The 57,671-nt window shown below is 35.3% G+C and carries 46 protein-coding genes (2 of these 46 running past the window's edge); 12 read left to right on the plus strand and 34 right to left on the minus strand.

Annotated elements, in window-relative coordinates; translation table 11 throughout:
- The 4 genes from QWY87_RS15110 to QWY87_RS15125 form a co-directional block, all read right to left on the minus strand.
- A protein-coding gene (locus tag QWY87_RS15110; RefSeq protein WP_290292756.1) for a sulfite oxidase crosses the window boundary here: on the minus strand, nt 1-588 show its start. The gene continues 633 nt to the left of window position 1, outside the view; the window shows 588 of its 1,221 coding nt (coding positions 1-588); it begins with the start codon at nt 586-588; its stop codon lies off the left edge, out of view.
- Between the two features lie 35 nt (nt 589-623).
- Nucleotides 624-1,580, minus strand: coding sequence for an aldo/keto reductase (locus QWY87_RS15115; RefSeq protein ID WP_290292759.1), 957 nt, complete (start codon nt 1,578-1,580; stop codon nt 624-626).
- A 700-nt stretch (nt 1,581-2,280) separates the two neighbouring features.
- Complete coding sequence (locus QWY87_RS15120) at nt 2,281-2,757, minus strand: Hsp20/alpha crystallin family protein (RefSeq protein WP_290292761.1); 477 nt, start codon at nt 2,755-2,757, stop codon at nt 2,281-2,283.
- A 291-nt stretch (nt 2,758-3,048) separates the two neighbouring features.
- Entirely contained in the window at nt 3,049-4,152 is a 1,104-nt protein-coding gene (locus QWY87_RS15125) for an MBL fold metallo-hydrolase (protein ID WP_290292763.1), read from the minus strand.
- Between the two features lie 155 nt (nt 4,153-4,307).
- Between QWY87_RS15125 and QWY87_RS15130 the strand changes: the two genes are divergently transcribed.
- Complete coding sequence (locus QWY87_RS15130; RefSeq protein ID WP_290292764.1) at nt 4,308-5,987, plus strand: SulP family inorganic anion transporter; 1,680 nt, start codon at nt 4,308-4,310, stop codon at nt 5,985-5,987.
- 57 nt (nt 5,988-6,044) lie between these two features.
- Here QWY87_RS15130 and QWY87_RS15135 read toward each other — a convergent pair whose 3' ends face one another.
- From QWY87_RS15135 to QWY87_RS15145, 3 genes are all read right to left on the minus strand, one after another.
- Complete coding sequence (locus QWY87_RS15135; protein ID WP_290292766.1) at nt 6,045-7,505, minus strand: AAA family ATPase; 1,461 nt, start codon at nt 7,503-7,505, stop codon at nt 6,045-6,047.
- A complete protein-coding gene (locus QWY87_RS15140; RefSeq protein ID WP_290292767.1) occupies nt 7,505-8,626 on the minus strand; it encodes a vWA domain-containing protein in 1,122 nt (373 codons plus the stop codon). The genes QWY87_RS15135 and QWY87_RS15140 overlap by 1 nt, the downstream gene beginning before the upstream one ends.
- Nucleotides 8,627-8,827: 201 nt before the next feature.
- Nucleotides 8,828-10,402, minus strand: coding sequence for a carboxypeptidase-like regulatory domain-containing protein (locus QWY87_RS15145; RefSeq protein WP_290292768.1), 1,575 nt, complete (start codon nt 10,400-10,402; stop codon nt 8,828-8,830).
- 161 nt (nt 10,403-10,563) lie between these two features.
- Here QWY87_RS15145 and QWY87_RS15150 point away from each other — a divergent pair, with 161 nt between their 5' ends.
- Complete coding sequence (locus tag QWY87_RS15150) at nt 10,564-11,514, plus strand: DUF1295 domain-containing protein (RefSeq protein ID WP_290292770.1); 951 nt, start codon at nt 10,564-10,566, stop codon at nt 11,512-11,514.
- A 26-nt stretch (nt 11,515-11,540) separates the two neighbouring features.
- Here QWY87_RS15150 and QWY87_RS15155 read toward each other — a convergent pair whose 3' ends face one another.
- From QWY87_RS15155 to QWY87_RS15195, 9 genes are all read right to left on the minus strand, one after another.
- Complete coding sequence (locus tag QWY87_RS15155; RefSeq protein WP_290292773.1) at nt 11,541-13,340, minus strand: glycoside hydrolase family 2 protein; 1,800 nt, start codon at nt 13,338-13,340, stop codon at nt 11,541-11,543.
- Nucleotides 13,341-13,344: 4 nt separating this feature from the next.
- Nucleotides 13,345-14,331 carry an L-glyceraldehyde 3-phosphate reductase gene (mgrA, locus tag QWY87_RS15160; protein WP_290292775.1) on the minus strand — a complete coding sequence of 329 codons (987 nt, stop codon included), beginning with the start codon at nt 14,329-14,331 and terminating at the stop codon, nt 13,345-13,347.
- A 171-nt stretch (nt 14,332-14,502) separates the two neighbouring features.
- Complete coding sequence (locus tag QWY87_RS15165) at nt 14,503-15,597, minus strand: DUF7486 family protein (RefSeq protein ID WP_290292776.1); 1,095 nt, start codon at nt 15,595-15,597, stop codon at nt 14,503-14,505.
- A gap of 151 nt (nt 15,598-15,748) precedes the next feature.
- Entirely contained in the window at nt 15,749-16,714 is a 966-nt protein-coding gene (locus tag QWY87_RS15170) for a PorP/SprF family type IX secretion system membrane protein (RefSeq protein ID WP_290292778.1), read from the minus strand.
- A 10-nt stretch (nt 16,715-16,724) separates the two neighbouring features.
- Nucleotides 16,725-19,271: an FIDD domain-containing protein gene (locus tag QWY87_RS15175; protein ID WP_290292780.1), complete on the minus strand. Its 2,547-nt coding sequence runs from the start codon at nt 19,269-19,271 to the stop codon at nt 16,725-16,727.
- Between the two features lie 109 nt (nt 19,272-19,380).
- The gene (locus QWY87_RS15180) at nt 19,381-19,884 is read right to left on the minus strand and encodes a CIA30 family protein (RefSeq protein WP_290292781.1); all 504 of its coding nucleotides are present in this window, start codon (nt 19,882-19,884) and stop codon (nt 19,381-19,383) included.
- 32 nt (nt 19,885-19,916) lie between these two features.
- Nucleotides 19,917-20,399, minus strand: coding sequence for an SRPBCC family protein (locus tag QWY87_RS15185; RefSeq protein WP_290292783.1), 483 nt, complete (start codon nt 20,397-20,399; stop codon nt 19,917-19,919).
- Nucleotides 20,400-20,646: 247 nt separating this feature from the next.
- Complete coding sequence (locus QWY87_RS17880) at nt 20,647-20,931, minus strand: hypothetical protein (protein ID WP_353959180.1); 285 nt, start codon at nt 20,929-20,931, stop codon at nt 20,647-20,649.
- On the minus strand, nt 20,932-21,153 hold the full coding sequence (locus QWY87_RS15195; RefSeq protein ID WP_290292784.1) for a hypothetical protein: 222 nt from the start codon (nt 21,151-21,153) through the stop codon (nt 20,932-20,934).
- Between the two features lie 593 nt (nt 21,154-21,746).
- Here QWY87_RS15195 and QWY87_RS15200 point away from each other — a divergent pair.
- Complete coding sequence (locus tag QWY87_RS15200) at nt 21,747-22,781, plus strand: S1C family serine protease (protein WP_290292786.1); 1,035 nt, start codon at nt 21,747-21,749, stop codon at nt 22,779-22,781.
- Nucleotides 22,782-22,829: 48 nt separating this feature from the next.
- Here the strand turns inward: QWY87_RS15200 and QWY87_RS15205 are convergent, their stop codons facing one another.
- The 3 genes from QWY87_RS15205 to QWY87_RS15215 are packed head-to-tail and all read right to left on the minus strand — an operon-like array spanning nt 22,830 to nt 24,555.
- Nucleotides 22,830-23,612 (minus strand): alpha/beta fold hydrolase, encoded by a 783-nt coding sequence (locus QWY87_RS15205; RefSeq protein ID WP_290292788.1) that lies wholly within the window; start codon nt 23,610-23,612, stop codon nt 22,830-22,832.
- A gap of 1 nt (nt 23,613) precedes the next feature.
- On the minus strand, nt 23,614-24,030 hold the full coding sequence (locus QWY87_RS15210) for a GNAT family N-acetyltransferase (RefSeq protein WP_290292791.1): 417 nt from the start codon (nt 24,028-24,030) through the stop codon (nt 23,614-23,616).
- Nucleotides 24,031-24,066: 36 nt separating this feature from the next.
- Nucleotides 24,067-24,555: a nuclear transport factor 2 family protein gene (locus QWY87_RS15215; RefSeq protein WP_290292793.1), complete on the minus strand. Its 489-nt coding sequence runs from the start codon at nt 24,553-24,555 to the stop codon at nt 24,067-24,069.
- A gap of 58 nt (nt 24,556-24,613) precedes the next feature.
- Here QWY87_RS15215 and QWY87_RS15220 point away from each other — a divergent pair, with 58 nt between their 5' ends.
- The 4 genes from QWY87_RS15220 (at nt 24,614) to QWY87_RS15235 (ending at nt 30,143) form a co-directional block, all read left to right on the plus strand.
- Complete coding sequence (locus QWY87_RS15220; RefSeq protein WP_290292796.1) at nt 24,614-25,066, plus strand: HIT domain-containing protein; 453 nt, start codon at nt 24,614-24,616, stop codon at nt 25,064-25,066.
- A 47-nt stretch (nt 25,067-25,113) separates the two neighbouring features.
- Entirely contained in the window at nt 25,114-26,700 is a 1,587-nt protein-coding gene (locus tag QWY87_RS15225) for an amidohydrolase family protein (protein WP_290293723.1), read from the plus strand.
- A 579-nt stretch (nt 26,701-27,279) separates the two neighbouring features.
- A complete protein-coding gene (locus QWY87_RS15230) occupies nt 27,280-27,714 on the plus strand; it encodes a hypothetical protein (RefSeq protein ID WP_290292798.1) in 435 nt (144 codons plus the stop codon).
- Between the two features lie 125 nt (nt 27,715-27,839).
- Nucleotides 27,840-30,143, plus strand: a complete 2,304-nt coding sequence (locus QWY87_RS15235) for a type IA DNA topoisomerase (protein WP_290292800.1) — start codon at nt 27,840-27,842, stop codon at nt 30,141-30,143.
- Here the strand turns inward: QWY87_RS15235 and QWY87_RS15240 are convergent.
- The 4 genes from QWY87_RS15240 to nrfH form a co-directional block, all read right to left on the minus strand.
- A complete protein-coding gene (locus QWY87_RS15240; protein ID WP_290292802.1) occupies nt 30,140-30,805 on the minus strand; it encodes a DUF2461 domain-containing protein in 666 nt (221 codons plus the stop codon). The two genes, QWY87_RS15235 and QWY87_RS15240, sit on opposite strands and share 4 nt — an antisense overlap.
- Before the next feature lie 54 nt (nt 30,806-30,859).
- On the minus strand, nt 30,860-34,006 hold the full coding sequence (locus QWY87_RS15245) for a cytochrome c biogenesis protein CcsA (RefSeq protein WP_290292804.1): 3,147 nt from the start codon (nt 34,004-34,006) through the stop codon (nt 30,860-30,862).
- A 67-nt stretch (nt 34,007-34,073) separates the two neighbouring features.
- Entirely contained in the window at nt 34,074-35,567 is a 1,494-nt protein-coding gene (gene nrfA, locus QWY87_RS15250; RefSeq protein ID WP_435389563.1) for an ammonia-forming cytochrome c nitrite reductase, read from the minus strand.
- A 13-nt stretch (nt 35,568-35,580) separates the two neighbouring features.
- Nucleotides 35,581-36,168: a cytochrome c nitrite reductase small subunit gene (gene nrfH, locus QWY87_RS15255; protein WP_290292807.1), complete on the minus strand. Its 588-nt coding sequence runs from the start codon at nt 36,166-36,168 to the stop codon at nt 35,581-35,583.
- 222 nt (nt 36,169-36,390) lie between these two features.
- On the opposite strand from nrfH, the gene QWY87_RS15260 reads away from it, so the two are divergent.
- Complete coding sequence (locus QWY87_RS15260) at nt 36,391-37,710, plus strand: alginate export family protein (RefSeq protein WP_290292809.1); 1,320 nt, start codon at nt 36,391-36,393, stop codon at nt 37,708-37,710.
- A gap of 28 nt (nt 37,711-37,738) precedes the next feature.
- Nucleotides 37,739-38,989, plus strand: coding sequence for a glycosyltransferase (locus tag QWY87_RS15265; RefSeq protein WP_290292810.1), 1,251 nt, complete (start codon nt 37,739-37,741; stop codon nt 38,987-38,989).
- On the opposite strand, the gene QWY87_RS15270 is transcribed toward QWY87_RS15265, so the two are convergent.
- Together QWY87_RS15270 and QWY87_RS15275 are read right to left on the minus strand one after the other, a co-directional pair.
- Nucleotides 38,966-39,346: a DUF423 domain-containing protein gene (locus QWY87_RS15270; protein WP_290292811.1), complete on the minus strand. Its 381-nt coding sequence runs from the start codon at nt 39,344-39,346 to the stop codon at nt 38,966-38,968. The two genes, QWY87_RS15265 and QWY87_RS15270, sit on opposite strands and share 24 nt — an antisense overlap.
- 558 nt (nt 39,347-39,904) lie before the next feature.
- Nucleotides 39,905-40,759, minus strand: coding sequence for a restriction endonuclease (locus QWY87_RS15275; protein WP_290292814.1), 855 nt, complete (start codon nt 40,757-40,759; stop codon nt 39,905-39,907).
- A gap of 76 nt (nt 40,760-40,835) precedes the next feature.
- On the opposite strand from QWY87_RS15275, the gene QWY87_RS15280 reads away from it, so the two are divergent.
- The gene (locus QWY87_RS15280) at nt 40,836-42,080 is read left to right on the plus strand and encodes a mechanosensitive ion channel family protein (RefSeq protein ID WP_290292817.1); all 1,245 of its coding nucleotides are present in this window, start codon (nt 40,836-40,838) and stop codon (nt 42,078-42,080) included.
- Nucleotides 42,081-42,093: 13 nt separating this feature from the next.
- Here QWY87_RS15280 and QWY87_RS15285 read toward each other — a convergent pair whose 3' ends face one another.
- The 9 genes from QWY87_RS15285 to leuC form a co-directional block, all read right to left on the minus strand.
- Entirely contained in the window at nt 42,094-42,702 is a 609-nt protein-coding gene (locus tag QWY87_RS15285; protein ID WP_290292820.1) for a TetR/AcrR family transcriptional regulator, read from the minus strand.
- Nucleotides 42,703-42,826: 124 nt separating this feature from the next.
- A complete protein-coding gene (locus tag QWY87_RS15290; RefSeq protein WP_290292822.1) occupies nt 42,827-43,969 on the minus strand; it encodes an efflux RND transporter periplasmic adaptor subunit in 1,143 nt (380 codons plus the stop codon).
- A 19-nt stretch (nt 43,970-43,988) separates the two neighbouring features.
- Entirely contained in the window at nt 43,989-48,317 is a 4,329-nt protein-coding gene (locus QWY87_RS15295) for a CusA/CzcA family heavy metal efflux RND transporter (RefSeq protein ID WP_290292825.1), read from the minus strand.
- A 93-nt stretch (nt 48,318-48,410) separates the two neighbouring features.
- Nucleotides 48,411-48,809 (minus strand): hypothetical protein, encoded by a 399-nt coding sequence (locus QWY87_RS15300; protein ID WP_290292827.1) that lies wholly within the window; start codon nt 48,807-48,809, stop codon nt 48,411-48,413.
- A 123-nt stretch (nt 48,810-48,932) separates the two neighbouring features.
- Complete coding sequence (locus tag QWY87_RS15305) at nt 48,933-50,450, minus strand: DEAD/DEAH box helicase (RefSeq protein WP_290292829.1); 1,518 nt, start codon at nt 50,448-50,450, stop codon at nt 48,933-48,935.
- Between the two features lie 204 nt (nt 50,451-50,654).
- Entirely contained in the window at nt 50,655-51,713 is a 1,059-nt protein-coding gene (gene leuB, locus QWY87_RS15310) for a 3-isopropylmalate dehydrogenase (RefSeq protein ID WP_290292830.1), read from the minus strand.
- Between the two features lie 15 nt (nt 51,714-51,728).
- Entirely contained in the window at nt 51,729-53,249 is a 1,521-nt protein-coding gene (locus QWY87_RS15315) for a hydroxymethylglutaryl-CoA lyase-like TIM-barrel protein (protein WP_290292831.1), read from the minus strand.
- Nucleotides 53,250-53,260: 11 nt separating this feature from the next.
- Nucleotides 53,261-53,857, minus strand: a complete 597-nt coding sequence (gene leuD / locus QWY87_RS15320; RefSeq protein ID WP_290292833.1) for a 3-isopropylmalate dehydratase small subunit — start codon at nt 53,855-53,857, stop codon at nt 53,261-53,263.
- 32 nt (nt 53,858-53,889) lie between these two features.
- Nucleotides 53,890-55,284: a 3-isopropylmalate dehydratase large subunit gene (gene leuC / locus QWY87_RS15325; protein ID WP_290292835.1), complete on the minus strand. Its 1,395-nt coding sequence runs from the start codon at nt 55,282-55,284 to the stop codon at nt 53,890-53,892.
- A 378-nt stretch (nt 55,285-55,662) separates the two neighbouring features.
- On the opposite strand from leuC, the gene QWY87_RS15330 reads away from it, so the two are divergent.
- Together QWY87_RS15330 and QWY87_RS15335 are read left to right on the plus strand one after the other, a co-directional pair.
- Nucleotides 55,663-56,964 (plus strand): dipeptidase, encoded by a 1,302-nt coding sequence (locus QWY87_RS15330; protein WP_290292840.1) that lies wholly within the window; start codon nt 55,663-55,665, stop codon nt 56,962-56,964.
- Between the two features lie 78 nt (nt 56,965-57,042).
- Nucleotides 57,043-57,671, plus strand: the beginning of a protein-coding gene (locus tag QWY87_RS15335) for a FlgD immunoglobulin-like domain containing protein (protein ID WP_290292843.1). The gene runs 1,216 nt beyond the window's last position; 629 of the gene's 1,845 nt are visible here — the first part of the coding sequence; the start codon lies at nt 57,043-57,045; the stop codon falls past the right edge of the window.

Here is a 57,671-nt window from a genome sequence, read left to right on the forward strand (position 1 = left end):
CTCTTTATTTACATCTCCGCTTAAATGTACATCCGTGGCATGATAACCAATATATACGGCATCTTTTTTTATCTCAACATCTTCCAAGATATCCTTTAACCTGATACCCGTCCATTTTGCACAATGAACAGCACCAATGGTCCATTGATTACCTTTTGCTGGCGGATCAAACTCACTTCTTCCGTTTCCACCGCACTCCAATGTCACCTGATAGGAATAGCTTTTAAATTTGGTTCTGAGCGTTTCTAAAGAATAGGATTTAATTGCACTTACCGACTCCCCATCTATGGTTAACAACCATTGATCTGTGTTAATCTCTTTAGGGATAAGGCCGTTATTTCTAATAAACATTTTACTGTTGGGCGTCACCTTATCATCTAATAGATGTGCCTGAGCTTCAATGTTAAACGGTCTGTTATTCAAAACGACCATTGAACTGTCAAGCCCAAATAACTCGAAAGGATCAGGATCTTGAAATGCAAGAATTTCATAATCTTTAGGCATCTTTGCGGCAAAGACTATTGGCATACCTGCAATCGATGCCAGGCTGCTATATCCTGTTTTTTTTATAAATGATCTTCTTTTCATATCAATACTAATTCCATATTCTTATATAATGAATCCTAATTCCATTGCATATGAGATCGTTCTTTCCAATAGAAATTTGATTCAACTGCATATTCTACAAGGGATGCCAGTTCCTGGTCTTCAAGTTTAAACTCCCTCGATTTCAGATTTTCAGACAATTGACTGGTATTTGACGCTCCGCTAAGAACAATATTCGGTTGAAGATGATCGATAATAAACCTCAATGCAATTGCATCTACTGATACCTTATATTTTTTCGATAAGCGCTCCAAATAGGTATAGAGGTTTTCATAATGTCTATACTTGCCATTCCTAAAAAGCCTGCCATTGGCTAAAGCCTCTTTTATGATGACTATTTTCCCTGCTTTTCTAAGTTTCTTAAGCAAGTCATGAGTGCTGGTTTCTAATATATTATAAGTAACCTGAAAGCTTTCAAAAAGCGATTCACTGTTGATTTTTATCTGTGAAGCATATTCCAACACTTCTCCTTGATTCGGGCCACTAGTCGAAATTCCGATTTTCAAACCTGTCTCCTTTTTGATTTCAAAAAGTTTTTGCAAGACCTCCTTGTTATCTAAAATACCGCTTTCAAAAGTTGCTGAGTGGACCTGATACACCTTCAATGCCGGTAAAAGACACTTTGAAACAGACCATTGCTCAATAAGTTTATGAAGAGAATGTTCTTTGATTTCGTGAGGCCCTTTGTATCCTAATTCCCAATTCGCCACATAAGTATAGCCCCATTTTGTGCTCAATGCTAAATCCTTGTATGGATGCTGTCTAAACCATTCCTGCAAGAACGCTTCCCCCTGCCCATAAGAAGGGGCCGTATCAAAATGACGAATCCCTTGCTCATAAGCATAGTCCATAACCTTAATGGCATTCTCATGGTAAAATGATTCGGATTTATTCGAGTCCGCTTCAGTTCTTATATTCAAATATTCCGGCCTGCCTATAGCTGCCAAGCCCAATCCTAATTCAGTCTTTATCAATTTATGATGTTGGTTTTAGTTTTATATACCTTGTTCTTTGTCAAGTCTAAATATACAATTTTATTAGAGTTTTGTATGGTCGCTATAATAGTGACCTTGGCTTCTATTATCACTTTAGACTATGACATTTTCTTTGTGAATTAATTGCATAAAAAAAACCTTAACAAAATTGTTAAGGTTTTTTACGGTGGAATTAATTTTTGTTCCATACATCATTTTTTAAGTTAGAATCAATATTACATTTTTCTAATAACCGTAGTTTCTGTAATTTGACCATCTGATGCGCTTACTTTCTCTAAAGGTTGAAAAATTTGTAAATCTTGTTCCATTTGATGCGTTACTGTCGATTGTTGTTTTCATGATATATATGTTTAATTATTATACTGCAAATGTATATGACGAAGGCGTATTGGTAAATTCTGACTTACCGAACTGTAGATAAACAATGACGAATTGTAAAAATTGGCCTTCTCCCTGTCTAAATCGAAGAAGGCCCGTTATTAAAATCCAATCTAAAAGCTTCCAATCATTATAAATACTGCTTAACAATCAATCTATTTACTCCTATAGCTGGTCACTGCTGTTACCCGTGACATTGCATGAGCGATAATTGCGGTAGCTAGCTAACATTTGGGTTAAAGAACAAAAAAAACCACCAGAACTGAACTGGTGGTCTTATCTAACTATCTGCTTTAAGAGTTTATGAAATCTCTATAGTCCTGGCTGGCTTTGGCTTGGCCTCTTCCTTCTTTGGAATGCTAACGGTCAGAATCCCATCAGTATAACTTGCATTTATCGCCGTGTCATCAACTGTTTCAGGCAACAAGAAGGTTCTTTTAAATGAAGCATAGACAAATTCTTTCCTTGTATAGTTCTCCTTAGTATCTTCCTCAACTTTAATTTCAGCAGCAATAGACAATTCTTCATTCTCAAGTCCGATAATAAAATCAGTCTTTTTGAATCCCGGAACAGCCATATCTAGTATATAAGCTTCGTCTGATTCTATAATATTCACTTTAGGATTTGACAATCCTTTATTGAAATCTTTACTTTTTGCCAGTTGCAGTTCATCATTGAATAATTCATCCATTAATGAAGCCCATCCTCCGTAGTTACCTAAATTTCTTTTATCTCTTTGAAGAATGTTTCTGTTTTTTGTAAGCATTAAATTGTTCATTATATTTTTTTTAAAGGGTTTTACTTAATAATTGTTTCCGAATCAATGATTGCAAATGCAGGACCAAAAATGTTTTCAGCACTTTATGGTCAGCTTTAGAGCAAAACAAATGCCATAATGACACTTATGACTAAAATAAAGCGTCATTATGGCATTTATCATCATACTTGTTCATCACATTATGAAAATGCAGTCGATTTCAATATGTATTATTTAAATCAAGTAGGAACCTGTAATTTGAAGATGGCAGATTAATATAAAAACTTGATAAATTATAATTATCAATTATAACTAGAGGTATTTCTTCCACCAGGAATTTGATGCCAACTGTCCGAATTCAATTATTTCACCTGGTGCTGGGCTTAGGTATTGTTGATTGTTAACTTCTGATGCCTTTACAAACCGATCTATTGGGTCGGTCCAATGGTGAAGTGCCAGACTGAAAGCACCCCAATGAACAGGAATGGCTTGATTAACCTTTGTATCAATTGCAGCTTGCACTGCCTCTTCAGGATACATATGAATTTGATACCAACGCTCATTATACTGTCCGCACTCGATAAAACCCCAGTCAAAAGGTCCGTATTTCTCTCCGATTAATTTGAAATGTTCATCATATCCCCCATCACCACTCCAGTAGATGCTGTGCTTTCCAGATTTCAAAATCCAACCACCCCAAAGTGATTTTGCACGATCAAAAGCACCTCTTCCTGAAAAATGTCTTGAAGGTGTGAAAATAAAATCAATGCCAAATAATTTATGCTCTTGCCACCAATCAAATTCAGTAATATGCTTACTATCAACTCCCCATTTCAATAAATGCCTCCCAACTCCCAAAGGAACAAGAAAAGTCTCCACCTTGTTTCGGAGCAAACGCATACTATGAAAATCTAAATGATCATAATGGTCATGGGTCATTAAAATAAGGTCTATAGCTGGTAATTTCTCAATCAATTCCAGACAATTCGCTGAAAACCGTTTGGTTCTAATGGGCCCGACTGGAGAAGCATCCTGACCAAACATCGGGTCAATCAAAATGTTTTTATCATTTAGCTGTAATAGCAAAACCGAGTGACCATACCAAATAAACTTAGGGACTCCATCTTTATTGAAATCAGATGCTTTGAATGGAGCAATGGGTATCAGCTTCTTTGGATCCCTGGCTTTACGACCTTTTACATTTTCCTTTATAAGACCTGGTAACTTAAAAAGGTTCATATCCATAGTCGTTTTAGAGAGGTTTTGAAATGTGCCTTTTTTCCAATGTTCCGATTTACGAAGTGATACTTTCTCATCCTTCTCTAGTTTTCCCCCAAACTGAGGATTCTTTTTTAGATAAAAATATCCAAATGGCAGGCCGAAGCCTAGTATCAACAAAATGACTGATGTTATCATGAATTTAGTCTTGCCACATTTTATTGACAGGAAAAGCAAACATATTGAAAAGCAATGGAATAATTCTACAGGATTTATCTAATTCATGTTATATCAGATAATATCTTTAAGTTTGTATCAAAGCGGTTAACTAACCTATTAGCACTTATATTAAAATGAAAAAACTTAACAAAAAATATTTAAAAGGAGACCTTCAAGCGGGACTAGTCGTGTTTCTTGTGGCATTACCACTTTGTCTAGGAATTGCTTTAGCAAGTGGTGCCCCCCTATTCTCAGGAATAATATCCGGAGTTATTGGTGGTATTATTATCGGCTTCTTTAGTGACTCAGAATTAAGTGTATCTGGTCCGGCAGCAGGATTAACAGCTATTATACTTGCCGCCATCGCTAGCCTTGGATCTTTTGAGACTTTTCTTTTAGCTGGAGTTCTGGCAGGAATAATGCAAATAATCCTTGGTTATATCAAGGCCGGAGTCGTATCAAATTATCTGCCTTCAAACGTAATTGAAGGAATGCTGGCTGCCATTGGGATTATCATCATATTAACCCAATTACCACATGCCATAGGCTATGATGTTGTTAATGAGGGGGATTATTTTCATATCAATAAAGAAGGAAACTATGATATGTTTCCAACCATTATTAAGGCCATTAATTTTATGCATCCCGGTGCCGTTATTATTGTCATAGCCTCTTTAGTGGTTTTAATAGCTTTCGAAAAAATACCTTTTTTAATCAATTTAAAAGCAATTCCCAGCGCACTGGTTGCTGTTTTAACTGGAGTGATCATAAATGAAACCTTTAGATTTACAGGGTCTACTTTTCTTGTTGGACCTGATCATTTGGTGAGTTTACCGATACCCGATTCTATGTCTGCCTTTCTGAGTCAGTTTAGTCTTCCTGATTTTAACCAAATAACAAATAAAGAAGTTTGGATTGTTGCGATGACCATTGCAGCTGTTGCAAGTATAGAAACCTTGCTTAGTATTGAGGCTTCAGACAAACTTGATCCCTTAAAAAGGTACACCAACACCAACAAAGAATTAAAGGCACAGGGAATAGGCAATATCATTAGCTGTATGATAGGCGGTATCCCTTTGACCTCTGTGATTGTAAGATCATCTGCGAATGTGAATTCAGGAGGTAGAACTAAAATTGCTGCGATCTCTCATGGTATATTTTTAATGCTGGCCGTGTTATTAATTCCAATGCTTTTAAATAGGATTCCTTTGGCTTCATTAGCGGCCGTATTGATTGTGATTGGATACAAGCTTGCGAGCCCCAAGGTTTTTATGCACATGTGGAAGAATAGCAAAAAGTTCCAATTCATTCCTTTTGTAGTTACTGTGGTTGCTGTAGTATTCTCGGATATCCTTATTGGTGTAGGAATTGGTTTAACAGTTAGTATATACTTTATTCTTAGAGGAAATTTAAAACTGGCCTACTTTTTTAAACAAGAAGATTATAGCGCTGATAAAACCATTCACATGGAACTAGCGCAAGAGGTTTCATTTTTGAATAAAGCAGCCATCAAACAAACTTTTGCTCATCTACCTGAAAACAGCAAGCTTGTTCTTGACGCATCACATTCTATTTATATTGATCATGATGTATTAATTCTGATAAAGGAGTTTGTTGAACTGGGTTGCAAAGAAAAAAATATTGAAGTCAAGCTAATGGGCTTCAGAAAGGAATATAAAATTGAAAATACTGACGTACACGTTACGAATGTTTTATCTGACAATGATAAACCAGTATCTCGAAAAGAAATCCATTCTGGTGTAAAAGTACCTTCTAATGCATTAAAGCTTGAAGACCTTTCGGATGACACCTAATCAATTATCGATAATTTCTTAATAAAAGCGCTCTGAAAAGAGCGCTTTTATTATATACTACAAGTTAGAAAGATAAGCACCGTAAGAATCTTTAAACTCAAAACCTTTTACAATCCTTTTCTTATTGAGCTTTTTATACGCTGACAAGGCCCAAAGAATAAATTCTTTGACAAAGAGTTTATCTCCAGCTTCTACCCCAGGCATATAGGTGTCGATCAATTCATCCAAGGCCCCAATAGAATTGAGCGCCTGCCCATAGGCTTCTTCAGATCCATCATCATACAATTCGAAGGAACTCTCTTCAAAAAACCATTGCAAGACACCATCATATGGGTCTTTATCATTTTCGTGCTTCAGTTTCTTTATCTTTGGGAAATACGTATCAAAAAGTGCTTTAGATGCATTCCCTATTAGCTGTTCAGCGACAAAAGCTGCTCCTTCCTGTTCACCTTCATAGACAAGTTCAACCTTCCCTATTATAGATGGTATCATACCCAGAATATCCGCATACCTAATACTTGTTTTATCGGCACCTGAAGCCAAACAGCGATGTTCTGCTGTACTTAAAAGGTTTTCATATGCCGTAATACTCATTCTGGCACTAATCCCGCTCTTACTATCTACATACTCACTTTCTCTGGCTTCAAATCCAATTTGTTCTACCAGATCTTTTGCCAACTCTGGCACATGAATATCACAAATTCTATTTTTTTGAAGTTTGGCTTCTTGGGCAGTAATGGTCTTAGCCACCTCTATACTTTTCGGATAATGAGTCAGGATCTGAGACCCAATTCTATCCTTCAATGGCGTAACAATACTACCCCTATTGGTATAGTCTTCAGGATTGGCGGTAAAGACAAATTGCAGGTCTAAAGGTAATCGTACTTGAAAACCTCTTATCTGTATATCTCCTTCTTCCAGTATGTTAAATAGGGCTACCTGAATTCTAGATTGAAGATCAGGAAGTTCGTTAATTACAAAAATACTTCGGTTAGCACGAGGAATCATTCCAAAATGTATCACTCTTTCATCAGCATAACTTAGCTTTAAAGTTGCCGCTTTGATCGGATCAATATCACCGATTAAATCAGAAATAGTCACATCCGGTGTTGCCAGTTTTTCATAAAATCGCTGCTCTCTATGTATCCATTTAATAGGTGTTTCATCTCCTAAAGATGCAACCTGTTCTTTTGCAAAATTACTTATTGGCCACAAGGGGTCATCATTGATTTCTGAACCATCAATTGCCGGGATATATTCATCCAACAACTGAACCATTAATCTGGCCAACCTTGTTTTGGCTTGTCCTCTTAAGCCCAAGAGGTTTATATTATGTTCTGATAGAATAGCTCGTTCTAATTGAGGAATTACTGTTTCGTCATAACCATGAATCCCCGTAAACGAAGCTTTCCCATCTTTAATGTTTTGAATTAAGTTCTCCCGCAGTTCTGTTTTAATACTTCTGCTTTGATAACCACTTTTCTTAAGTGCTCCTAATGTCTTTATACTTATATCCATTATCTAATTCTTTTTTTTCTGTTGTTTTCGTAATCATGAAATATCATCTCACCCAGACCATCAAGGCCGGTATAAAATGCTTTCCCTCTGTTAGACAAGGTAAACTCATCTATAAAGGTTTGTAAATAAGGGTCTTTGGCAATCATAAATGTTGTGATGGGGATATGCAATTTTCTAGCTTGTGCTGCCATTTGATAACATTTATCCACAATATATCCATCAAGACCATTACTGTTCTTATAATAACTACCGTCCTGCATTTTAACACAACTAGGCTTTCCATCAGTAATCATAAAGATTTGCTTATTGGTGTTCCGCTTTCTACGCAAGAGATCTAATGCCAATTGAAGCCCTGCAACAGTATTGGTATGATAAGGACCTACTTCCAAATAGGGTAAATCCTTCAATTTAATTGGCCAGGCATCATTTCCAAAAACCAGAATATCTAAAGTGTCTTTAGCATATCGTGTAGTAATCAATTCAGCCAAAGCCATGGCTACTTTTTTAGCAGGTGTAATTCTATCTTCACCGTAAAGGATCATACTATGACTGATATCAATCATCAATACCGTACTCATTTGGGCCTTATGATGTGTGTCTTCAACCACAAGGTCGTTCTCGGTCAATTGAAAATCGTCAAAGCCATGATTTACCTGTGCATTTTTAAGACTTTCTGTAATATTGATGTGCTCTAGCGAATCACCAAAACGAAACGCTCTAAGGTCTCCCGTATGCTCGTCACCCAAGCCGCTGGTTTTCGTTTTATGGGTCCCTGCTCCTTTCTTCCTTATCTGACCAAATATTTGATTCAGTGCATTTTTTCGTATCGCCCTTTCAGTTTTAGCAGTGATTTTTTTATCATAAGTCCCATCCGGTTTGATTTCTTCTTTTATATACCCCTTGGTTTTAAGGTCTTCTATAAAATCATCAATAGTGTAATTTTCGTCAGTAAGCTGGTATTCCTTATCGAGTTGTTCAAGCCAATCAATAGCTTCATCAAAGTCACCTGACGTATGCGTAATCAATTCTTTAAAGATGTCAAAAAGCTTATCAAATTGGCTTTTTTGTTCCTCTGAATACAATTCAAATTGAAAACCAGAACTGTTCTTTTGTCTTTTCATATTTTAGTCAAGATTTCATATTATAAATGATGTCTATGTTAAATTAAAGCAATTATTAGTAAACGAAATCACAAAATTGACATCGTTCAAAAGCATATGATTTAGTTTGGAGTGACAGGGAATTCAAAGGTTTTCAACCTCTATGATCAGTAATAAATTGAAAATTCCTTTTTCTTGATAGTCTCACAAAGATAAGGATATTTACTTACTTTCTTTTAAAGGACTATTGACCCAATACTTTTTAAACTCTTTTTCTTTATTGACCTCTGAAGCAGAAAGCACTTTATTTTTTTGAATAAAATTAAAAGTAGTGTCAATATCCAAATATTCGATGACCTCCTGGACGAAAATTTCTCTGAATTGTTTTAAAGTCAAAATCGGACCTTCATTAATCACATTTCCTTCTATATCGCGAACTCTTTGAATCGCATATACAATATCATTTATTATAGTGTTCCTGTCAATATTTTCAGTAAATGGGTATAACTTGATTTTCAAAGCCATTGGATTGATATAGGATATTTCTTTAATATCCAGTTTCTTGTTCTTATAAAAAAAAGCAATGGTTCGGCCTGAATTATCTATCGTCGAAAGATCAATTTCACGATTAAAAAATACTTGAAACGAATTTGAATCGAAATGATAAACTAAATCTTCAACCTTAAAGATTTCCTCATGCTTTACGTCAAAAAAATTATTAAAAGTCAAATAATTTAAATAATACTTATCATTCCGTTTTTTATACTCAACATTCACCTCGTATAAAATCGATTTACTTCTAACATCTTTTGTTGTATAATTAAGCCTGTGAATTCCATAATCATATTTTCCAATATAAATGCTCCCATTGCCTTTAAAATAGCGATCCATACTTTGTATACTTGAAATAAAATCTATTTTATAAATCGGCTCATCGTCCAAAAAAACGATTTTATCTATCCAGAAAGAATGCTGTTTAACAAAATCCTTATTCATTACATCAACAAAGGAGAATGATTTCTGATCGAAGTTTCGAATACAATTTCCTATATTCAAGAGATACAATTCATTACCGCCTAAAGGAGAAAACGTAACTCCTTTTAAGTATTTGACATTAGAATTATCATAAGGGACTGCCAAAAGCGTATCTATTGCAAAATTTCTATTCAAGTCATATTGAATTAAAGCAGCTTGATTACTGGAATCAAAAAACTTGTTTGTTCCAAACCCCGCATCAAAAACTTTAATAATTCCTTCATTTAGATTAACATACGACGCAGATTTCAAAGGGTGATCATTTTCCAATTGACGGGCATCAACAATTTTTTGATAATCTCTATAATAGGCTATATGTCCGAAGGGTTCTACAGGATAATTAGTGGGAATATTATCAATAGCCAATCTTACAATTTTCCTGGCACCGTATTGCTTTTCCTTTTTATCAGTCTTTAGAACAATTTCATCTAAAGACTCCAACTTTTGCAAAAGGGTCAACACAGTTGTTTTACTGGATTGTAACTCCCCTGCTCCAAATATTCGCGTCTCATAGCCTATACAAGAAATTTTAAGGGATTCATCTTGCTTTAAAAACTTTTTTGGTATCCTGAAATTGCCATTTTCGTCAGAAATAACACCAACATTAGCGTTTATAAGAATAATTGTTGCGAATACGATAGGGCGCTCATCTTCCTTATCAATAATTTGAAATACAGCAGTATTGGCATCTTGAGCAGTGATTCTGCTGCAAATTCCAAGTAGTAAAATAATAAAAACCCGGCCCATTGAACCCTGTAACATTCAATTTCATTTAGACTTAAAAGTAAATAATAAATATCAAAACGAAGACTATTGATGCTTTTTATGACATGAATAAATTCCCATTCTCATAAATTGAAAAAATACTAATCAACGAAATTAGCCTAAATATAAATCTTATATTCGTCTTAAAATTCTCACAGATGAATATTCTTAGAACTGCCTTATTATTGATTATTACACTCGTGGTTGTACCTGTATTTTCCTACTATTTTGGTACGCCATTAAATGAGATCTCAGTTGAGGCATTAACCCTGCTAGCTAAGATCTGTTTGGGAGCCATTATCTATTGTTTTATTCTTGGTGAATTAACAGGGAACAATAGTCAAGTTGATAAATTATGGAGTTTATTACCCATCGTTTATGTATGGATTGTAGCGCATTATGGCGGTTATTCTACACGTTTAATAGTAATGGCAACTTTGGTGTCATTTTGGGGAATAAGACTTACCTATAATTTTTCAAGACATGGTGCTTTTACAATTCGTTTCTGGGAAGGAGAAGAAGATTATAGGTGGGCCGTCTTGAGAGCCAGACCTGAGTTTCAGGCTAAATGGAAATGGACTTTGTTCAATCTGTTTTTTATTTGTGGCTATCAACAAATTTTAATTTTACTCTTTACTTTACCGATTATTATCGCTTTACAATTTAATGAAACACCTTTTGGTTATATCGACATTATCATAGCCGGTTTGATGCTATTCTTTATTATTTATGAGACGATCGCTGACAACCAGCATTGGAAATTTCAAAGTGAGAAATGGAAAAGAATAAATGCTGATGAAAACCTTGAAGGGGATTATAAAAAAGGCTTTCTCGATAAGGGTCTATGGGCCTTTTCTCGTCATCCTAATTATTTTGCTGAACAGGCTGTATGGCTTAGTTTTTATCTGTTTAGTATCTATACATCATCTGAATGGCTGAACTGGTCAATTGCAGGCAGCCTTCTATTGGTAGTTTTATTCCAAGGAAGTTCAAATTTTAGCGAAGAGATTAGCACAGAAAAATACCCATTATATAAAGAATATCAGAAAAGGGTTCCTCGATTCTTTGGCTTAAGAAAAAAGCAAAACGCTTCATCTACTAAAAGTTAAGGCTTCATAATTCAACAAATAAGTTGCTATTCTTTGTTTTTATAATAGTTCTGCAGGGTATAAAATGATTTTTTCTTTACACCTTGTTCAGAAATAAGTCCTTTCCTATTAAAATCCATTTGAATTTCCTTTAGGTGCCTTCTAGCTGATCTGAAGTCCATTAGAATCCATGGTGTTATGCCTCTTAAAAAATCGATATTATCCATCATTTCAAGGTTCGTTTTAAAGACATAATCCTGATATTCTTCGGTCCATCGTTCATCTTTATCACCGTGAAGTCCTGCAAGCGCACCCGCTCCTACCTCACTCATTATCATTGGTTTATTGTATAAATTTTTCCATTTATAATCTGAACATTCCTCAGGACTGTCAACATACCAACCGCAATAACTGTTAATACCAATTACATCTACTGCTTCCGCCAAAGGATCATCTATTACTTTGAATCCATCCTCTCCTGACTGTGTATCAAGTGCGGCCGTGATCAACCTGCTTGAATCCATTTCTTTTGCCTTCGAAATTAAGCTCTTTAAAAAAACATTACGATCATCACTAAGAGGCGTTTCATTTGCAACTGACCATAAAATGATTCCAGCCCTGTTCTTGTCTCTACTGATCATTTCTTTTAATTGGTTTTCGGCCAATTGGTACGTATCAGGATTGTCAAAAGATACGGTCCAGTAAACAGGAATTTCAGACCAAATCATTAAACCCATTCGCTCAGCTTCTCTTACCATTTTTTCGCTGTGAGGATAATGTGCTAATCGAACAAAATTACAGCCCAATTCTTTTGCCCAAGACAACAATGTCAAAATCTCATCTTCAGTGGTTACCCTACCTGTTTTATAAGGAGCCTCTTCATGAATGCATATTCCTTTCAAAAAGACAGAAGCACCATTTAATAATATGTCATAGTCTTTGGTTTCGATGGTTCTAAAACCAATACTGTCAATCAATTTATCATCATTAATTGAAAACTCAAGATGATACAGCTTGGGGTTTTCAGGTGTCCATAATTCTGGTTTGGCTTTTATTTTGAAAGAAGCCATGCCCTTTTCATCTATACTTAGGTCAATTTTCTTTTTCAATTCTGGAATGGATACACTCAGCTTGTCATTCTCGGCTTGCCCATGCACTAAAAACGTCCCTTCAATATTCTTTCTATCTGTTGACAGTTGTATTGAATAATCTTTTATGTGTGACTTAGGAAGGTTGATAAGGTGAACTGATCTGGTAATTCCTCCGTAATTCCACCAATCACTGTTAACCGTAGGAATGGCATCCTTAAGTCTTTTGTTATCTACCTTAACAACTATAAAATTATCCTTTTCTTTTAAACGCCCTGTCACATCAAACTGAAAAGGTGTATAGCCACCTTGATGCTCACCTAAATATTCACCATTTAAATATACTTTGGCTTCATAATTAACGGCTTCAAAATAAAGATAGGTTAGCTCGTTTTGAGCAGGATTATAATCAAAGGATTTCTTATACCAAATGGTCCCTTCATAATAGTAATATTTATCACCTTGTGTATTCCAATCTCCAGGCACTTTTAAAGTCGCATCGGTGTCAAAATCATACTCAATTAAATCTGAAGGTGATTTCATTTTTTTATTCTTGAAATACCCATCTTCTTTTGGAAGATATCTATGATTATAATAACCGTTTTCAAGTGGATCAACGATAATTTTCCAATCACCATCTAGACTTACTTTTTCCCTATTTTCAATATTTTGAAGCAGATTTCCGTTTAATTGACATTGAATAAGTTCTGCATAGCTCAACAAGATGAGTAATACAAAAAAAGACTTCTTATTTAACATAGTATCAGGCTTTGAGTATTTCTTCAATGGATTGCAATTCTTCATTTGAAAATTCCAAGTTGTCAAGTATACCAACCGCATCTTCAATTTGGGAAACTTTGCTCGCGCCAATAATCACGCTTGTAACCCTGGGGTCTCTTAAAACCCAACAAAGTGCCAGTTGAGACATTTTTTGACCTCTCTTTTCAGCTATTTGGTTTAAGGCTTTTACCTTTTCAATTTTATCTTCGGTAATTTGAGAACTTTGCAAGAATCCATGTGATTTTGCTGCTCTGGAATCTTTTGGAATTCCATTGAGATATTTGTCAGTTAATAATCCTTGAAATAGAGGACTAAACACGACTGATCCCACTCCATTTTTTTCCAAAACATTTAACAAGCCATCTTCAACCCATCTATTAAACATACTATATGATGGTTGGTGAACAACACATGGAGTGCCCAAAGACTTTAATATGTCAAAAGCCTGCTGTGATTGTTCAGGGTTATAATTTGAAATCCCGGCGTAAAGCGCTTTACCAGATCTGACGATCTGATCTAAAGCCATCATAGTTTCTTCAAGTGGTGTATCAGGATCAGGTCTGTGACTATAAAAAATATCAACGTACTCGAGCCCCATTCTTTTAAGACTTTGGTCACAGCTTGAAATTAAATATTTTCTAGAACCCCACTCACCATATGGACCAGGCCACATCATATATCCAGCTTTAGAAGTAATAATCATTTGGTCTCTGTAAGCAGCCAGTTCATCACGAAGAATTTTTCCAAAAGTCTCTTCAGCAGAACCTGGAGGCGGACCGTAATTGTTAGCCAAATCAAAATGCGTAATACCAAGATCAAAAGCTCTCAAAACCATTTCTTTAGCATTTTCATACACATCAACACCAGCAAAATTATGCCAAAGACCAAGTGATATTTTGGGTAAAAGCAGGCCGCTTTTACCACACCTACTGTATTTCATTTTCTCATATCTAAGTTCGTCTTTTTCCATAATTCTATTTTAATTTACTGGATAATCGGTGGATTTAACACATAAAGTACTGTACATTCTTATAAAAGTAAAAATAAGAATAAAAATGTTTAAATACGGCAAATTTCAGCAGTTCAATAAAAAACAGGGCCGAAGCCCTGATTTCATAAATCACTAAAAAAATAGCATCAATTATTGTGGTAATGCCTTGATATGAGCATATATCTTAACCCCATTTAATTCCATTTCCAAATCTTCATTTATCATTTTCACTCCTTTTACGTCATTTAGTTCTCCTTCTGGAGAAATGGCCTTAATGCCAATTTCTTTGCCATTTTTATCAACTGCCTTAATACTGATTAAATTACCAGCTCGACTGGTTGCCTTAACGTCTAATAAATTTTCATTTTTATCCATTGCTTTAATTACATATAAGGTACCATCATCACCAATTGCTCTAACGGCTGATTTCGTATTGTCACTTATAATAACTTTAACAGGAAGTTGAAGTGCATCACCAATAAAGGCTTTTATATCTAACATACTTCTTTGGTTAGAATTCTGTATTGCCTTTACATCAAAAATATTTCCTTCTCCATCTATTGCTTTCACATCCAAGGTGTGCCCCTCGGGATGGATAGCCTTTATATGCCAAATAAAACTATCAGATGAACAACCAGTCTGAGAGATGGCTTTCACATGCGCATGGATAAGCACACCATTAATGCTTGATTCGATAGGATCTTTAATTACTTTGACACCTTTAACATCATTCAACTTTCCTGTAGGTGAAATAGCTTTAATACCATAGAACTCCTTGTTCTTAGTAATGGCTTTTATATGTATGATATTCCCAGAATGACCTACTCCCTTAACATCGAGTATTTCTCCTTTGAGATTAATCGCTTTGATATCTAGAATTTCTCCATTTTTCGTTATTCCCTTTACAGGCATAAACCTTCCATCACTTTGTAAAATTTTTACAGGTATTCTCTTGCCTTGCATGATTATCTTGATATCCATCAAAGTAGTCTGGTCAGCATTCTGAATGGCCTTTAAATCATATTGATTTCCATTTGAATCAATTGCTTTTACATCAAGAAAATAGCCCTCAGGATGAATCGCTTTGACATGCCAAATGAGCTCCCCGCCAACATCATCACTTCTAACTGATTCGGTAATCATACTTGAGTCATTCAGTTTTGTAAAACCAAGACTTAAAAATCCGATGCAAAAAGTGGCCAGTAACCATAACCTTACTGAACCTAATTTATTCAAACTAGACATATTGTTGAAATTTTAATGAAAGTGAAATAAGCTTGTACCCCTATCCTAAAAAGTTAAAGGTTAGGTAAATACCATCATTAAAATTAGCACGTATTTAAACAGAAAGACATGACTTTTATCAGTAAATGAGAGAATATTAACTGGTTTCAGGTTAATATGTAGAATTCAAGTTGGGGCAGCCAGTGGCTCGAGGTTTTTTACAGAAAACATTGTATCCCAACGTGACTTGATGATTACCTCCGTTTGACAAGACAACATCTCCAATCTGGCTTGAATAAGTGTATGAAAACATAAATCGCTTGTGATTGATACCAATAATCGGGGTGATCATTTTAAAACTTTCAATGTTCGAATCAAAATTCTGGCGATATGAAAGGGCAGCCCAGATTTGACTTTTATTTCCTATGTTTTTATAGGCTTTAATATTGATGTCAACAAAGGCCTCTCCTGTATACTCTATGTATTGAAACATCAATGAAGGTTCAAATTGCAATTTTTTACCACGCCCCAAATAATAACCAAATGTGAGTAAGTACCTTCTTAAATTATCAGATTCAAACCTGTTATTCACAAGGTCTCTTGGAGTCATAAGGAGGTTTTTTACTGTAAAATAGCTAAAGGAATCCATATAGTGATAGCCCAAACCAAAATCAGCATTATAATAACCAGTTGACTCAACTCCTTGTGAAACAACTGGATCAGGAATATTAAAGTCACTTTGATCGATAGAGTTTTGACTAAACATAAACGAAAGTCCAAAAGACAATTGGTTCAAAGCATCCTCTCTTCCAAAATTGACATGATAGGCATATGTTGCTAAGAATCCTTGTTGTGCGTGATACCCATTTTCGTCATTAAAAGCAATCGCTCCAATTGCCATTTTTTCAGTTATCCGAGTATGGAAACTCAATGTTTGCAACGAAGGAGCATCTTCTACACCAACCCATTGTTGCCGGTAAGTGAACCTGATTTTTCCACAATTTCCAATACCCGCTGCTGCAGGATGTACCAAGTATACATTGTCTGATAAATAATCGGAATATATAGGAAATGTTTCCTGTGCAGTCATATAATGACTAGCAAACCCAATTATTATAATGATTAAAAACTTTTTCATAGACATGTAACTATCTTCTAATTAAACTAAAATGACCCGTATGAACTCTACCGTCTTCCAGCTGTACCCTGTACCAGTAATCGGCTGATGGCAACGGATTACCATTAAATAAACCATACCATCCGTCTCCTTCTGCATCTAGTTGGGCAAGCAATTTACCGAATTTATCATAGATATAAATTTTTGATTCTGGTTGGAAAGAAACACCAGACACTTGCCATGTATCATTATAGCCATCTGCATTTGGAGTAAAAAACTTAGGATAGCCAATCACAGAGACTTCTATATCAGTTGTTCCACAACCATTTTTATCTCTTACAAACACAGTATGGATCCCCGGTAAAACATCATCGAAAAAAGGTTCTGACTGAAAAGGTCCAAAAAAATTATCCAATGCATACTCATAGTCACCTATACCTAAATTTGTTGGGTCAATTCGAATCGAATTTGCTTCTTCACCATCCATTACTTCTATATCATTTTGACTAATTGTAGCTATTGATGATTCACTTACGTTTATGACTTTTTGATCAGACTTACAACCCAAGCTTGAAGTAGCTGTTACAGCATATTGACCTCCCATCGAAACAGTTATCGATTCACCAGTTCCTATAATTGATCCTGAGCTATCTTCCCACACATACGTATAAACCTCCTGAGCGTTAAAAACCGCTAATTCAATGGGATCTGAATTTAAACAATAAACATCCTCTGAGTTTACCTGAAACTCAGGCAAAGAATACACATACAATTCCAGAAATTCGCCCAGGCTGATACAATCACCATTGTCAACGCTTTCTATTCTTACATAGAGGCTTTGAAAATACGGAGTCTCATTTTTATAGTCAGTTTGAGGAAGAATTTCATTTTGCTCAAGGGTCGCATCATCTAAATTCCTGTAATACTGTACTCTCAGATTTTGAGGTGGTAATTGGCCCAATATAGACGCTGAAGCTTCTGTTAAATCAAATGAATATAATCCGTCATTCGCATTATCATCATCACAGGATTCTAATACCACAATATCGACCGGCTCTGTTGCAGATACCTTGAGATTCACAATACCTATATCAAAACAACCTTGCTCATTTTCTACTCTTGCAAATACCTGATCAGCAGTTTTATTGTTAAACGGAAAAGGTTCTAAAGCATTTAAAGCTTCCTTCGCATCTTCTTCTGTAAGGTGATAGGTAATTTTTCTTAATGGTGGTGGTCTTGAAACCGCTGCTAAAATCACTTTTTCAACCGTGTTTTTTATAAAAAGGTCATTTGCTTCATTTAGATTAAAGTCGGTATAGCCATCTGTAGGATTATCATCCTGATCGCAATTTTTCAATACCACCTCCTTCTCAATATCAGGGATTTCAAAAACAGTAGCTAAAACTAATTTACGCTCCCCAGTTGGGCAATCATTTTGAGATGCTAAAACAAAATAATCTTCGGTTGCAGTCAGATTAGGAGCATAAGTACTTCCTTTCCATACAGGATTCGTGCTGGTCTCAGATTCAAACCATAATATTTCGGAATCAACTGGCTGGTCATCTACAACAGTTGTCGTTGCTCGTAATTCTATAATTCCAGGCCCACATCTTGACCCATTAAACACACTGTCAATTTTATTCGTATAAATTCTTGTAAAAGCTGAAAAATCAGGTGCATCATCGGGTCCTCCATATCCGTATTCAACGATATATCCTTTGGGCTGATAATCTCCAGATGGCTCACCAACATTGCTTAAATCATTCCATGAGCCACGAATACCAACTCCAGGAGCTGTTACATGAGCATAATCTTCACCACCAAGATTATTAGGTTCATTTGTATTCCAGAATTCAAATGCACCATTTGGTGCACTTCCATTAGCATCTCCAATCCAGAATACGTCTCCTGCTTCAGGTCCGGTAACCCACTTCCATGTGCCCTCAATTTCAGCATCACTTCCTCCAATCCATCCAGCTCCTCCTGCTTGCTCTCCTGATAACTGCGCTTCTTCTCTAGAAGTAATTGTAGCTAAGTAGCCTTGAAGGCCATAATAATCTCTGCTTTCAGCCTGAGCCATTGCTTGAGTCCAGGTAATTCCAACAGCATCTATAAATTCATAATAATGTCCTGTAGAAGGAAGGTAGTTGGCATCTCCAATAGTTAAAGAAAAAAACCTTTCCCCTGAAAATTCTATATCTGTGTTTACAAAAACAACATCTTCAACGGCAGCTATTATATCACCTAATACAAGAGGGTCATTTGTTTTGCTCCTTAATGTTAATTTTGCAGTATTAGAATTCCAGGAAGCACGGATATTAGGTTGGTCATTTGCTAATTTGAGCAGATCTGTTTGTCTGTTATAACCTGAGGATATTTGTACAAAAAAGGCCTCTATCACAGTCTCATCAGGATTTGCAATGCTTATTTCACTTACTATCGCGATTTCAGATAACGGGCAGTAGAATTGATCCCCTTCTGCTGTAATAATAGGCGGTTCAATCCCAGTTTGAGCCATAGTAATAAAAGAAAACAAGCAAAAACTTGATAACAATATTCTTTCGTAGAAGGGTTGCATTTTCACAGCATTGAATAAAAACGCTTAAAAGTAGTGAATTGAATTAAAACAGAATATGATTTTAAAGCATATTCCTAATTAGCATGATAAGAATATGCTAATTTCGACTTTATTTGAGGCTAATTTCTTTAACGATAAGCTCGAAGGATTCTTCTCGTTTATTCCCAATTAAAAAGGCAACTTCCTCAATTTTAAGCCCTTCAAAATTTGAAACATTAACATCTCTTCCTCTAAATCGAGGTTCTAGACTTGCAAAAGGAATCGTAATTTTTTGCCACTTACCATTTGTAGTAAATGTATAAACATATGAATGGCGCTGGTCAGTGCTAGACTTTACCCTAAATTGATAGGTTTTCCCATCTCCTTTCAATTCTAAAATAAATGATTTATAAGACAAAAGTGATTTCTGCTTAAATTGATTCCTAATCATTGTGAATCCACCATTATTATCAGTAGAAACCTTTCCACTAAATACCGCCTTATGATCTATGACTTCAAAACGTCCCTTTGATAAACCACCCATTACCCCGTCATTCACAATCAACCACCCCTTTTCAGCATCATCATTAGAAAAATTAAAAAGATAGTCTTGAGCCTCCATCGAATTAGTCATACATAATAATATTAATAGGATTAACTTCATCATTATTCATATTTACCAAAAAGTTCAATGAGTTTGTTCGTGCGGTAATTGAAAATTTCTTTCAACTTTGGTTTTACCAATAAACCATGAAATCTATTTGCCAATAAGGGAAAGGGTAATTGATAATGAACGATATCAATCATTTCTGTACCTCCATTAATTTCTTTAACAAAATGTTTATGATGCCATAAAGCATATGGTCCAATTCTCTGTTCATCTACAAAATACACCATATCATCTACATAGGTTATTTCGGTAACCCAATTCAGCTTAAGACCAAGTAAAGGAGAAACCTTATAGCTAATAATCTGACCTGGAAACATATCTCCACCACCGGTTGAAATAATATTGAACCCCATATAGCCGGGTGTTATGATCTTCAGATTATCTGGGTTTGAAAGAAAATCCCATGCTTCATTCACACTAATAGGAAGGTTAATCTTTGCAGATAATTGATAAATCTGACCTTGTTTTTCGAAATCCATTCTTTCAATTTAAGATCAAAATCTATAATAGATTCATCTAATTTAAATGTTTTAATATTTTTTTGCTTAACGGCTTTGTGAGGGAGTAATAATAATCTATCAGTTTTCCATTTTCATCAATAAGATATTTTTGAAAATTCCATTTAACTGAAGAGTTACTTTTTCCGTTGTACTCTTTTCGGGTTAGCCATTTATATAATGGATGCTGATTTGAGCCTTTAACATCCAATTTCTCAGTGAGTGGAAACTATACCCCAAAATTCATAGAACAAAATCTTGTTATTGTCTCTGCATCACCAGGCTCTTGTTTTCCAAATTGGTTACAGGGTACACCAATTATTTGTAGTTGATCTGGATATAAGTCGTAAAGTTTTTGAAGATCTTCATATTGTTTCGTAAAACCACATTCAGAGGCTGTATTCACTATAAGAACTTTCTTCCCTTTGCAATTATCCCAACTAAAAACACCCCCTTGAAGGGTGTTTAATTTAATATCAAATATATGTTTAGGAATCTCGCTAATGCTCACCATTTAGATGGTTACATGCATTTTTAACCTAGACTCTACTTTCTTTTTAATTGCGGTCAATCTTTTCATAAGATCCATTAGACTTTGGTCCTTATTCACTTTATACAATTCGTTAAGATTCAAGATTAAAGTTTTGGCTTCTCTAGATGCCAATATTCTATCGTTTGTTGATTTCAAAGACAACTTTCGGCTTTCAAATTCTAAGGCTTGTGTTACAGCTTCCATAATTCGGGGGGATTAAAATTATACATTGTTAATATTATTATTGTTATAAATGTCGCTAATCTTCTTTAAACCTTTCAAAAAAAGTGCCAAAAAATTTCAACTTCACAAGTTAAAGGTAATTCTACATCTAATTAATTCCCTATTAATTTGATCGGAATTACTTATGACCAAATAGAATTTATCTATATCATTATATTTCAAGCCTATAATCGAAGGATCCATGGGCCTTGCAGCCCATAGATCCTTACCAAATTAACAAAAAACTCTCAATTGATGATTCATTATTATAGACTTGCAAATTCAAGTATTGTTAACTGGCATCTATGTATTTAACATTTATTTAACCAATTATAACGCTATACGGTCTCCTATTCTTTCATTTTGGACTTAAAAAAAAGCTTAATATGCTTATTTGACAGTGTCAAAAATGCGTTTTAATGTTAATTGAAAAAAATATGCTAATTAAAGTTGAAGCAACACTGAAAAATGTGCAACAATATCTGATACTTTTAATAAATTGTTTCTAGTATGAAATTGTACATGAATAATAACTATTTTTACCGCCAAAAAAAGAACTTAAGTTTAAAATTATTATGAATAAGCAAATGTATAAGGCAAATAAAATTTTAATAATAGCGCTGTTTTTGTTGAGTTTCTCTATCAAAGCACAGTCCCTTTCAGAATTGTATAATAAATCAAATCCGGCGGTAGTGGTAATACTTACCGAACAAAAGGAATTAGTTAGTTCAGGGAATGTTACCAAAACCGTAACTGCTGGAGGACTTGGTTCTGGATTTATGATTAGCGACACCCAGATTATCACTGCTGCTCACGTAGTGCAGGTAGCGGAAAAAGTCAATGTTCAATTCTTGGATGGAGAAATTATTCCTGCAAAAGTTGTGTCTGCTTATGCTACTGCCGATGTAGCTTTACTCGAGTTGATATGGCCTAGGAAAGATGCGGTAACATTAAGTTTCGCTGATTCAAATGAAGTCAAAATAGGTGAGCAAGTATTTGTAGTTGGAGCGCCGTATGGTTTAGGTCATTCACTTTCTTCAGGGTATGTTAGTGGAATTATTAATGACAGACATGATAAAAACCCCTTTACAAATTCAGAGTATATTCAAACTGATGCTGCAATTAATACAGGTAACTCAGGAGGGCCAATGATCAATATGAAAGGTGAAGTGATTGGTGTGGTTAGCAACATACTCACACAGTCAGGTGGATTTCAAGGTATTGGATTTGCCTCATCCTCTAATATCACCAAAGAATTGTTATTTGAGCAGAAAATCCTTTGGAATGGAACAGATTTGATTCCATTGACCGGGAAAATGGCACAGATATTTAATTTGCCTCAAGAAAGTGGCTTGCTTGTTCAAAGAGTCGTTAAAGTTTCTCCTTTTGGGATTCTAGGCCTGGAAGATGGTGATATTGAAATGACTATCAATGGAGAAAAATTAATAGCCGGAGGTGATATCATTCTTTCAATCAACGGAGTGAAGTTTGAGAACACAGATGAATCACTAGTTAATATTGCAAGAGTTATGGAGATCAAAGGCGAAAACCAAGCCATCGAAATTGTTGTCTTCAGAGCTGGAAAGAAAGTTACTTTAGGTCGTCAATAAAAAATATTTCAAGTTTAATAAAAAAGAGGTTTTCAAAAACCTCTTTTTTTATTTCATCAAGAACGAAATAACTTCATTTGAAAACGCTGCAGTATTTTTAGTGTCATTATGTGTTCCAGGAACTATTTTATAAAAGGCTCCGGGAATCTGTTCAGATAACTTTTTTGGATCTCCATTATCTTTGTCCTGATCTCCTGCGATTACCAACACATTAGCTTTGATTGTTTGTAGTTCTTTTATTGAAGTGACGGGTTGATATTCCTGTAAATAACCAAGAATCTTTGAATCAGCGCCTATTGACTTTGCATATTTTATGGCTCCTTCTGTTATATCATTTGGAGGTTCCTCTCCACTAAATGCTTTTTGAAACATAATGCGTCTAGACCAATCAGGGTTTGTAAAATCCAAGCCCATTCCACCTAATACGGCTTTCTTTATTCTAGGTTCATCAATCAATAGTTTTGATAAAACGATCGCTCCCCTTGAATAACCAACCGCCAGATAAGATTCTAATTTCAAGAAATCCGCAAGTGCAATTAGGTCTTTTATTTCAGCGTCATTAGCATAAAAAACAGCCTCTTGAGGACGGTCAGATTGTCCATTCCCTCTTAGATCAGGAATGATAACGCGATAACCATTTTCTGCAAGGTCTTTCGCTAAAACAGAATGCTTCCAAGAATCTCCTGAAGAAATAAATCCATGTATAAGAATTACCGGGATACCCGATCCTGTATCACTAAATGCTATTTTAGTACGATCAAAAGACTCAAATGATTTTTGAGCTTGTAATCCAGCGCTAAGTAAGATTATGTATAAAAGTATTTTGTTCATATTAGATTGGATTATTCTTTAATTTTTCCATTTGAAACTCAGGATGCGCTATTACTTTGAATCCCTTTTTAAGATAAAACTCATGTGCATCATGAGTTGCCAGTTTAAAAGTTTCTAAGTCCCTAATATCTTTGTGTTGCAAAATCTCATCCATGAGTAATGAACCTAATCCATTCCCTTTATATTCATCAATAATAAAGACATCCATCAAATAAGCAAAGACAGCGCCATCTGTTAGAACTCTAGCAAATCCAATTTGAGACTTACCTAAATAAAGTCCGAAACAAATAGAATTTTCGATACTGGTTTGAACGGATTCTTTAGTTCTGTTTTTTGCCCAATAAGATGACTGTAGATAGTTTGTGATGAATTGTAAATCCAATCTATTTTTATCGGTACTAATTTCAACTCCTTTCATAGTATTATTTCATAAAATTCAATCGACTTTGAGTCATTATTTTTTGGGTTCATCACAACCTTCTTTTCTTCTGGTATCCATCAGGTGCATGATTTTCCAACTACCTAAAGCATCTTTTGCTAAATGAAAAGCATCAACGCCACAATGACTGAATTCTGCACCAACATAGAAGGCGTAATCTGTCCAAACCTGGGCAATTCCGCCATCAACCATAACACTGGTATTCCATATTTTCTCATCCCAAATTTTTTCATGAGGACTCCCAATAGCTGTTAAAAAAGGAGCGAGTTCACCTTTTTTAAGTACCTTCTCTCCTTCCTTATTCGTATATGAAGTATACATTTGAACATCTTTTGAAAAGAGTGCTTTAACTTTGGAGCTGTCGGCCTCCCTCATCCCGTCAAACAGGTCATTGATCACTTTTTCAACAGCCTGTTTGTCTTTACCAAGATCAGCTTGTGCATAAATATCTGATCCAAATAAAATAAAAGCGAAGGCGAAAAATAATAGTTCAAGCTTTTTCATAATAGATAAATTATAGTTTAAATTAGTGCTTGCTCAAAGTTAACCAAATAAATAAATCATGAAATTAACCACCCTATTATCTTGTCTTTTTGTTTTAATCTATTCAGGTCTTTTGGCGCAATCAGCCTCATATCAGAAAGAGAAAGCCAGAAAAATTGAAGAAGGATCTCCCTTTACTAAAATCATTAACAGAGAATTACCAGCGACTATTGTCTATGAAGATGAAGAGATTATTGCCTTTGTTCCTTTAAAGGAGCAAGCAAAAGTCCATTTGCTAATTGTTCCCAAAAAAGAAATTCAAACATTAAATCAGGCAGACCAAGATGATGCCCTATTACTTGGAAGAATGTTATTATTAGCGGCTAAACTTGCCAAAGAAAACAATATTGACGCATCTGGTTACCGGGTTTCAATGAACATGAATGAGGATGCCGGCCAATCTGTCTTTCATATTCATATGCATTTATTGGGAGGCAATACACTGGGCCCAATGGTAGATCGTATCGATTAATCAGTATTTTTATCTTTTTTATTCTAATCCCTTATTTCATGAAACTAATGAATCAATTTCTGACTTATTTTTTAATTATTGCTGTTTCGTCATCGCTTTTTGCACAAGACAATCAATCGGTTAGTGAAGGCCCGTTCGATCAATTAATAATCAGAGGCGTAACCCTTATCAATGGAAATGGGGCACCACCAATTGGGCCAGTAGACATCGTCGTAGAAAAGAATATTATCAAAGAAATAAAAGTTGTAGGATATCCAGGTGTTCCAATAAATGCTGAAAACCGTCCTAAATTAAAAACTGGAGGAAAAGAGTTAAAAGCTGATGGTATGTATTTATTACCTGGTTTCATAGATATGCATGGACATATTGGAGGCAAGTCACAGGGTGCTGAATCCGATTATGTATTTAAATTATGGATGGCACATGGTATTACTACGATTAGAGAACCTAGCGGAAGAGGAATTGATTTTACTTTAGAATTAAAAAAGCAAAGTGAGAAAAATGAGATCATTGCTCCCAGAATTATTTCTTACACAGGATTTGGTCATAAAAGTGAAACATTTAACCCCCTCAATGATCAGAAAATCAATACACCTGAGTTGGCTCGAAAATGGGTAAACGCCAATGCTGATAGAGGTGCCGATGGAATTAAATTTTTTGGGGCCGAACCAGAAATTATGCAGGCGGCTTTGGAAGAAAATAAAAAATTAGGTCTTGGATCGGCTTGTCATCACGCACAGATGAGCGTTGCCAGATGGAATGTCTTACATTCTGCTCGAGCGGGATTAACATCAATGGAGCACTGGTATGGTTTGCCAGAGGCTCTTTTTGAGGATAGAACTATTCAAAATTACCCATTAGACTATAATTACAATAATGAACAACATAGATTTGAAGAGGCTGGTAAATTATGGGAGCAGGCTGCTAAGCCCTATTCTGACCATTGGAATAAAGTAATGAATGAACTTATTGAACTAGATTTCACCTTAGATCCTACTTTTAATATTTACGAAGCGAGTAGAGATTTGCACAGAGCGCGAAGAGCTGAATGGCACGAAACCTATACACTACCTTCACTGTGGAGATTTTACCAGCCCAGTAAAATTTCTCACGGATCCTACTGGCATTTTTGGGGAACGGAACAGGAAATTGCCTGGAAGAGAAATTACCAATTATGGATGACTTTTGTCAATGAGTATAAGAATCGTGGTGGTCGCGTTACCGCAGGTTCTGATTCTGGTTTTATTTACCAACTTTATGGTTTTGCCTACATAAGAGAACTAGAACTTCTAAGAGAAGCAGGTTTCCACCCTCTTGAGGTAATAAGGGCTGCAACCTTAAATGGCGCTGAAGCATTGAACATGGATAAAAAAATCGGATCTGTTGCGATAGGTAAATTAGCAGATTTCGTCTTATTAGATGAGAATCCATTGCAGAATTTAAAAGTTTTATACGGAACCGGGGCCATAAAACTGACTGATGAGAATGAAATTGTTCGAGTTGGAGGTGTTAAATACACAATCAAGGATGGAATCATCTATGACGCTAAAAAACTCTTAAATGAAGTTAAGCTCATGGTTGATCAAGCCAAAACGGAAGAGAATTTTATGATCATACAACCCGGAATGGATTAAAAATTCTTTTTTTTTATATTCTTCATAATAATTTTTTTGCTCCTATTCTATGATATAGCAACGATTCATAGTTAATATTTTGTTAATATAGTACTTTGTTTAGCATAGTACTGTAACAAAGTTAGTATTTGTGGCGTCTATATAGTAGAAACCAATTAAAAACAAGAATTATGAAAACCTTTTTAAGCACTCCGACAGAATCCGAATCAAGAAAGTACGTTACTTTTTCTAATTTTCGAAACACCAAAAGAATCAAATGGTCAGAATACAGAAATTTCGGTCATTAATCAAAAAATCAAAGTCTAATACTACAAACAAATTACCATGACAACAAATATGAATATATCTACAACACAGGCCAGAGAGCATTTGTATTTTAGCAATTATAAGTATACAAAAAGAGTTAAATGGTCAGAACACAGACATTATGGATTATAATAAGAGCATACCACCTTAGCAAAACCTATTCAACAATTTGGATAGGTTTTTTTTTGTTTTTAATTCCTTCAATTTATTGTATTAACCTCATTTTAATATTATTACCTATCTTTAAGATCAATTAACTTTAAATCTTATTTTATGTCTGAATCTAGCAAAAAACCTGGTATCTCTTTTTTGATAATCGGTATTGTGGCCTTAGTATGGAATCTTATGGGTGTAATGGCTTACTTAGATCAAGCCTACATGACTGAAGAAGAATTACTCGCAAAATCGGTAGCCGAACAAGCTTTATATGCCGATGCACCTGCCTGGGTTACCGGTGCTTTCGCTATCGCTGTTTTTGGAGGTGCTTTGGCAAGTATACTACTGCTATTGAGAAAAAAACTTGCAACTTTTGTATTTATCCTGTCATTTGCAGGTATAGTAGCGCAGATGAGTTATAATTTCTTCATGTCAGATGCAGCCGAAGTTTATGGCCCTGGAGGTATGATCATGCCGATAATGGTTCTGGTTATAGGTGCTTTTTTAATTTGGTATTCTAAAAAGATGGAACAGCAAGGCGTAATCAGCTAAATTGACAACAGTCAAAATCCTATAAAACTTATCCAATCTATTGGATAAGTTTTTTTTTATTCTCTCAATTTAAACTAAAAATTATCTTTCATTTTTATATTTTGCACAGCGAATAAATATTGCCAATGAAAGTTTGTATAGCAGAGAAACCTAGTGTTGCCAGAGAGATTGCCAAAATCTTAAAAGCCAATACCAAAAGAGACGGTTATTTCGAAGGAAATGGCTATGCCGTAACCTATACATTTGGGCATTTATGCACACTTTTCGAACCTAATGATTATAAGCCCTACTGGAAAAAATGGGATTTGAATAACCTCCCAATGTTGCCTGATAAATTTAATATTAAAGTGAATTCAGATAGTGGAATTCAAAAGCAATTTCAGATTATAAAAGGTTTATTTGAAAAAGCTGAAGTTGTAATCAATTGTGGTGATGCAGGTCAAGAGGGAGAGTTAATACAGCGTTGGGTAATGATGGAGTCCGGATTTACCGGAAAGTCTCAGAGACTTTGGATTTCATCACTTACTGAGGAGGCCATAAGAGAAGGGTTTAAGAATTTAAAACCTGCAAGCGACTATGATTCCTTATTTTATGCAGGGTTTTCAAGGGCAATTGGTGATTGGCTTCTTGGAATGAATGCAACAAGACTATACACCCTGAAATACGGAAAAAACAGACAGGTCTTATCTGTTGGCAGGGTGCAAACCCCTACCCTTGCGATGGTGGTTGATCGTTATCAAACTATTTTGAACTTTAAACCTGAGCCCTATTGGGAGTTACAAACTACTTATAGAGATACTCTTTTTAGATATGAAGAAGGGCGATTTCTAAATAAAGAGGAGGGCGTTTCAATTGCGGATAAAGTAAAAGAAGAAGATTTTGAAATTACGGCTATACAAAAGAAGAAAGGAAAAGAATACGCCCCAAAATTATTTGACCTTACAGGGCTTCAAGTCTATTGCAATACAAAATTTGGTTTAACTGCAGAACAAACACTTCAAATTGCTCAAAAACTTTATGAGCAAAAACTAATTACTTATCCGAGAGTTGATACTACCTTTTTACCTAATGATGTCTATCCCAAAATTCCTGGAATCTTAAGTAAATTAGCACATTACAAGAGTCTGACAGAAATACTGTTGACCAAAAAGATTAAAAAATCATCGAAAATCTTTAATGACAAAAAAGTAACTGATCACCATGCCATCATACCCACTGGAATGGAAGCATATCTTTCAGGTGACCAACAGAAAGTGTATGACATTATTTCGAGAAGATTCATTGCTTCGTTTTATCCAGATTGTGATGTTGCTCACACCCATGTACAGGGAGAAGTAGCTGAGATTCAATTTAAAACGAGTGGTAAACAAATTATTAATGCGGGATGGAAACTGGTATTCCAAGAAAACAATCAGGAAGCAGAAACTGAAAAATCATTATTACCTACTTTTGTAAAAGGAGAAAAAGGAAGGCATGAACCTTCTTTTCTTGAAAAAGAAACCAAACCTCCAAATCAATTTTCAGAAGCCAGCTTACTGAGGTCGATGGAGACTGCAGGAAAAGATATAGACGATGACACATTACGTGATGTGATGAAGGAAAATGGTATTGGCAGGCCTTCAACACGAGCCAGTATCATTGAAACGCTCTTTAGGAGAAATTATATCGTTAGAAATAAAAAGCAAATTTTGCCTACTTCAACCGGAATTGATCTGATCAATACCATTCAGAATCAATTACTTAAATCTGCTGAACTAACAGGTAATTGGGAGCGTAAATTAAAGGAAATTGAAAAAGGGGAATTCAAGGCTGGCTCCTTTATCAAGCAAATGAAAAATATGGTAGATCAATTGGTTTATGAAGTGAGATCAGACAATAGACCGAGAAGTATATCATCAGCTGACAAACCGATTGAGACAAAAGTAAAAAAAGTGAAAGTATCTGCCTCTTTTGTCGCAGGGCACACCTGTCCTAAATGTAAGCAAGGAACATTAAAGAAAGGGACAAAAGCTTTTGGATGCAGTCAATTTAAAGAAGGGTGTGACTTTTTATTACCCTTCACATTTATGGAAAAGAAAATTTCTGAAAAGCAATATATCCGCTTGGTAAATAAAGGTGAAACTGTTCTTTTAAAAGGCTTCAATCAGAATGGACATAAAGTAAATGGAAAATTAAAGTTAACAGACGATTCACATATAACCTTTATCGAAAAAGAAGAAAAACAACAAGTACAAAAAGAACTCTTATGTCCTAAATGTCAAAAAGGAAAAGTTCTTAAAGGCAGTAAAGCCTATGGCTGCAGTGATTTTAAAAATGGTTGTGATTTTATTTTCTCTTTTGATAAACTCAGAAACCTTGCAGCAGATAAAAAGCTTACAAAAGAGCTCGTGTACAACATCATTTCAGATAAAGCCAACTGGACCAGCTAGTCAATCAATGATGCTCCATTTAGATCAGTTGTTAATACATCACTCATATAATCAAAGAATGGTCGAAGCGCTTCAAATGAATCTTTAACTTCTGTGGAAAAATCACCAGCCAATACCTCCTTATCCGTAAATTTCCTCACAGCTACAAATCCTTTCTTGCGTATTAGGTCTATTGCAGGGTCATCTTTCTGAAACCCCTTAGGAGCTGTTTTTAATTCTTCTCCAACTAATTCACCTCCAAAATACTGAGTAAATTTATCTTCTTTTAATATTTGCCTTATTTCATCATCACCAAACTCAAATTCCTTTCTAATCCTGAATAGATCATCTTTCTCGGGAGCCCAAAAACCACCAGCCAAGAAAGATTCTCCTGGTCGTATTCTCAAATAGTAGCCACCTCTTAACCTACTGCCACTTCGACTAAAAGAACCTGCAAAATGAGGGTTATACGGTGTTTTGTCTTTAGAAAATCGAACGTCACGATAAATTCTGAATAATTTAAATTTTTCAATTTCATCGTTTGCTTCTAAGTTTTGCCTAACGAGTTCGTAAAATGACTTTGCCTCATTCTGAACACTTACAAACGCTTCCTTATGTTCGCCAAACCACTCTCTGTTGTTGTTCTTTTTGAGCTCCTTTAAAAAATTTAAAATTTCTTTCATAATTTACATTATTGTCATGTTTCAAATTAACCTAATTGATTTGGTCTTCTAAATTCAATTTTTACGGGCTTTTTGCCAATTCTGTTTAAAAATTGATAACAAGCTAATTATTAATAAAACAAAAACACTAATGTAAACAAAATTAGGAATTGGAACAGGATCACCTGTTGCATAAGAATGAAGTCCTGTTAAATAGTAATTAACACCAAATGATGTCATGGCAATAGAAAGAAAAGCAAATGTACTGGCCACACTTATCACAAGATCATTATTCAACTTAGGGATCAATCTCATATGCAAGACTATGGCGTAAACGATAATACTGATCAAAGCCCAGGTTTCTTTTGGGTCCCAGGCCCAATATCTGCCCCAAGACTCATTCGCCCATACACCTCCTAAAAACGTTCCAATACTCAATATGAACAAGCCAAGCGTCATAGACATCTCATTAATATAGGACAATTCCTTTATTTTAAGATTCAAAACTTTAGCGTTAGAAGAATTTCTAAAAATAATCAGCAACTGTGCCATGATACCCAATAAGGCTGATAAGGCCAGCGGTGCATAACTACTGATGATTGTTGCAACATGAATTTTCAGCCAATAAGACTTTAAAACCGGCATCAGATTGGTGATTTCAGGACTTAACCAATCCAAATAACTTACAAATAATAAGGTTCCGGTAAATATACTCGCCAATGGCAAGGAAAAATCTGATTTTCTAAAAAATGCCAATCCAAAAAACATGAGTGACCAGGCAACAAAAACAATCATTTCATAGCCATTACTCCAAGGTGGATGGCCCGCAATATACCATCTCAAAATTAAATTAAATGAATGGATTAAAAAGACAATAAGGCTGATAACCACCAGCAGATTCATCAGAAAACGCAGTATAGGTCTGTCAATGAAGATTCTTATAATTGCAAGAACAAGCAGCAGCATACCGATTGTAAAATAGGCTTGAAATAACCAAAAATTCAAATTCAGTTGGTTATACCATAATTCTGCCGAGATCCTTTCTTCTGATGGTATGATATCCGCAGCCAAAACATCTTGGTATTTCTTTATATACGCAATACTATCTTCTGCTTCAGACCAATCTCCTGTGGTCTTGGCTTCTTGTATATTGACAAAATATAAAGGAATAATTCCTTTGGCAAATCGAGCATCAGCTTCATTAAAATCTTCAAAACTATAATTTGGATTATACCATGTTTTTAAGGGGTCATCCTTTTTAGGAAATATTTTTAGATAATTGCCTGAAAGGACGTTAAACAATAAATTAAAACGTTCATCAACTTTCAGAATTTCTTTATCAAATTCACTCCTTTCTCCTGGTTTTTTTTCATTTGCTTTTAAAACAAAATCCTCAAGAATATAATCCTTATCCAAATCTAAAAGACCATTAAAAGGAACCAAACCATCATTATTCGTAAGGATTGATGCAAATACTTCACCTCCTTTTTTCTTGTCAATTTTGATCAACGGAATAGAATACCATTTTCCAGGATCGAGATGAATGGCCAAAAACACCTGATTCGCATCAAGCTTTACGTTATTACCCTTATAATAATTTTTTCTTGAAACCTTTCTTAAAAATTCAGAAGCCAATGTGTTTAACGGTTTAATCCTTCCATCAAGATCTTGTACCATTAATTTGCCAAAAAGCGCAGCATGCATTTTATCAACTCTTTGAGATATCAACACACTATCAATTGGCTGCTCTGATTCTATGCTTTGCGCCTGCGAGCTCAATGAAAAAAGAAATCCTATAACCAGGAGGCTTAGTGTCTTTGATTTTAAATTGTCTAATCTTTTTCTGACCAAATTAAATCTTGAGCCTTTTACAAACAAGGTTAAAAACATACCGAGACCCATCAAAATATATCCAATATAAGTTATAACAGTTCCGGGCAAATCTTTATTAATGGCCAATACGGTACCTTTCTCATCACTATCGTAGGATGCCTGAAAAAAACGATGCCCTTTATAATCCAACACATGGTTCATATAAATACGGAAGTCCTCCTTTACAGCACCATCAATAATAGTTACTTCACTAGCATAAGAAGACGGACTTGTTGAACCAGGATATTTTTCCATTTGAAAGTCTCTTAATTTTAGGCTAAAGTCTGTTTTCACAGCAAGAGCTCCATAACCAAGTTTTATTTCCTTGTCATGAACATAAAAGCTTTTGAATTTAGGTAAGTGTCCGTGTTTATATACCACTGCAAGCTCTTGTTGTTCTCCCTTCGACTCAATATCAAACACCAGTAAATCATCTATATTATCGTCATTATCCTTTGGTTTTTTAGATGCAGATTTCCAGACCAGCTTGCCATTCTTCTCATGCTTCACCGCAACAAACGAAAAATCATGAAAGCGATACAATGTGTTCATTCTTAAATTATAAGAAACATTGGCATCTAGCATTCCGGCGGCTTCAGTTGCCATGGTAAAAAAATCTATGTCTTCAGTGGATCGAATCTTTAGGCTATCATTCTTCTTAAAAATTTCTACACCACTAGCAACTTTTGATTGAAATGCAATCTCATGCTGATGCGTTCCAATTAATTTACTGCTTTCCTCTTGAATGTAAATAGTTTCTCTTCCGTTACCGGCAGCTAAAACCAATTCTATAAACTCATCTCCTTTTTCATTAGTTGCTTTAATGAGTTGCTCCCTGGCATCAGGAATAAATTCTTTAAATGATACAAAGACAGCTTCTCCGTCAATGCTACTTTCAATTTTAATATTGTTGTCTTTAATTGGAGAGAAGTAAATTTCTTTTTGCAAAATTGGATTGGCTTCCTGACCCACTAAATGCAATTGCAAATAGTTTTTATCAGAAATCATGATATTTGATGAAGCCCCTTCTCTGATTCTCATGATTCCCTCAAAACCCGTATAACGGCTAATTCCTGCTCCAACAAGAATTACTATAAAAGCAATATGAAAAAGCAATACTGGCCATTTCTGTCTGCGAAATAGTTTATACCTAAACATATTTGCGATAAAATTCATTCCTAACAAGACCATAACCAACTCAAACCACCAGGCATTGTAAATTACCGTTCGCGCCGTTTGTGTTCCAAAATCATTTTCCACAAAAGTCGCAGTAGCCATTGAAGCCGCAAAGACAAACAATAGTGTCAATGCCATTTTTGGTGAAAAAAGTATCGAAAGAATTGATTTCATGAATTATAGATATTAAAAACCTCATAGATAAATACCTATGAGGTTTGATAGTAAGGGTTTGTGAACCTTATTCTGTGCCCGCTGAACTTTGTTCCATTTTAGCCTCTCTTGCCTTGGCTTCTTCTAACCAGACAGGAATTACTTCCTTCTTAAAAGTTTCCTTTTCAGCTCTTAACTTATCCATGTCTAAGCCAATATACTTTTGAGCCTTTGCTTTTGAAGCTATATCCGGCATCTCAATAGCTTGATTATAACCTAATTCTGCCAATAATCTGGCTAATTTAATACGTGCATCCGACACCTTAGACATTCCTGTAGCATAAACTCTTGCGATTTCTACTGGAGAATGAAATGAACCACCATGAGAAGCAGCCCCATAATCCCATCTCCATTGTCCGTGTCTGATATCTTGTAATATCTCTGCCATTTGCGCTTCAGTTGCTCCTAATTCCCAGGCTTTTTGAGCTTCTAAATGAGCCAGAACAAGATCATCTTCTAAAGCCAATCTTGTTTCAGCAGATTTCTTTTGTCTCGAATATACATTTTCAATCAACTTGTTTGTTTCTTGTCTGTGACAAACCTGACAAGAATTAGCAACATTGTTCAAAGGCGATTGAATATGATGATCCGTGAATTTTTGACCTCCTTCACTCTTATAAGGCATGTGACAATCAGCACAAGAAACACCTCTGTCAGCATGAACACCTGTTAAATAGGTCTCATATCCAGGATGTTGTGCTTTTAACATAGGCGCCTTACTTAAAGAATGCGTCCAATCGCTAAAGCCTATATCATCATAATATTTTTCCATGTCATCAACCGAAGTTCCATTTTTCCAAGGGAATACCAAATAAGGAACGCCTTCTTTACCAGGGATATTCTTATTAAAGTAATATTCAACATGGCATTGTGCACATACCAAAGATCTCATTTCCTGATGCGTGGCATGACTAATATCTTCACCCATGGCTTCAAAAGCTTCTACAAGCGCTGGCCTTGAGATTTGTAAACTCATATCATTTGGATTATGGCAATCAGCACAACCTATATTATTTACAACCTCGCTCCCTTTAGAAGCCCATTTTCCAGAATAAAACTCGTCAATACCTTTTTCATTCATTAATCTAGGCACATCCGGACTCTTACAAGTCCAACAAGTACTTGGCATAGGCCCGTCATCTGGACCGGTTGGACCACCTGTTCTCAAAGAATTGCGGATATCATCAACTGCGTAATAATGTCCTCTTCCTTGACTGTAGTCTTTTGCAAAACCATATCCTGCCCAAAGAATAACCAAATTTGGGTCTTCTTCCAAAAGGTCAATCATATGACTGCCTCCTTGGTATGAAGCAAAATTAGTATCCAAAGTTTGCAAATAGGACTGGTACTCTTTTGGAAAGTTTTTACCCCAAACGTCATTTCGAGGTTCATTATCGCTGATTTCCACTTTAGGTGTATAAGCAAATTTGGCTTCATTCTTCCTGTTTATAACACTCGAAGCCAGCATTCCTAATAGAAACACCACTATGGCGGTTACGATAAATAAGATCCAATTTTTCATATTAATGATATTTTTATTTATTCATTTCAGTTTGTAACCAAGCTGGAATAACATCCTTCTCGGGGTCAGTTGGTATTGGTGCAAGGGTATATTGGGTGCTTGCCAGACCGTGCACCCTGCCATGAGGGACTTCTCTGTGACAATCCCAACATTTTCTACCGGTTCTGTTCTCAGCGTGATTGTCTAGCCAACTCGACAGTTTTACATCAGTAACCTGATCTGCATGACACCTGATGCAATTGTTGTGAACCACTTCTTGCGAAGCTTCCTTCATCTTAATCACCTGAGGTTCTTGGCGCAAAGTAAAAACAGTGGCGTGATAGAGACCATCTTTGGCTTTAAAAAAGTATTTATTAGCAATATTGTTGTGCGGAACATGGCAATCATTACACGAAGTTGCTTCTCTGTGCGAACTGTGCATCCAACTATTGTATTCAGAGGTCATCACATGACAATTGACGCAAGTTTTTGGATCATCTCCCATATAAGAAATCACCTCTGATTCCTTTGCTAAAAAAGTGGAAAGTCCAACGATAGTGCCAAATATGACTATGGCATATGGCAGCCATCGAGACTGGTATGGTAAAAATTTAAAAGACAATTCGTTTGGTTAATTTTAAGCTGTAAATATAATCAAATAGTATAAACCTGAGTCAGGTGGTAATAATTAATTTGAAATTTATGAAACTTACCTAAAACATTCGTTAATTTGTACTTTTAAAAATTAAAAATGATACAGTTAAGTGTCTAATTTTAATTTATAAAGAGAAAATAAAAAACTGATTTACATTTTTTTACAATACTCCAATTAATCTATTACATTATGAAGAAAATTTTAATAACCTTAATTTTAATTATTGGTACGGCGCATTTGTCTGCACAAGAATTAACAGTTTCTGCTCAATTAAAACCTCGTTTTGAAGCGAGACATGGTTTTGGCACCTTAGCCTCGCCTGATGATGAAGCAGCGCTTTTTGTTTCTCAACGTACGCGTTTAAGTGTAGATTTTACAACTGAAAAATATGAAGTTTATATGGACATTCAGAATGTTGGTGTTTGGGGCGATGTAAGCACCTTATCTAAAAGTGATAAAAACGGAACTTCATTTCATCAAGCTTATGGTGTATATCATTTTTCTTCAAAATTTGCCATTAAGTTAGGTAGACAGGAAATTGCCTATGATGACCAAAGAATTTTCGGAGCGGTCGACTGGGCACAGCAGGCCAGAAGCCATGATGCTTTACTTTTTAAGATTAAACCAGGTGAAAAAAGCAAACTTGACATTGGTTTTGCTTTAAACGCTAATGGGGAAACTAATTTTAAAGAGGATTATGCAATAAACCAATATAAGAGTTTACAATATGCCTGGTTCCACACTAATTTTACAGAGAATACTGGTCTCAGCTTATTATTTCTGAACAATGGAATGCCTTATAATAAGGTAACAGGCACAGATCCCGGAGGCGCCCCTGTTACAGAACAAAAAACAACCTATAGCCAGACAATTGGTGGGCGATTCACCTACAAAAGAAATCGCTTTAATTTCAATGCCGCTACTTATTTTCAGGGTGGTGAAACACCATGGAGCGGGTCTACAGGAACTCAAGATTTATCGGCCTACTACGTAGCAGCTGATGCAAGTTACAAGGTACTTGATGTTTTAAAATTAGGTGCCGGGTTTGAATTGTTATCAGGTAATGATCAAGATGGAGACATAACGAAAAATAATGCTTTCAATCCTTTCTATGGAACAAATCATAAGTTTAATGGTTGGATGGATTATTTTTACGTTGGTAACCACGCCAACAATGTGGGTCTTGTAGATATATTCACTCCTATTGTATATTCTAAAGATAAACTGCAATTGAGATTGATTCCTCATTTCTTTTCTGCCAACGGTACGATATTAGAGCCAGGCTTTCAAAAAGCTGATTCATACTTAGGTACGGAGATTGACTTTGACGTCAAATATGAATTGGTAAAAAATGTCAATATTTTTGCAGGTTATTCACACATGTTTGCCACTGAGTCTATGGAAATTATTAAAGGTGGTAGCAAGGATGAAACGAACAACTGGGGATGGGTAATGATTACTTTCAAACCAACCTTTTTCAAAAAGAAATTTGACGAGCCTAAAGGATAACAAACCTTTGCCATTTAAATAAACATGGATGAATAAGAAAGTATTGATCATTGGATTAATCTGGCCCGAACCAGAAGCAACTGCGGCCGGGACCAGGATGATTCAACTGATCAGTTTTTTCTTAAGTCATAAGTACGAATTGTATTTTGCTTCAGCTGCTGCCAGAAACAATTTATCATTCAGCTTTGAAGCGCTTGACGTCAAATGCCTTTCAATTGAACTCAATAACAGTGATTTTGATTCACAAATAAAAGACCTAGACCCAGGCATCGTTCTGTTTGACAGGTTTTTAACAGAAGAGCAATATGGATGGAGGGTGCAAGAAAATTGCCCAAAAGCGATAAGGGTCCTTGATACTGAAGACCTTCATTTTTTACGTAAATCTCGTGAAATCGGAGCAAAAAAGAACAGTTCCGATTGGCAAAACTATATACAGAATGATATTACGAAAAGGGAAATAGCCAGTATTTTCAGATGCGATGTTTCTCTCATCATTTCTAAATTTGAAGTTTCATTACTCGAAAAGTCCTTTCAAATTTCCCCATCCCTCCTATTTTATTTACCGCTATTAGTTGACTCAATTAAAATCAAAAAAATGATTGAGCTTCCTTCCTTTCGTGAACGAAAGCATTTCATGACCATTGGAAATTTTAAGCACAAGCCTAATTGGGATGCTGTCAGGCATTTACGTCAAAATATCTGGCCAACTATTAGTAAGCAGTTGCCACAAAGTGAAATGCACGTTTTTGGTGCCTACCCAACTGAAGCAGCCAAACAATTAGAAAGTAAAAAAGAAGGTTTTTTTATCAAAGGTTGGATTTCAGATAAAGCAGATGCCTTTACCAATTACAAAGTATGCTTAGCTCCTTTGCGCTTTGGAGCGGGTCAAAAAGGAAAACTTCTTGATGCCATGCATTATGGAACGCCTAGTGTCACAACATCTATTGGAGCTGAAGGAATAGCCGAACCTGAAAATTGGAATGGTTTTGTTACAGATAATGAGCAAGAATTCGCTGAAATAGCAATACGCCTATATTCCAATGAAGCCATATGGCTGAATGCACAAAATGCAGGTGAAAAAATATTGAAAACGAAATTTGATAAAAAACAATTTGAAAGAGAATTGCGCTCTAAAATTGAAAACATTCAATTAGAATTAAATGAACATAGATCTAATAATTTTATTGGATCAATGCTGTCACATCATAGCTTACAAAGCACAAAATACATGTCAAAATGGATAGAAAGTAAAAACTTATCCAACGATAAAATAGTATAACAGAAGCCCCCATCCTGTCATTAATAAAAGGCCTCCAACGGGCGTAACAGGTCCTAAAAATTTCATATTTAAACCCTTGGCTTTAGCATAACACAAAGCATAAATACTTCCTGAAAATAAAATCACACCTATTATAAAACTAGAAGCAATCATTCTTTCTATAAAAGGGATAAAGTCAAAATGAAATCCCAGAATAAGCAGCACTATTGTATGGATCAATTGGTACTTTACTCCGGTTTCAAAACTGTGCAAGACCTCAGGAGGTAAAACACGCTTTAAACGATGTGCCCCAAAGGCTCCGAAAATAATTCCAAAAAAACCAAAAATAGCAGCGAAAAACTTAACAATAAGGATCATATAATTCTATATTAGTATCAACTTGATAGCTTAGGAGCGACATTTAATATGGCTTCCTAAACTATTTATCTAACCTTCAACTGACTAAATAACGTTTATTTCAACTTAAAATTTTATCCATTAATTGTTTATATACCCTCCTCCTGACTTTTTCAAAAGATTCTTGCTTTAAACATTCTGAATTCTGCTAAATATGTGTGGTATAAATTTTAGAAATTCTTAACAATATTTCAATAAAATAGTCATTTTAATAGAATATTCGTTAAAATAAAGTTAATCCACTGATAAAACAGTAACAATTATTAGAAACTGATCGTCTATAATAATAGAAACCAACAAATATATTTATTATGAAATCAGATATAAACACATTCGCAACAGAGGAAAGAAGGTATGTTCAATTTTCAAATTTCAGGAACGCTAAAAGAATTAAATGGTCAGAACACAGACATTATAGCCATTAAAAGAATTATTAACTTAAAACACCTATAATTTGAAATATCTACAACTCATCAAAACATAAAGAAACCTTTCAAGAAGAAAGGTTTTTTTATGAGATTAACTGTGCATTATATCATTTTCGCAAAGATCTATAATATCTTCATGTATCTTTTTTATTCTCATTTTTGAAAAACCATTTTTCTGTAACAATTCAGGAGCCTCATAAATTTCTTTACAAAGGACAATCCCCTCTTCCAAAAACTGTTGTTTCTCTCTTTTTGTTAATGAGGTTAACACTGTAATAGGGAAAAGTCTTGATTTATTGATTCTATACTTTAAACTTTTGGTTTCAGGATAGTCCCAACTCACGAGTTGTAAACCTGCGCACTTCGCATAATCAATGGCATCAGAAGTAAATCTGGTGTTTGTAAATATCCATCCTTGATAATCTGTGAATTTATTAGAAATATCGGCCTGGAGCTGTCTTTTCACGTCGTTGAATCTGGAATGGATATACAGTGGAATTTTCACATCATTTGGTTTGCCTTGTCTATTATGGTATTTGCATTCAACGATATAACATCGATCATCTTTACAAGCCAACACATCTACTTCATGTGTTACACAATTGCCTTGCATGACCACACCTACCTCGGTACTGTATCCATCGTGTCTAAAAATATGGCCTATAAAGTTTTCAAAAGGAAATCCTGATGGGCCAAGTTCCATAATTGCCTTTTTCAATTTATAACGAGAAGCACTAGGCCTTTTTTTACTTTTCAGTAGCCTAAATGCTTTGTCATAAATGCTTTTAGTGGTAATACCAGGAAATAAGTCTTTTTCAATTTCATTTATAATACGCTCAATTAACGCATCATCAGCCTTGGCATTCTTTAATGACCTCTTTAACTTGTTTTCATCAAAATCAACTAATTCACCTGAATACTTCTTTACTTTAACTGATTTAACCATAAGTCTAATATACCAAGATATTTTCTTATTCAGGCTATTCGTTGTACTTTTGCAATTCTTAAAATTGTAGTGTAATATGAAGGATTTACCGCATTATTTTTATCAATATTTTATAAATCTTGGATTAACCGAGGTGGCCTCAAAATATCTGAACTTAGCCGTATTGTTAGTAATTGTGCTTATCATCATTATTATCTCGGATTTTGTTATCAGAAAGTTTTTATTAAACCTGTTTATTAAGTTTTCTGAAAATACAAAAACCCATTTTGATGATTATGTTGTCAAGAATAATGTTCCAAAAAATGTGGCTCATATCATTCCGCTCTTGATCGCATTGGAGTTTACCTCAATTGTGTTTGTTGATTTTGAATTTTTAGAAAATATTGTTTCTAAAGGGCTTCAGGTTTTTAGTATTCTATTGACCATTTGGATTATCAGAAGCTTCATCAAAGCACTACGTGACTATTTGAATACCAAGGAAAGATTAAAAGACAAACCAATCAATAGTTATGTTCAGGTGATTCTAATTGTGGTTTGGTCTATTGGATTGCTTTCTGCATTCGCCATAGTAACCGGAATTCCTTTTTTCAAGTTTCTCACAACTTTAGGAGCAGCATCTGCAGTGATTTTATTGATATTCAGAGATACTATCATGGGATTTGTAGCAAGTTTACAGGTATCTATCAATGATATGCTTCAGAACGATGACTGGATCACTTTTGAAAAATTCGGAGCCGATGGAAATGTAATAGAAATTAACCTGGCGACTGTTAAAGTTCAAAATTTTGACAAAACCATAACGACTATACCTACTTATGCCCTCATCTCAGATTCTTTTAAGAATTGGAGAGGAATGGAAGATTCGGGCGGTAGGCGAATTAAACGAGCGGTTATTATAAAGCAGCGTAGCATATGCTATCTCAGTGATTCAAAAGTAGATGAACTGAAACAAATCGATTTGATTGCTGATTATTTAGAGAAAAAATCAACAGATATAAGCAATTATAACCTTAAGAATAATATTAATAAGGACCTTCTAATTAATGGTCGAAACCTTACAAATATTGGGGTTTTCAGAAAGTTCGTAGAAAGCTATATAGAAAATCATTCGGCGATCAACAAAGACATGATGATCATGACCAGACAACTCGCTCCTACAACACAAGGTATTCCAATTGAAATTTACGCATTTAGTAAAGACAAAAGATGGCAGAACTACGAATATATAATGGCTGATATTTTTGATTATATCATCGCAGCCGTGCCTTATTTCGACCTTGAAGTCTATGAATTAGCCAGCGAGTTTAACAGTTCAAACTAATTAATAGCCCTTATTAAGGAATTTCAATAGAGTTGATGATAAAGTCAGCTACTTGTGTTTTGCCTTTTTCCTTAATCAATTCAAATTCATCATTACCTGCGTTGATAAAATCTTTCATCAAAGGTGAGGCAACATGCGGAAAAACACTCAAAGCAAAGATATTGATCATCAACTGCTTTGGGTTAATTTCTCTAATCCGTCCTTTTTCAATTTCGTTTTCTATCTGACTATAAAACTTTGACGGATCTGGCATTCTTAGGTTTACAATAAATTCTCTGGCAAAATCTGTCTTTGAATTCAATTTTCTAATCAATCCTAATGGAAGAAAATGGTAATCATTAATAAAATTCACATAGTCATTAATGAAATGTCGGATTTTTTCTCTAACCGGCATGTCACCATCCATAATGTCTTGAAGTTGAGGCGCAATTCTTCCGTATAATTCAAGAAAGACATATTTAAAGACGTCATCTTTATTATCGAAATAAGTACGCAGTTCTTTTTTGCTGATACCTGTCGCCTTAGCGATAGAACTCATGCTAGTTTGCTTAAACCCATTATCTTGAAATTCGACAATAGCAGCGTCAATAGCTTTTAGCTTGTTTGGGGGAAAATTGCTCATTTGTTTGTACGTGTATGTATGTTTGTATATATAAATGTAGAAAAATATTTTACACAACCAAAGAAATTAACTCGTCCTTAATATTAAGTTTTATATAATATGAGCACATTTTCTTAGGAAATAGTTATTGATCCATAAATAAATGACTGCCTCCAACTAGATATTTACCAATAGAATCAAGTCGGTCATGATTCTTGATCATGATGATATCTCCTGAGGTTTCTCCTGTTTCTACCTTTATTTTTTCAAGAGTATAGGTGTCATTTTCTCCAGATTTCATTAGCATAATATAAGTCAAGCCATTTTTCTCAAACACAGCTTTATTTAAAACCCCCATTCCGGAAGATTCATTTGTCAAAATTGATGCCTGAACGAACATGCCTGGAATGAATCCTTCGTCATGTGGTTCATCTATATGGGCATGTACCATTACAGTTCTGTCGCTTCCTATAGATTTTCCTATAAGATGTACACTACCTTTAAACTGTTTTGAACCTGATTCAGGCAGGCTAAAAAATACCGTTTGTCCTGTTTTAATTTTGAATACATCCTTTTCAAATATTTTTAATTCAAGATGTAAATGATCCGTATTAACTATGGCCATAATTTCGTCTGAAGAGGAAACATAAGAGCCTGTTGTGATATTGATGTCCGTAATATCACCTGAAATCGGTGCAAAGATATTTGAAACTGACGTTAAATTTCCAGACTCTACTTGAGCCGGATCTATGTGTAATAGTTCAAGTTTCTTTCTAAGACCTTTGTAAGTGGCAAGGGTTATTTTATAGTCACTTTCTGCTTTTAAAAATGATTTTTCTGATGAAATTTTTTCGTTGAACAATTCCTGTTGTCTATCAAAATTTGATTTTAAAAATACCAACTGTTCTTTGGCTTCCATATATTGCTGCTGAAGCTCAAGGAATTTAATATTTTCAATGCTTAACAATAATTGTCCCTTCTTTACCTGATCTCCAATAAGTAAAGGGGAATTCTTGATATAACCTCCTATTTGAGCACTAATTACTGCCCTTCCATTTGGTGGCACATCAATTACGCCAGTAGAAGAAATTCGTGTACCAAAAGAATGCGCTACTAGTGAGGTCATGCTCAAAGATTCATTTTTATATTGGTCTTTAGAGATCGTAATTACTTCCGTTTCGAAATTGAGCTTCTCTTTTTCCCGTATATCCGAACTTTCATTTTTGTTTGTTGATTTGGAGCAATTCAAGAATGTCAAAGCGATAATGATAATTGTATATAGTTTCATAAAATTCATTTACAACAACTTAAAGGGTTAAATAATTAATTTCCAGAACTATTTGATTATATGTATTCAGATTGTTTATATAATCCAGTAGTATTTCGAGCGCATTTTCCATACTTTGGATGTATTGAAAAAAATTGATCTCACCAGATTCATAGCTAATTTTTGCAGTTTTAAAAATCTCCTGAGATAGTTGCTCTCCTTCTTCTTGATAGTAGATTAAAGCTTCATCGTGTTTTTTAAGTTGCGCATATAACTCTGACTGTTTGGCCTTTATCCGAATTCTATACTCACTCTCCTGGTTATCCAAGACTTCCTGAGCGATTTTTGAAGCCTTGATCTTCGCAGCATTACCACTGAATAAAATTGGAATTTTCAGGCCTATCTGATAGCCATTTAGATTCTCATCTAAGCTAGAATTTGATCCAACAAAATAATTCAATGTAATATCTGGTAAAAGGCTTTGTGAGGCAACATTCTTTTGTGCGAGAAATAATTCTTTCTTATTTTTATAGTAATACAAACCAGGATTCTCTTCCAAACTTATTTGTTTGAGCTCTAATTTTATCAGAGGAACCTTTCTCACTGTAAATTCCTGATCACTTTGCACCACTTCCTTTAATCCCATTAGTGCCGAAGCTACATCTTGCTGTGATTGTTTATGCAGCGTCTGCAGTTGTTTTTGCTTCGCCTGTGCCGTAATTTTTTCCAGATAATTGGTATCACCTGTTTCAAACTTACGTTTGGCAGCATAGGCAAAAGTTCTATAAAAACTATCCAAACGCTGCAACACTATTTCTCTTTCCAATTCGTATTGCAAAAGATAAAACCTGGATAAAACTTTTTGCTCCAATTGCCTTTTTTTGATACTGTAGGAATTATGCTCCATTTCATACCTTGCCTTATTCACTTTTTTTCCAGCAAAATAACGTGTTGGAAAAAGGAAGTCCTGTTCTACTCCAAACACCTTCAATGGTTTATTATTATAGGCAATATTGTTTTCGTCATAGTGATAGTACAGTTGGGTTTTATCAAAAGTAAAGGCATCACTAATTAAAGCGTCTGCCTGATCCACTTGAAGTGATGAAGCCTTTAAACCGGCATTACTCTCTAAAGCTAATGCTGAAATTTCCTCCAGACCCAAACTTTGCGTTTCTTGTGTTACTCCATAAAAACTACTTAAACCTATTAATGTAATCACTAATAAATTTGAAGTTCTTGTTGGTTTTAATTGTAACTTTTTACTGAATATTGAATACAATAAGGGTAGTATAATCATAGTCAAAAGTGTTGAGGAGACTAAGCCTCCTATTACTACTGTTGCCAAAGGTCTTTGCACTTCAGCTCCTGCTCCGGTGGAGATGGCCATTGGTAAAAATCCAAGAGCAGCAGCCAAGGCAGTCAATATAACCGGTCTTAATCTCTCTGTTGTGCCCTGAATAATTATTTTATTTATATCTGTCATCCCATTTTGTTTTAATTCTTTAAAATGTTCTATCAGCACAATACCATTAAGCACAGCGATTCCAAATAAGGCAATAAAACCTACTCCTGCTGAGATACTAAAAGGCATGTCCCTGAGCCACAAAAGCAGCACTCCTCCTACGGCAGCCAAAGGAATTGCGGAGAAAATCATAAAAGCTTCCCTAGTTGAGTCAAAGGCAAAAAAGAGTAGCAGAAAAATTAAGGTCAAGGCAATAGGGACCGCAATCTTCAATCTGGCCTTGGCCCTTTGTAAATTTTCAAACTGTCCTCCATATGAAATCGTATAACCAGGTGGCAGCTTGATATCTCTTTCTATAAGTTGTTGTACATCTTCGATGACTGATTGTAAGTCACGATTTCTTACATTAATCGCCACAACAATTCTTCTTTTGGTATTATCTCTGGAAATTTTGGCAGGACCTTCGGTATAATCGATATTAGCCAGTTCTTGCAGAGGAACTTTAAAACCCAACGGAGTATCAATAAAAAGATGATGCAGATTAGAAATATCACCACGGTGTTTTTTATCGAGCCTTATGACCAGGTCAAAACTTTTTTCTCCTTCAAAAACTTGGCCAACAACTGCGCCCGCAAATCCCATCGAAATCATATCATTAACCTCTTGAATATTCAACCCATACCTTGCGATTTTATTTCTATCATATTGAATCTTCATTTGAGGCAAGCCTTCTATTTTTTCAACAATAATATCCGAAGCGCCTTCAATAGGTTGCACAAGCTTGCTGATCTCGTTTGCCTTCTCTGCCAACACATTCAAATCATTACCAAAAATCTTAATAGCTATATCTGATTTAACCCCGGTAATCAGCTCATTAAATCTCATCTCTATTGGTTGTGTGAACTCCAATTCCATACCTGGGATAACCGCAAGTGCTTTCTTAAATTCCTCAGCCAGTTCATCCTTTGTACTTGCCGAAACCCATTCCTTTTTAGGTTTTAATTTGATAATCACATCACTTTCTTCCATTGACATCGGATCCGTAGGGATTTCTGCAGCCCCGATTCTACTGACCACCTGGTCCACTTCTGGAAAATTTTCAAGCAGTATCTTTTCAATTCTTGTAGTAATTTCTATCGTTTTGGTTAAAGAAGTTCCGGTTTCTAATACCGGTTGTATCACAAAATCGCCTTCATCAAGGGTAGGTACAAATTCACCACCCATTCTCGAAAACAATGAAATGGCTACAATGAGCAGCAGCAAAGCCATAGCTATAACAAATTTTTTGAATTTCAGTGCCCAAACAATACTGGGTTCGTAGAGCCTCTTGATCAGGATCATTATTTTCTCGCTAATATGAGCTTTGTTTCTTTTTACAGGTTTTATAAATATCGCTGACATGACAGGAATATAAGTAAGTCCAAAGATCATGGCTCCAATCAAGGCAAAACTAAAAGTAAGCGCCATAGGTCTGAACATCTTGCCTTCAACCCCACTCAATGACAATATTGGGATAAACACAATTAGGATGATCAATTGCCCAAATATGGCAGAATTCATCATTTTGGAAGCTGCTTCAGCAGTGATTTCACTAATTCGTAATTTTTTCTCCTCCTCACCCAATGCCAATAACTCATTTTGGCTCGAAGCAAGTTTAAAAGCAATAAATTCAACAATAATGACGGAACCATCAATGATGATTCCAAAATCAATCGCTCCAAGACTCATTAAATTGGCATCTACATGAAAAATATTCATCAGTGAAATGGCAAAAAGAAGCGTCATGGGAATCATTGAGGCGACTACCAATCCTGACCTGAGATTGCCCAACAGTAATACAACAACAAAAATCACTATTAAACATCCAAGGATGAGATTTTCAGCCACAGTAAAGGAGGTTCTTTCGATCAACTCACTTCTTTCTAAAAATGCATTGATGACAACCCCTTCAGGTAAGGTTCCTGAGATTTCCTTTACTCTTGCCTTCACATCGTCAATTACCTTTTTTGAATTTCCATCCTTGAGCATCATTACTTGTCCAAGAACTTTCTCTCCTTCACCATTTCCGGTAATGGCACCGAACCTAATAGCACTTCCATATCCTACTTCAGCAACGTCTCTAATAAATATCGAGAGTCCGTTAACATTCTTAACTGATATATTCCTGATATCTTCAAGATCAGTAACAAGGCCCTCACCTCGTATAAAATAGGCTTTATCATTTTTTTCAATATAGGCCCCTCCGGCAATTGAGTTATTACTTTGCAAGGCCTTATATACTTCACTTGTAGTAATATCCATAGCATTCAATTTTTCTGTATTGATTGCTACTTCATATTGCTTTAAAAACCCACCCCAGGTATTCACCTCAATGACTCCTGAAATTCCAGACAGCTGTCTTTTAACGATCCAATCCTGGATAGATCGCAATTCTGTTACACTGTACTTTGACTCAAAACCTGGTTCTACGTCAAGTACATATTGATAGATCTCTCCTAATCCTGTTGTGATGGGCCCCATCTCAGGTTGTCCAAAACCTTCAGGGATTTTTTCACTTGCCGATAGAATTTTTTCAGAGATCAACTGTCTGGGTAAATAAGTACCCATGGCGTCTTCAAAAACAATGGTAACAACAGATAAACCAAATTTCGAAACTGATCTAATCTCCTCTACTCCTGGTAAATTAGCCATCTCCAGCTCTATTGGATAGGTTATAAACTGCTCGATATCTTCAGTGGAAAGATTTCTTGAAGTAGTAATAACCTGTACTTGGTTATTGGTAACGTCAGGAACTGCACCGATATGTATTTTAGTCAAAGAGTAGAGTCCAAAACCTATGACTAGAAAACTGAAAATAAATACGCTCAGTCTGTTGTTCAGACTAATGTTGATAATTTTAGAAAGCATAATTCAATTATTAGTTAAAAAATTGATGCAAAGAGCTCACGAAAGACTAATAATGTCGTGTAAAGCCATTTATCGAAGTACTAAATTATTGAACTATGCGAATTTTGGAGGTTGAAAAACGTCTGTATTCTCTAGAAAAGAGTAGGAGTTTTGGTAATAAAAATCAATTTTTGAATTTAGATTATTTATTGGTATCTCCAATGACAATTTATCAAATTGAATTAGGAGAATTTGCCCTGAATCTGAGCATATATTATGATTGAAGGGTAATCTTTGATGTTCTTTACTATCCTTTGGTTCTTCATTATGACTCGATTTTTTATCGCCATAATGTTTTGATATAAAAGCAAAAATATCATCACCGTATTTTTCTTGATGAAATTCCAAATGAGACATTAGGGTGTCAAGCTTTAAGAAATCTCCTGAATGGAGGTTAAAACTTTGAGCCAAAAACAATATGGCAAGAGATATGGAGCTTATTCTTAATAGCATTAAGCCGCGAAAATAACAACAATTAATTTAACTGTATAACAGTATAAATTTAAGATTTTATTACATGATATCGTGTCACAAATATAACATTTTACCAAATGTTCCTTTGAACAAAGATGAACTTTATCTAAATAATATGCTGATCTTTACTCGAAGTTGGCGCTTGTAGTCTTCCTCCAACCATTTCAAATAATTCTTGGAGCTTTTTAAAATACAAAATGAATATTGTTTGATTCTGTATTCAATTTCATCATTTAATTCTCTTGAAAGAATATGCGCATCAAAAACATCTTCACTGTTCTCCGCACAAATTTTTGCATGTTGCGCTATTGATTTTTCAAGAACAATTTTTGATTTCTGACTTGTATATATAGCAGCATCATATTCCTTTTTTACATCAAAAACAAAATCAGTCGATTTGGAGAACAAGGCCTTAGTGGCCTCAGGCATTTCATATTTAAAGTTTCTTTCAATTTCATCATCACTGATAAGATTCTCTAAAAAATATGAAGGGTTCTTAAAGATCAATTGCCAATCTACATCTTCGGTCCATAAACCGAATCTTGAAACATTGTTACCCAAATCTAGCACTGAAAACTCCTTCTTGTCATCAATAACCCTTGAACCCCTACCAATCATTTGAAAGTATAAGGCAAGTGATTTGGTCGCTCTGTTTATAATTATAGAATCTATCGTAGGTTCGTCAAAACCTGTAGTCAAAATTCCAACCGAAGTAAGAATTGCGTCTGGCGTATTTTTAAACCAACTCAAAACAGCTTTCCGCTCCTCTTTGGTATTTGTATTATCTATATAATTAACCTTGTAACCAGCTCTCTTGAATACTTCGTATACATGTCTTGAAGTATGGATACCATTATTAAATATCAGCGTCTTTTTGTTTTTACCTGTAGCTTCATAGGCTGCAACCAACTTCGATTGCATTTCACTTTTTGTATATAACTCTTCTGATGATTTTACAGTATAATCACCATTCGCACCAATTTTCAAAGTACTCAGATTTACATTATAGCTATAGGTTGTTGCCTGAGCAAGAAAACCCTGTTCGATAAGAGATGTGATCTTTTCACCCACGATAAGATCCTTATAGATCTCATGCATTGGTAAATTTATATTTGAACTTAATGGCGTAGCAGTTACTCCTAAAATAAAACAATTCTCAAAGTGCTTAAAGAGTTTTCTAAAGGAATTGTAATGCGCCTCATCAACAATCACCAAACCAATATCCTGTAAATCTGCTTTTTCTTCTTTAATCCTGTTATTAAGCGTTTCAACCATAGCGACGAAACATGAGTATTTATCCTCATTTGTCACTTCTTTCACGCTACTGTCAATTACTTTATTATTCACACCAAATTCAGTAAGCATATTTGAAGTTTGCTTACTTAACTCAATTCGATGTGTCAGAATTAAAACCTTATGTTGGTTCTTTTTTATATACCGACGGGCAATTTCAGAAAAAATTACTGTTTTCCCACCACCTGTAGGCAATTGATAAAGAAGATTATACTGATTCGGATTGTCATTTATTCTTTCAAAAATCTTGTCTATGGCACCATGTTGGTAATCATATAATTTTTTACCAATAATCTTTTCTTCGTTATCAAGTTTTGTGAGCACCATATATCCTTATAAATAAACCTTGCAAAAATACTCATTTAACTAGGTTCTATAGCAATTCTTTTGAATATTTTTTATTTAAACCTAGATATCGCTGCTATAAGTCTGATATATACAATTTTAACAGCCCTTATCTAAAAAAAAAAAGCCACTCTTAAACGAATGGCTTTCTAATTTTTTTAGATTATGCTGATTCAGATGTTGAGATTAAACATTCTCAGCTAACCAATCACCAACTTGAGTAGTTCCGTATGACTTTCCTCCATCGGCAAGGTCTTCCGTAACAATACCTGCGTCTAAAGATTTATTCACTACTTCTCTGATAGCAGCTCCTTCATCATGTAAGCCAAAACCTGTTTCAAACATCATAGCAGCAGACAAAACTGTAGCCAGCGGATTGGCAATGTTTTTTCCAGTAGCCTGAGGATATGAACCATGTATAGGCTCAAACAACGAAACATCCGCACCAACTGAGGCCGATGGCATAAGTCCCATAGAACCTGATATCACTGAAGCTTCATCGGTTAGTATGTCACCAAAAAGGTTTTCTGTGATCAACACATCATATGAATTAGGCCATTGCACAAGACGCATTGCTACAGCATCCACAAACTCATACGAAACTTCAACTTCAGGATAATCTTTTTCCATTGCCTGAACGGTCTCTCTCCATAATCTTGAAGTTTCCAGAACGTTTGCTTTATCTACGCAACACAACTTCTTACCACGGCTCATAGCCATTTCAAAACCTTTTTTGGCAAGGCGCTGTACTTCTTTTCTTGAATAGACACAATGATCATAAGCAGTGTTACCATTGTCTTCTCTTCCTTTTTTACCGAAATAAATACCACCTGTCAATTCTCTTAAAAACACCAAATCAGTGCCTTCAATTCTTTCTCTTTTTAAAGGAGATTTGTCAATCAAGGAAGGAAATGTAAAGGTTGGTCTTACATTGGCAAACAAACCCAATTCTTTACGCATTTTAAGTAATCCTTGTTCAGGACGAACCTTTGCAGAAGGGTCATTATCAAATCTTGGATGCCCAATAGCGCCAAATAATACGGCATCAGACGATGCACATATATCATGGGTCTCCTGAGGATAAGGGTCTCCAACAGCGTCTATCGCCGCAGCACCTGTAAGGGCTGGATGCCAGCTTATTTCATGATTGAATTTTTTTGCTATTGCGTCTGATACTTTTACAGCTTGTTCGATCACTTCCGGACCAATTCCATCACCCGCTAAAAGTGCAATTTTTAATTTCATATTATATATTTTATTCTAAATTATATTCAACATTTTTTGAGTTGCAACAATCGCTGAAACGGTTTGATCAGAATCAAGTCCTCTGGTTTTAAAAATTTTCTCACCTTGCTTCCAGGTAATCACCGTTTCACAAAGTGCGTCAGAATTAGATCCAGGAGGAATTCTAACCGCATAATCAGTAAGCGTAGGAAGACTCATTCCCTTTTCCTTATAGATTTTTCCCAAAGTATTCATAAAGGCATCAAATTGTCCATCTCCCTGGGCATTCTCCTGAATACTGTTACCATCAATTCTTACAGAAACAGTGGTTGAAGGTCTTAAACCCTTCGAGTGAGTCAATACATAGGAATCTACCACTACTCTTTCTTCTACTGAGTTACTGTCAAGAACATCTGAAATAATATAAGGCAGGTCTTCTTTTGTCACCACCTCTTTTTTATCTCCAAGCTCAATAATTCGTTTTGTAACTTTTGAAATATCTTCATCACTTAGGAACAATCCCAATTCCTGTAAATTCTTTTGAATATTTGCTTTTCCTGAGGTCTTCCCTAAAGCATATTGTCTTTTTCTCCCAAATCTCTCAGGTAATAAATCATTAAAGTATAAGTTCTTTTTATTGTCCCCATCAGCATGTATTCCAGCAGTTTGTGTAAAAACATTATCTCCAAGAACCGGTTTGTTTTCTGGAATTCTAAATCCCGAGAACGTTTCAACAAGTTTACTCACTTTGAATAGAGATTGTTCTTTAACCGCTATTTCGACTTCTGGTAAAAAATCATTTATAACGGCAACTACGCTTGCCAGAGGAGCATTACCAGCTCGTTCACCCATACCATTAACCGTAAGGTGCAAACCATCAGCACCTGCTTTTACTGCTTCCAGCACATTGGCTACGCCAAGGTCATAATCATTATGCGCGTGAAAATCTATATGCATTTCAGGATAACGTTCCTTTACTTGTTTTACAAAATCAAAAGATTCAGATGGTGTTAAAACACCGAGCGTATCAGGCAACAAAACCCTTTTAATGGGTTCTTTTGCCAGAAAATCGAGGAACTCAAATACATACTCAGGGGAATTCCTCATACCATTGCTCCAGTCTTCCAAATAGACATTAGTCTCTATCCCTTGCTCTAATCCTGATCTTATGCTTTTTTGAATTGCAGTAAAATGCTCTTGAGGCGTTTTCTTTAGTTGGTGTGTAAGATGATTCAACGAACCCTTTGTCAATAGATTCTGTACTTTAGCTCCAGTCTCATTCATCCATTCTAAAGACAAACCGCCATCGACAAAAGACAGCACTTCAATCTTGTCAATAAACCCTGCTTCCTTCGCCCAGTCAGTAATACTCTTAACAGCATTAAACTCACCTTCAGATACTCTTGTAGAGGCTATTTCAATCCTGTCAACTTTTAGCTCTTCTAATAATAGTTTAGCGATCGTAAGCTTTTCAGTTGCAGAAAAAGATACGCCATTAGTCTGTTCCCCATCTCTGAGGGTCGTATCCATTATTTCAATTTTACGTCTTTCTGACATGAGCCTTCTTATTAAAAGGGTCTTTGATCAGCAAATTGAACGATCTCTTCCTTCATATTCTGAAGATAGTCGATATCGTCGAATCCGTTGAGCATGTTTTCTTTTTTATAGCCATTGATGTCAAACTTTTCAACTGAACCAGTGCTCAATAAGCTTACTTCTTGTTTTTCAAGATCTACTAAAATTTCAGTGTTTGGATTTTTCTCTATTTCAGCGAATATTTCAGCCAGAAAAGATTCACTAACCTGCACTGGTAAGACACCTACATTTAGGCAATTACCTTTAAAAATATCTGCAAAAAAACTTGAGATAACGCATCTAAATCCAAAATCATATACTGACCAGGCCGCGTGTTCTCTTGAAGATCCAGATCCAAAATTCCTTCCCCCAACTAATATTTTTCCACTGTAAATCGATTTGTTTAAAACAAAATCTTTTTTTGGCGAACCGTCGGCATTGTATCTCCAATCTCTAAATAAATTATCGCCAAACCCTTTTCTCTCAGTAGCCTTTAAAAACCTGGCAGGAATGATTTGATCTGTATCAACATTCTCAATAGGTAAAGGATAAGCACTGCTTTTTAATATTGTAAAACTATCGTATGCCATTTCTAATTGTATTTCTTTATTGTGTGCAATAATTATAATAACTCTCTTGGATCAGTAACCTTCCCGGTAACAGCGGCAGCGGCAGCCATTAAAGGACTTGCCAATAAGGTTCTGGAACCAGGGCCTTGCCTTCCTTCAAAATTTCTATTTGAAGTACTAACTGCATATTTTCCGGCGGGCACTTTATCATCATTCATGGCTAAACAAGCAGAGCATCCTGGCTGACGTAGTTCAAAACCAGCTTCCTCCAAAATATCCAAAAGACCTTCTTTCTTAATCTGATCTTCCACTATATGTGAACCTGGAACTAACCATGCCGTAACATGTTCCGCTTTTTTCCTGCCTTTTACAATTGACGTAAAAGCTCTAAAATCTTCTATTCTACCGTTGGTACAGCTACCAAGAAAAACATAATCAATTTTCTTGGCCTTCATAGCCTCTCCTTCATTGAAGCCCATATAATTTAATGACTTGTCATAAGTAGTTTTTCCACCCGTAACATCCTTAGATAAAGGGATATCTTTTGAGATCCCAATTCCCATTCCTGGGTTTGTTCCAAAGGTGATCATCGGTTCTATTTCTGCAGCATCGTAGGTGAATTCTTTGTCAAAAATAGCACCCTCTTCCGTTTTTAAAGTTTTCCAATAAGCCATGGCACTGTCCCAATCAGCTCCTTTTGGAGTAAATTGTCTACCTTCAATATAATCATAGGTAGTTTGATCAGGAGCAATCATTCCTCCTCTTGCACCCATCTCAATACTCAGGTTACAAACAGTCATTCTTCCTTCCATTGTCATCTGCTCGAATACATCTCCAGAATATTCTACAAAATATCCCGTAGCTCCAGAAGTTGTCAGCTTTGCAATAATAAATAAAGCCACATCTTTAGGTCCTACCGCTTTTCCAAGGGTACCGTTAATATTGATACGCATCTTTTTTGGCTTCGGTTGCATGATACACTGTGTTGACAAAACCATTTCAACTTCAGAAGTACCAATACCAAATGCTATAGCACCAAAGGCACCATGTGTAGAAGTATGTGAATCTCCACAAACAATAGTTGATCCCGGTAAAGTAATTCCGTGCTCAGGCCCTACCACGTGTACAATTCCATTATTTTGATCTCCAAGACCCCAATGGCTAATGCCATACTTTTTAGCGTTTCTTTCTAATGTCTCTAACTGATTCGCAGATAAAGGATCCTTTACAGGAAGATGTTGATTTATAGTTGGCGTATTGTGATCAGCAGTTGCAAAAGTTCTATTTGGATAGATCACATCAATGCCTCTACTTTCTAAACCTAGAAATGCCACCGGGCTTGTTACCTCATGGATAAAATGACGGTCAATAAAAAATACATCAGGTCCATCTTTTATGCTCCTTACAACATGTGTATCCCAAACTTTATCAAATAATGTGTTACTCATAATATTTTAAAATCTAATTTTTTGAAATTTTGCCATAGGCAGATGCAAATTTATTTTTTTAAATGATTCTTTACTCTTCACATCTATATTTTTTTACAATGTTCAAAATCAATTATACAAGCTTTGTTCGTAGAATAAAATCCAAACTATACTGCAATACAATTCAATATTGTCATTATTTAATTTTTTAATTGTAATTATTAGTAAATCTTTAATTATTAAGGGTATTATTAGTTATAATACATTTAATTGAAATAATAATTCAAGTATACACGCCAATAAATTATTTTGTAATTAAAATAAATACGATTTTTAAGAATTAAATTATTGTATTTTTAGCCCACATTGAACGCTAAGCCAAATAAAATTCATCTTCAAATGAAAAAGACACAATTATCCCTTTTATTATTTTTTATCTCTTTAGTATTGACCGCTCAATCTCGGCCTCCCGAGAGTGAAAACAGTAGGAGAGAAAGAGCATTAAAAATTCATGAGTCGGTTATTACAATTGACACGCATAATGATATCAATATAGCCAATTTCACAGCGGAGAAGAATTACACTCAAGATCTGGATACACAGGTCAATCTTCCGAAAATGATTACTGGAGGGCTTGACGTATCCTGGTTGATTGTTTATACAGGTCAAGGGAGTCTTGATAAAAAAGGATATAAGAAAGCATACGAGAATGCCATATCTAAATTTGATGCCATTCATAGATTAACTGAGGTTTATGCAGCAGATCAGATTGAATTAGCGCTTTCTTCAGACGACGTAAAAAGAATCCAAAAAGAAGGAAAAAAAGTAGTTATGATTGGAGTTGAAAATGCATATCCAATTGGAGAGGATCTTAACAGAATAGAGGAATTCTATAATAAAGGAGCTCGTTATATGTCATTGGCTCACAATGGCCATTCTCAATTTAGTGATTCAAATACAGGAGAACAGGATAGTATTTGGCTGCATAACGGGCTGTCAGAACTAGGCAAAAAAGCCATTGTAGAAATGAACAGGCTGGGAATTATGATAGACCTCTCACACCCATCCAAAAAGGCAAATATCCAAATGATACAGCTTTCAAAAGCGCCTGTTATTGCTTCCCATTCTTCAGCACGAGGCCTAAGTGATGTGAGTCGTAATTTAGATGATGAAGTGCTCAAGATGATAAAGAACAATGGGGGTGTTGTACAAACAGTTGCGCTTGCTGACTATGTCAGTCTTGACAAAGTGAAAAGTAATAACGAAGCCAGTCAGCCTATTTACGATCAGGTTGCTAAAGAACTAGGTGTTCCTTACTTAACAATGACTCAAATCAGCAAATTGCGTGGTGAAGAACTTCATACTGCCTACAATAATTATGACATGATCATGAAAAAAGCCGGCCCTCTAAAAAAGGAAATCAATAAACAATTTCCCTTGGTGAATGTCAGAGATTTTGTTGACCATATTGACTATATGGTTAAACTCATAGGAGTTGACCATGTAGGAATCAGTTCAGATTTCGATGGCGGTGGTGGTATCCAAGGCTGGGACAATGCCTCTGAAACCTTTAATATTACCTATGAATTGGTAAGACGTGGTTATTCCGAAACTGACATTGCTAAAATATGGGGATTGAACCTTTTAAGGGTGTTAGACGAAGTTGACGCAATTGCCAAAAAATTAAAGGCCACAGAATAGCAAACTTTAAGTCTTATTTATAGCTTTTTCATAGTTTTAGAAAATTTTGTATCTTTCTGATAACTAATCCCCTATGCTATGTATAAAACTACTTTTCAAAATTTATTGCAATTTTTTATTCGATCTACAACCAATTTATGCTCATCAAGGAACGTGCTTGGTAAATTATTTTTAACTGTTTTAGTATTTGTTTTATCTTCTAATGGAATACCCGATTGGCAAGGAAATAAAAACAAATCTCTCGAAGACTGGACCTGGAAAATCATCAAGAAAAATGAATCAATTCCATTACCATTTCCTTTTGGTCCCGATATTCCTTCTCCTACTGATAATTGGTACCAAAGAGCCGGGCTACAAGCCCTTAATCACAAAGGAAAATTTTACATTTTTGGTGGACGTACGCCTTTACCCATACCTATTCCGGGAGCTAGCATCATACATGGTGATGTTTGGAGTAGTTCCGACAAAGGAGAAAATTGGGAAAGGATTCTTGAATCTAACCCCCCTACTCTAATTCCGGAGATTGGCCTTGTACCCTCTGACCCAAACTTCACCGAGCACTGGGCGAATCGTGCTTATTTTCAAGCTGTAAAAAAAGGAAGTTATATGTATATTATCGGCGGGCAAGATTTTACACTGGTCACAGTTCCGAATGAAGATTGGCCAGAAAATTGCCCGGATGAACCTATTTTTCCTGGTGGACCTAT

Origin of the sequence: Lutimonas halocynthiae (assembly GCF_030409835.1) — a bacterium.
Classification (GTDB): Bacteria; Bacteroidota; Bacteroidia; order Flavobacteriales; family Flavobacteriaceae; genus Lutimonas; species Lutimonas halocynthiae.

What these genes read in the sequence shown, in the direction of transcription:
- QWY87_RS15120 (WP_290292761.1), bottom strand. Translation starts at nt 2,757, where the DNA reads ATGAACAATTTAATGCTTACAAAAAACAGAAACATTCTTCAAAGAGAT.
- QWY87_RS15125 (WP_290292763.1), bottom strand. Translation starts at nt 4,152, where the DNA reads ATGATAACATCAGTCATTTTGTTGATACTAGGCTTCGGCCTGCCATTT.
- QWY87_RS15130 (WP_290292764.1), top strand. Translation starts at nt 4,308, where the DNA reads ATGAAAAAACTTAACAAAAAATATTTAAAAGGAGACCTTCAAGCGGGA.
- QWY87_RS15135 (WP_290292766.1), bottom strand. Translation starts at nt 7,505, where the DNA reads ATGGATATAAGTATAAAGACATTAGGAGCACTTAAGAAAAGTGGTTAT.
- QWY87_RS15140 (WP_290292767.1), bottom strand. Translation starts at nt 8,626, where the DNA reads ATGAAAAGACAAAAGAACAGTTCTGGTTTTCAATTTGAATTGTATTCA.
- QWY87_RS15145 (WP_290292768.1), bottom strand. Translation starts at nt 10,402, where the DNA reads ATGTTACAGGGTTCAATGGGCCGGGTTTTTATTATTTTACTACTTGGA.
- QWY87_RS15150 (WP_290292770.1), top strand. Translation starts at nt 10,564, where the DNA reads ATGAATATTCTTAGAACTGCCTTATTATTGATTATTACACTCGTGGTT.
- QWY87_RS15155 (WP_290292773.1), bottom strand. Translation starts at nt 13,340, where the DNA reads ATGTTAAATAAGAAGTCTTTTTTTGTATTACTCATCTTGTTGAGCTAT.
- mgrA (WP_290292775.1), bottom strand. Translation starts at nt 14,331, where the DNA reads ATGGAAAAAGACGAACTTAGATATGAGAAAATGAAATACAGTAGGTGT.
- QWY87_RS15165 (WP_290292776.1), bottom strand. Translation starts at nt 15,597, where the DNA reads ATGTCTAGTTTGAATAAATTAGGTTCAGTAAGGTTATGGTTACTGGCC.
- QWY87_RS15170 (WP_290292778.1), bottom strand. Translation starts at nt 16,714, where the DNA reads ATGAAAAAGTTTTTAATCATTATAATAATTGGGTTTGCTAGTCATTAT.
- QWY87_RS15175 (WP_290292780.1), bottom strand. Translation starts at nt 19,271, where the DNA reads ATGCAACCCTTCTACGAAAGAATATTGTTATCAAGTTTTTGCTTGTTT.
- QWY87_RS15180 (WP_290292781.1), bottom strand. Translation starts at nt 19,884, where the DNA reads ATGACTAATTCGATGGAGGCTCAAGACTATCTTTTTAATTTTTCTAAT.
- QWY87_RS15185 (WP_290292783.1), bottom strand. Translation starts at nt 20,399, where the DNA reads ATGGATTTCGAAAAACAAGGTCAGATTTATCAATTATCTGCAAAGATT.
- QWY87_RS17880 (WP_353959180.1), bottom strand. Translation starts at nt 20,931, where the DNA reads ATGGTGAGCATTAGCGAGATTCCTAAACATATATTTGATATTAAATTA.
- QWY87_RS15195 (WP_290292784.1), bottom strand. Translation starts at nt 21,153, where the DNA reads ATGGAAGCTGTAACACAAGCCTTAGAATTTGAAAGCCGAAAGTTGTCT.
- QWY87_RS15200 (WP_290292786.1), top strand. Translation starts at nt 21,747, where the DNA reads ATGAATAAGCAAATGTATAAGGCAAATAAAATTTTAATAATAGCGCTG.
- QWY87_RS15205 (WP_290292788.1), bottom strand. Translation starts at nt 23,612, where the DNA reads ATGAACAAAATACTTTTATACATAATCTTACTTAGCGCTGGATTACAA.
- QWY87_RS15210 (WP_290292791.1), bottom strand. Translation starts at nt 24,030, where the DNA reads ATGAAAGGAGTTGAAATTAGTACCGATAAAAATAGATTGGATTTACAA.
- QWY87_RS15215 (WP_290292793.1), bottom strand. Translation starts at nt 24,555, where the DNA reads ATGAAAAAGCTTGAACTATTATTTTTCGCCTTCGCTTTTATTTTATTT.
- QWY87_RS15220 (WP_290292796.1), top strand. Translation starts at nt 24,614, where the DNA reads ATGAAATTAACCACCCTATTATCTTGTCTTTTTGTTTTAATCTATTCA.
- QWY87_RS15225 (WP_290293723.1), top strand. Translation starts at nt 25,114, where the DNA reads ATGAATCAATTTCTGACTTATTTTTTAATTATTGCTGTTTCGTCATCG.
- QWY87_RS15230 (WP_290292798.1), top strand. Translation starts at nt 27,280, where the DNA reads ATGTCTGAATCTAGCAAAAAACCTGGTATCTCTTTTTTGATAATCGGT.
- QWY87_RS15235 (WP_290292800.1), top strand. Translation starts at nt 27,840, where the DNA reads ATGAAAGTTTGTATAGCAGAGAAACCTAGTGTTGCCAGAGAGATTGCC.
- QWY87_RS15240 (WP_290292802.1), bottom strand. Translation starts at nt 30,805, where the DNA reads ATGAAAGAAATTTTAAATTTTTTAAAGGAGCTCAAAAAGAACAACAAC.
- QWY87_RS15245 (WP_290292804.1), bottom strand. Translation starts at nt 34,006, where the DNA reads ATGAAATCAATTCTTTCGATACTTTTTTCACCAAAAATGGCATTGACA.
- nrfA (WP_435389563.1), bottom strand. Translation starts at nt 35,567, where the DNA reads ATGAAAAATTGGATCTTATTTATCGTAACCGCCATAGTGGTGTTTCTA.
- QWY87_RS15260 (WP_290292809.1), top strand. Translation starts at nt 36,391, where the DNA reads ATGAAGAAAATTTTAATAACCTTAATTTTAATTATTGGTACGGCGCAT.
- QWY87_RS15265 (WP_290292810.1), top strand. Translation starts at nt 37,739, where the DNA reads ATGAATAAGAAAGTATTGATCATTGGATTAATCTGGCCCGAACCAGAA.
- QWY87_RS15270 (WP_290292811.1), bottom strand. Translation starts at nt 39,346, where the DNA reads ATGATCCTTATTGTTAAGTTTTTCGCTGCTATTTTTGGTTTTTTTGGA.
- QWY87_RS15275 (WP_290292814.1), bottom strand. Translation starts at nt 40,759, where the DNA reads ATGGTTAAATCAGTTAAAGTAAAGAAGTATTCAGGTGAATTAGTTGAT.
- QWY87_RS15280 (WP_290292817.1), top strand. Translation starts at nt 40,836, where the DNA reads ATGAAGGATTTACCGCATTATTTTTATCAATATTTTATAAATCTTGGA.
- QWY87_RS15285 (WP_290292820.1), bottom strand. Translation starts at nt 42,702, where the DNA reads ATGAGCAATTTTCCCCCAAACAAGCTAAAAGCTATTGACGCTGCTATT.
- QWY87_RS15290 (WP_290292822.1), bottom strand. Translation starts at nt 43,969, where the DNA reads ATGAAACTATATACAATTATCATTATCGCTTTGACATTCTTGAATTGC.
- QWY87_RS15295 (WP_290292825.1), bottom strand. Translation starts at nt 48,317, where the DNA reads ATGCTTTCTAAAATTATCAACATTAGTCTGAACAACAGACTGAGCGTA.
- QWY87_RS15300 (WP_290292827.1), bottom strand. Translation starts at nt 48,809, where the DNA reads ATGCTATTAAGAATAAGCTCCATATCTCTTGCCATATTGTTTTTGGCT.
- QWY87_RS15305 (WP_290292829.1), bottom strand. Translation starts at nt 50,450, where the DNA reads ATGGTGCTCACAAAACTTGATAACGAAGAAAAGATTATTGGTAAAAAA.
- leuB (WP_290292830.1), bottom strand. Translation starts at nt 51,713, where the DNA reads ATGAAATTAAAAATTGCACTTTTAGCGGGTGATGGAATTGGTCCGGAA.
- QWY87_RS15315 (WP_290292831.1), bottom strand. Translation starts at nt 53,249, where the DNA reads ATGTCAGAAAGACGTAAAATTGAAATAATGGATACGACCCTCAGAGAT.
- leuD (WP_290292833.1), bottom strand. Translation starts at nt 53,857, where the DNA reads ATGGCATACGATAGTTTTACAATATTAAAAAGCAGTGCTTATCCTTTA.
- leuC (WP_290292835.1), bottom strand. Translation starts at nt 55,284, where the DNA reads ATGAGTAACACATTATTTGATAAAGTTTGGGATACACATGTTGTAAGG.
- QWY87_RS15330 (WP_290292840.1), top strand. Translation starts at nt 55,663, where the DNA reads ATGAAAAAGACACAATTATCCCTTTTATTATTTTTTATCTCTTTAGTA.